Below are 55,750 nucleotides of genomic sequence, written 5' to 3'. Positions count from 1 at the left end.
GGTTATAGCGTTGGGGATCCACCTCTTCCCATTCCGAACAGAGAAGTTAAGCCCAACCACGTCGATGGTACTGCGTAAAAGTGGGAGAGTAGATAGCCGCCGTTTTAGAGTCACAGACTCCAAACAAATGAAAGGAATCAATCGTAAGGTTGGTTCCTTTTTTTATTTATAATAATATCATTTATCTTTGTCCGAAAATCAATGCTTTATGATCAGGTCTTATATCTTATTAGTTTTTCTTTTGGTCTCTTCGGTTCTTTCTGCCCAGAAAGAGATTGTTTATATGGAAGAGAAAGATGTCCCTTATCGAACTACAGGTGATCCTTATGGTTTGGAACGCTGTAAGCTGGATATTTATTATCCGGAAAACAGGAAGGATTTTGGAACTGTTGTCTGGTTTCACGGAGGCGGTTTATCCGGTGGAAGTAAATTTATCCCGGAAGAGTTGAAGAACTGTGGTTTGGCTGTTATTGCTATAAACTACCGCTTATTGCCGAAGTGCAGTATTAAAGATTGTATTGATGATGCAGCAGCTGCGGTAGCCTGGACTTTTAAAACGATAGAGAAATACGGAGGTAGCCGACAACGGATATTTGTTTCAGGCCACTCTGCCGGTGGTTATTTGACCAATATGATCGGATTGGATAAGAAATGGCTTCAGGTCTATTCTATAGATGCTGATTCTATTGCTGCATTAATACCTTTTAGTGGGCACGCTATCAGCCATTTTGCTTATAGGGAGTCTTTGGGCATGAAAGAAACGCAACCTAGTATCGATGAATATGCTCCGCTTTATTATGTGCGTCCGGATGCTCCTCCTTTGATTATTGTATCAGGCGATCGCGAAATGGAAATGTTGGGGCGTTATGAAGAGAATGCTTATTTCTGGAGAATGATGAAGGTGGCCGGGCATAAAGAGACTTATATCTATGAATTGGATGGATACGATCATGGCTCGATGGCGACACCGGCTTTTCATATACTAAAGAACCATGTCAGAAGAATTTTAGGGGAATAGAAACAGATGGGGGACTTTTATCCCCCATCCGTAATTTTATTCATATCGAACTGCGGTACCGGCAGCTGTAACCATCAGCATGCTTCCGCTTCCTCCTACAGTTTCATAATCCAGATCGACAGCAATAACGGCATTGGCTCCCATTCGTGCAGCCTGCTGGCTCATTTCCTGTAAAGCCGTTTCTTTTGCTTCACGCAATACGCTTTCATATGAACCGGCTCGTCCGCCTACTATATCGCGTATTCCGGCAAAGAAATCTTTGAATACGTTTGCTCCTATAATTGTTTCACCGGAAACGATCCCGTAATATTGGGTAATCTTTTTCCCTTCGATGTTGTTTGTTGTAGTCAGTAACATAATTTTCTTTTTATGGATGCGTATTGGTCATTTCAAATACGAGTTTGCCGCCTTTCGCCATCTCGGCATGTGAGAAGAACGGGGTTTCGAGCTCCTTTCCATTCAAAGTAACCGTCCGGATATATTTGTTTTCCGGACTGTTGTTTTTAACCACGATCTCGAAAATGCCGTCTTTTACGTGAATTAAGGCGCGATCTACCATCGGACGGCCCAATGTGTAAACCGGAATACCGGGAGCAACCTGATAGAATCCCAGGGCACTCATTACGTACCATGCTGACATCTGTCCGCAGTCTTCATTCCCGATGATACCGTCAGGCTTGTTTGTATAGAACTCGCGCATGATATAATCCAGACGTTCCTGGCCTTTCCATGGGGAATCTGTCCAGTTATACAGGTAAGCCATGTGGTGGCTCGGTTCGTTTCCGTGGGCATACTGACCGATCAGGCCGGTGATGTCGCCGGATGCATGTTCGCCGTCAACCTGTGAAGAGGTAGTAAACAAGGTATCCAGACGTGTTTCCAGTTCTTTTTTGCCACCGATGGTAGCAATGAAGTTGTCCATATCGTGCGGAGCAAAGAAACTCCACTGGAAAGCATTTCCTTCCGTATAATCGCTTCTCATATGAGCCGAATAACGCGGATTGAACGGCGTACGGAATGAGCCGTCACCCATGATCGGACGCATCATTTTTGTTTCCGGGTCCAGATAACGTTTGTAATATTCTCCTTTGGCAGCATAAGCCTGAGCTAATGAATCCAGTCCTGCTTTGGCAGCGATCTGCGAGATACACCAGTCTTCGTAAGCCATTTCCAGTCCCCATGAAACGGATTCGGGAACAGAGTCGGCAGGAACGAAGCCATATTTCTCTTTGAAGTACGGATGGAGGGTAATCAGATCCAACTCACGTGTCCCTTTGAACTTTTCTGCCAGGTCTTCACGGTATACGGAAGAACGAGCACCGGCTTCTGCCCATGTTTTCAGGTCACCGTCTGCCAGGTCTTTGGAAACCAGGTCAGCCAGAACAGATACAGCCGGGTAGGCGACCATACAGCCGGTATAGCTTGAAGCCAGCGGCCATTTGGGAAGAATACCACCTTCTTTATATCCTTGTACCAACACTTTACCCCAGTCGGCAGCCAGTTTCGGATTGATGATCGTCATCAGTGGGTGAAGGGCACGGAAAGTATCCCACAGGGAGAATACGGAATAATTAACGTATCCCGGTTCCGCCTTATGCACCTTTTTGTCCATACCCAGATAGCGGCCGTCTACGTCCTGATAAGCGAACGGTGCGATCATCGTATGATATAATGCCGTATAGAAGTTGACCATTACGGTCGGGTCAGCGCTCTGAATTTCTATTGCGTTCAGGGCATCGTTCCATATTTCAGCCGATTTGATGCGGGTCGCTTCGAAATCCCATCCTGGAAGTTCTGCTTCCAGATTCTTTTCGGCTCCGTCAGTATCAACCATGGAAAGGCTACCTTTACGTACAGAGGTTCCGCCTTTTCCGGGAACTTATAATGGAATTTCAGGTCTTCTTCCGTATTGATGCGCAGGAACAAAGAATCCTGACGTAATTTGCCCCCGATATATTGGTAAACGGTTTCGATTGGCTCAGAGAAAGTAATCCGGTAAGAAACCGAATGGAAATGTGCCCATCCCTGTGTACGTACCGTACCTTCTACCGTCGAGTCGTTAACAAACAGGTAACTGTTATCTACCAGTTTGTGTCCCCAGTTCGGTTGCAGGATATGTCCCAGGTCGAGCATGACGCGGCGGTCTTTGGGATTATCGTAAGTATATTTATGAAAACCGACTTTGTCGGTACTCGTCAGTTCCACGTTTACACCGAAGTTATCCAGACGTACGGCGTAATAACCCGGAGTTGCTTTTTCGGTATCTTTATTGAAAAGTCCGACCGGTTTAATCGAATCGCCTCCGGAGAAAGGCAATAGAGCCACATCACCCAGGTCGCCGATACCGGTACCGGAAAGGTGTGTATGACTGAACCCATAGATTTCGCGATCGTCATAATGGTAACCGCTGCTGGCATCCCAGCCCATGATATGTGTATCCGGACTGACCTGTACCATTGCAAACGGGCGGGTGGCACCGGGGAAAGTATGTCCGTGGAATCCGGTTCCTATGAACGGGTCGACATACTTGATTTCGTCACTTAATAACCCACTGTTGGGAGCCGGCTTGCATCCTACCAGCAGGCAAAGTAAAACTGCCTGAAAGAATAAGATCGTTTTCTTCACTGTTTATTTTGATTTAGTTTAAAATTAGCGGACTAAAACTATTTAATTAGCACAGCTACAAATATAGTGAAAAAGAACTATATACAGATCTTTTTCCTCTCATGAATGAAAAAAGTCACAAAAAACTGCAACCTTTTACCGGGCTGTCTCGTCTAATATAACAGAGATGAAAACAGATGAGTTCATAACAAGGATATTGCCTTTAAAAGACAACCTGTTGCGGGTTGCTTACAGGATCACCGGAAATGCAGAGCGTTCCGAACAGATCGTTCAGGACGTGATGTTGAAGGTCTGGGGAGAGCGTGCCGCCTGGATTGTGATAGAGGACATTCCATCTTATTGCCTGATGGTGACACGTAATATGGCGCTGGATACTATTAATTTGCAACGGAAGCGGACAGAAAGTTTTACCGTCAGATAACTCTTTTATAGAAATAATATGGATTATAACCGTATTACATCGTTATTAGACAAATACTGGGAATGTGCGACCACCATTGAGGAAGAACGGGAGTTACGCCACTTTTTCTCGTCAGACGCATTACCGCCTGAGTTGCGTCCTTATAAGGCATGGTTTCTGACACCAGGAGCAGAGACACTGCCGCCTTTAGGGAAAGAGTTTGACTTGAAGGTGTTACAGCAGATCACCCGGGAGAAAAAGCTACGCCGCCTCCGTCTATTTTATTCTTTTTCGGCATTGGGGCTGGTCATACTGGTTCTTTTGACAATCCTCTTGCTGACATCTTCTTTTATGTTGTAAAGTTGCTGTGTTTAATATGAAGCCTTGCGGATTTGTTCTGCAAGGCTCTTTCTGTTACCTTTGCGGAAAAATAACAAACTATGTTCACGGTAATCGGAATCATGTTCGGAGGCATCGCCGTAGGATATCTATTGCGCAAAGTCGAACTGCTGCAAAAGATAGGCAAACCTATTTCTTATACGATCCTGCTATTGTTGTTCCTGCTGGGTATTTCGGTGGGGGCCAACGATGCTATTGTAAACAACCTGACAACATTAGGCGGACAGGCTTTCCTGATCGCTCTGGCCGGAACGACCGGAAGTGTTTTAGCCGCCTGGGGAGTCTATCATTTCTTTTTTAAGGAAAGGAGGAGAGAATGAAAGGGAGCCTGATTGTAGTCGGTTTCTTCGCGCTGGGCTGTATTCTCGGGTGGAGCGGGTATCTGCCGGAGGTGGTCGTTAAGAATGATATCACCATGTATGTGCTTTACTTGCTGATGTTTCAGGTCGGGCTGAGTATCGGGAGTGATAAGAAGCTGAAAGATATATTGTGTAGTATCCGTCCCAAGCTGTTGCTGGTTCCGTTGGCTACTATTATCGGGACGCTGACGGCGTCGGCTTTGGTGAGTTTACTGATTACCAAATGGAGTGTGTTCGATTGCCTGGCGATAGGAAGTGGTTTTGCCTATTACTCCTTGTCTTCTATCCTGATTACGGAGTTGAAAGAGGCTTCACTGGGTGTACAGATGGCGACGGAGTTAGGAACAATCGCATTGATCGCCAATATCATCCGTGAGATTATGGCTTTGCTGGGAGCTCCCCTTTTTGTCAAGTATTTCGGACGATTGGCTCCTATCTGTGCCGGTGGTGCCACGACGATGGATACAACATTACCGATTATTACGCGTTATTCAGGAAAGGATCTGGTATTCGTTCTATCTTTCACGGCATTCTGGTCGATTTTACGGTACCGTTTTTTGTCTCTTTTTTCTGTTCAATATAAAAATACTGTTGGTTAACAAATAGAGTAGGAGCCTTTATGAAACACTTACTGATCGTTCTATTGCTGATAGTCTCATTCGGTGTAACCGCTCAACCGGCACGAAGACTGGAAAAGCCGGCTGCGGATGGTCCTATCCCTGTAGGACAAGCTGTTTTTTACGGTGAATTTGTTCAGCGACTGAAGAAATTCAAAAGTGGCGGTTATCCTCAGGATATCCGGTTGATAAATATTGAAACGAACGAGGTGCTTGTTTTCCGGGTGAAGTCGACCTTTAAGACTTCGAAAGAAAATCAATTCTGTTACCTGATCGAACCGGGAACGTATGCAATCTTGAATTATTGGTGGACCGAAAGCAAATGGTACGGTGGCCGTTCTTATATGGAACCTATTTATAAGGGGGAAGATTCCATTCAGGAAACCGAACGGAAAATAAAAAGCAAAGAACAACGCCCCGATGAATTAGTCCTGTTCAAATTCACTGTCGCTGAAAATACATTGAATTATGTTGGAACATGGCATTTCGAGAACTCCCCCGTTTTCTTCACCAACGACAAGGAAAAAACTGACGAAGAAATGCAGGCTAAATACAAAAAACTTGATTTTCGGTCTTCCCGCACGGCTATACCGGATTAATCGTTATTCTGTTTATCTGTAATAGCGACCTGTTTGTCGGGTATAAAACGGGTATAAAAGAAGGAGGTTGTATCAATAAAAACTTTGATGCAACCTCCTTTTTATGTTCTGATTCTTATTTCTTTACCGTCTGCAACATAACTTTCACGGCTTCTTCCAGTTGATGGTCTTCACCTTTCAACTGCGATTCCGGTGTGTTGTAGATTTCGATATCCGGTTTCAGTTCATGGTTTTCCAGGTAATTGCCCTGCATATCCTGAACGCCTACCTGTGGAATACCGAATACGATGGACGGGTCGATCTGTGATTCCCACCATACGGCAGTCATGGTTCCCGGGACAGGAGTACCGATTAGTTTACCGATACCCAACGTCTTGTATACCCAAGGGAAACCATGTGCATTCGAGTAGTTGTCTTCGCAAACCAGTACGCACGACGGTTTCAGCCATTTGTTGAACGGATCGCTGCCGATGTACTGCCCGCGAGGCATGAAACGTTGGTACTCTTTACCACTCAACAGGGTTGCCAGGTCGTCGTGCAACCAGCCTCCGCCGTTATGACGGGTATCTACAATCACTGCTTCCTTATTGCGGCAACGTCCCAACAGTTCGGAATAGACTTCGCGGAAACTTTCACTGTTCATGCCCTTAACGTGTACATATCCGATCTTGCCACCGGACAGTTCATCCACTTTTTTGCGGCAGTTTTCTACCCAGCGTTTGTACAACAGATTGGACTGTTCGCCGTAAGAGATCGGTTTCACCTGTTCTTCGAAACGTTCTTTTGTTGCCGGGTTGTAGACGGACAACAGTACTTTCTTTCCGGCTTTGCCGCTCAGTAACGGATAATAGTTCTCACCGCTCTTGATAGGTTTCTCATTGATCTTTTCAATGATGCAACCCGGTTTGATCTTCGTATCAGCTAATGTCAACGGCCCTTTGGCTATAATCTCGGCAATCTTTAATCCGTCGCCGGTATAGCTGTTATCGTAGAATGCACCCAGGCAGGCTGTAGCCGGAGCGGATGACGATGAATAATACCGAGCACCGGTATGTGAACCATTCAGTTCGCCCAACAGTTCGGACAACATTTCCTGGAAGTCGTAATTGTTGTTGATATGCGGCAAGTAACGGGCATATGCTGTTTTGTATCCTTCCCAGTCGATGCCGTGGATAGTCGGATCGTAGAATTTATCTTCCACCTGACGCCATATATGATTGAAAATATATTCGCGTTCCTGCGGCGGGCGATAAGAAAATTCAGCCTTGAAGGGGATACCTTTGGTTTTGCTGTCTTTGATCTCCACCTTTTTCAGCTGGCCACCGGATACCAGGAACAGGTTCTCACCCTTCTTGTCGGCAAACATTCTTCCGCCACCGACACCTTTTATCAGTATTTTGGTTGAATTTTCCTTGAAGTTACGTTCCCACAGGTCGTAACCGCTTTCGAAAGCTGCACAATAGTAGAGTTTGTCTCCTTTCGGTGTCAGTACGGCATCACCCATATTCGAAGAGTTGATCGTCAGGCGAATGACGCGGTCTTTACGGTTTTCCAGATCAAATTTCAATGGTTCGACAGGCTTGTCCGCATCGTCTTTCTTGTCTTTATCATCTTTCTTCTTGTCATCTTTTTTAGCTTTGGAATCCTTCTTATCCTCCTTTTTGTCGTCTTTCTTATCCTTGTCTTTGTCCTTATCTTTTTCTTCATCTTCCGCCAGGGCAAGTTCTTCCTTGCTCAGGCGGAATTTGTCGTATGCTTCGGCATCGAAAAACATGATATAGGTATCATCCTGTGCACCCCAACTGCCGTGGCTACGGTAACCGGCACGGTCGGACGACCAGATCATGGCTTTACCGTCGAGCACCCATTTCGGATCACCATCAGAGTATCCGCTTTCGGTCAGGTTGGTAATATCTCCGCTGCCATCCGCCTTTACCAGGGCAATATCCTTATTGTTCCATCCGCCGATAGCGATATATTGCACCAGGAACCATTTACTGTCGGGTGACCATTGGTAAGTTTGGTCGCCATCAGCATATGAATAATTGTATTTACCATCCAAGACAGTACGTACTTGCTTGCTTTTCAAATTGATGACGCGTAAAGTGGTACGGTCTTCCAGGAATGCTACTTCTTTACCGTCAGGAGAATAAGTAGGCTGGAAAGAAGTCTTGTCGGTAACTACCAGCGGTTCTTCCTTGATCTCTTGTGCGTAAGTAAAATATTTGTCGTCTTTACGAACCAGGCTGCTTTGATAAATGCCCCATGTCTCGCCGCGTTCAGCCGAGTAAACCAATGAACGGCCGTCAGGACTGAAATCTATATTACGCTCTTGCTGCGGCGTATCGGTGATCTGACGGGTTGTTTCATATTCAACCGATGTAACATATACATCTCCTCGTACGATAAAGGCAACCTCTTTCCCGTTCGGAGAGACAGCGATACTGTTTGCCCCGTTCGACATCAGGCGATGAATCAGATTATTCTCGGTCTGGTCGGAGATGATGTTCACCTTTACCTTAGCGAGTTGTCCGCCTTCTTTAACCGTATAGATCTCACCGTCGTAGCCATAGCACAAAGTCCCGTTCTTGTCGGAAGTCAGGAAACGGACCGGGTGTGTCGTATGGTTTGTTATCTGTTTGCCGCTCTTGCCGGTCAGGTCATTCTTAAAGATATTGAAACTGCCTTTTTCTTCACTCAGATAGTAAAAGGCATTTCCGTCCGGAGACCATACCGGATCGCGGTCTTCTCCACGGAAAGAGGTAATCTTTTTGAATGTACGGTCATTATCTAATGTACATAACCAGATATCGCGGGTAATGGAGGATTGGTGGTGTTTGCGCCAGGGATCTTCATATCCTTTGAAATCGTTATACAACACCTGTTTGCCGTCTTTGCTGAATGCCAGATTTTCCATAGCCAGCGAGGAGAATAATTCCGGGCGTCCTCCTTGGGTGCCGACCTGATATATCTGGGCGAACAGGGAAGAAGGGAACTGACTGTCTTTTACATCCTGCTGGATAGAAGCTGAATAAAGGACATGGTCGTTGTCGCTGAATGTTTCCGGATATTCGTTTGCCGAATGTACGGTCAATTGCGTAGGGGCACCTCCTTCTTTATTCATGATGAATACATCGAAATTTCCGTTGCGGTCGGAAGCGAATGCGATCTGTTTTCCGTCGGGCGACCAGACCGGACGTGTGTCGTGGGCCGGATGGGTTGTCAACTGGGTAGCTTTACCACCTGTGGTCGGAACGGTATAGATATCCCCTTTATAGGTAAAGGCGATCATCTCCCGTTCGGAGATATTGCCGGATAACGCATCCATAGCGGATCGTTCTCTGCAAATGCGGACCCTGTCAGCAAGAGGGCCGATGTTAAGATCAGTAATTTTTTCATGCGTTTATTAATTTCCGTAAAAATACGAGATTATTTTCATACAAATGTCATATTTAACATATTCCTAATAAAAACTGTTCCGGGGATATAATTCAACAGCACGACAAGAGATCGTATTCCTTCCTCTTTTTTATGTTCGAAAAACGGAACTAAAATACCGAAACAAAGCAAGATAAGCGAATGTTTTATAAATGAAGTATAGTCAATAAGGCGAGATAGTTTATTTATTCTTATACAAATACTATTTAAAAACGAATTTAGGTCACTAATGAAAAAGTATGTAGCAGAAATGATCGGGACGATCATCGGCTCGTCCATCCTGTTTATTTTGGCTAAAGATTCCGGTTCGACGACAACATTGACCGGAGTAAACGGCTACCATGATCTTGTTCCGGCCTTTGTGGCAGAAACAGTCTTTACATTCATCTTCTTACTGGTGGTTTTAGGTTCAACATCCAAAGGTGCCAATACCAAGTTTGCCGGTATCGCTATTGGTTTTGATCCATATTGTTTGTATTCCTATTACCGGAACATCGGTGAATCCGGCACGTAGTATCGGTCCGGCTTTGTTCCAGGGAGGTGAAGCTCTCTCACAATTATGGTTGTTTATCGTAGCCCCATTCCTGGGAGCGGCTATCGCTGCATTCGTCTGGAAAGGGATTGATACGGAAGAAGCATAATCCTTATATATTATATTTATATTTTATTCCCCCGGCAGGTTATACTGTCGGGGATTTTTCTTTTAACAAAATGATATTGCCGTACCATGTAATTTTTTACCTTTGCCTGTAGACTAAACTAAAATATAACATGAACAAGAAACTTATTCTTTCCTTGCTCGCTTTAGCCGGTGTTCCTGCCTTGATGATGGCGGCGGATGATGCACGCCTGTTGCGTTTCCCGGCAACGAACGGTAATGAGATTGTTTTCTCATATGCCGGCGATCTTTATAAAGTTCCTGCAAAAGGAGGTGAGGCTCAACGTCTGACCTCGCATGTCGGGTATGAGATGTTTCCCCGTTTTTCACCGGATGGTAAAACGATCGCTTTTACCGGGCAGTATGACGGGAACACGGAAGTGTACACCATTCCTTCTACTGGTGGAGAACCCTTGCGAATCACTTATACGGCAACCAATAAGCGCGATGACCTGGGCGACCGTATGGGACCGAATAATATCGTAATGAACTGGACTCCCGACGGTACGAATATTGTTTACCGTAACCGGATCAGCGACGGATTTTCCGGTAAACTTTATACTGTAAATAAAGACGGTGGCCTTTCCGAAGTGATTCCTTTGCCGGAAGGCGGTTTTTGTAGTTATTCACCCGATGGCAAGCGTTTGGCATATAATCGGGTAATGCGTGAATTTCGTACCTGGAAATATTATAAGGGAGGTATGGCTGATGACGTGTGGATTTATGATCCGGAAAAACAATCAGTCGAAAATATCAGTGATAACCCGGCACAGGATATTATCCCCATGTGGATCGGCGATGAAATATTTTATATTTCCGATCGCGACCGTATTATGAATATCTTTGTCTACAATACAAAGACCAAACAAACGAGCAAAGTAACCGACTTTACGGAATACGATGTTAAATTCCCGAGTGCCAACGGTAATACGATCGTATTTGAGAACGGTGGTTATATCTATAAGATGGATGCCGGTACAAAAAAGCCTGAGAAGGTGAATGTGACGCTATCATCCGATAATATTTATGCCCGCAGTGAAATAAAGGATGGTTCCGGATATCTGACTGAAGCGAGTGTTTCGCCGGATGGTGAGCGTGTGGTGGTTACAGCTCGTGGCGAAGTGTTTAATGTCCCGGTAGAAAAAGGCGTGACAAAGAATATTACCCGTTCGCCCGGACAACATGACCGTGAAGCGCAATGGTCGCCTGATGGAAAATATATTGTTTATATTTCGGATGGTACGGGCGAAACAGAACTTTACCTTCAGGATGCCACTGGTGGTGAACCTGTTCAATTGACAAAAGATAACGATACTTATATCCGTTCTTTTGAATGGAGTCCCGATTCAAAATCAATTGTTTATACCGATCGTAAGAACCGGGTAAACCTGCTTGATGTAGCTGGAAAGAAAACAACCGTATTGTTTCAGAACCCGATGGCAGAGATACGTGACGTAACCTTCTCACCGGATAGTAAATGGTTGACTTATAGCCGTCCGGCGGAAAACCAGGTAAGTATGGTGTATGTTTATGATATTGCTGCACGTAAGGAATATCCAGTTACGGATAAATGGTACGACTCTCATTCTCCTGCCTTTAGTACAGACGGAAAATACTTGATCTTCGCCTCTTCACGTGACTTTAATCCGACTTATGGCTCTTTGGAATGGAACCATGTTTATAATAATATGGGCGGTGTTTATCTGGCGTTGCTTCAAAAAGATACTCCTTCTCCATTCCTTCAGAAAGATGCCGAAGTAAAAGTTGCTAAAGAAGAGACGGCTAAGAAAGAGGATAAAAAGAAAGAGGATAAAAAGAAAGAGGATAAAGATAAGAAAGATGTTTCGACAGAAACCGTTGTAAAGATTGATCAGGAAGGTATAACTGACCGTATTATCAAACTTCCTTTACCGGGTTCTTACTATGGCGGTTTTTATTCGGATGGCGAAAAAATCTGGTATTATGGTCGTGGCGGAGCAAAAGTGTACGATTTGAAAAAGCAAAAGGAAGAAACTGTTGCTGACGGAGCTTCCATGTCTGTTACACCGGGAAGTAAAAAGGCTCTTTTCTATAAAGGAGGACAGATCTATGTGACCGACATACCTTCCGGCAGTGTTGATTTGAGTAATGCAGTCGATCTTTCCAATATGAAGATTACGGTGGATTATCCGAAAGAATGGGCACAAATATTCGATGAGGCATGGCGTGCTTACCGTGATGGTTTCTATGTGGAGAACATGCATGGCGTGGACTGGAAAGCGATCAAAGAAAAATATGCCGTTCTTCTTCCTTACGTGAAGACTCGTCTGGATCTGAATTATGTGATCGGTGAAATGATTGGCGAACTGAATTGCGGCCATGCTTATGTGAATCCGGGTGAACTGGATCGTCCGGAGCGTGTGCAGACTGGTCTGTTGGGTGCTGAGATTTCACGTGACAAGAGTGGATTCTTCCGTCTGGAAAAGATATTACCGGGAGCATCCTGGAGTAAAGACCTGCGTTCTCCGTTGACAGAGCCGGGTATCGAGCGAAAGCCGGAGAGTTTATCGTGGCTATCGACGGGATTCCGACTAACAGTGTAAAGGATATGTATTCTTTGTTGGTTGGTAAAGCCGGTATCCCGACAGAACTTTCATTGAACAGCAAGCCTGAATTGGGGGGAGCTCGTAAAATTGTGATCAGTCCGTTGGCTGAAGAATATTCGTTGTATCATTACAACTGGGTACAGGATAATATCAAGAAAGTGGATAAAGCGACTAACGGTCGTGTGGGATATATCTATATTCCGGATATGGGCGTAGATGGTTTGAATGAATTTGCCCGTTATTTTTATCCGCAGTTGGATAAAGAAGGTCTGATCATCGACGACCGTGCCAATGGTGGTGGAAATGTCTCTCCGATGATTCTGGAACGTCTTTCCCGTGAACCGTATCGTCTGACCATGCGTCGTGGTTCGAACCATATCGGTACTGTTCCGGATGCCGTACAGGTGGGTCCGAAGGTTTGTTTGATCAATAAATATTCTGCATCGGATGGCGACCTGTTCCCCTGGGGATTCCGTGCTTTGGGACTGGGTAAGCTGATCGGAACCCGTACCTGGGGTGGTATCGTCGGCATTAGCGGCCCACTGCCTTACATGGACGGGACAGATATCCGTGTACCTTTCTTCACCAGCTATGATCCGAAGACGGGCCAGTGGATTATCGAAAATCACGGTGTTGACCCGGATATCCTGATCGACAATGATCCGGTTAAGGAATGGAATGGTGAAGACCAGCAGCTGAACAAGGCAATCGAAGAAGTAATGAAAGATCTTCAGAACCGTAAACCGTTGGTTCCGGTTCCGGCTCCGAGGGATTTCAGCAAGTAATGTTGAAGTAAAATATGGAAGAAAGGATATCTCTCACAGCATGGGGTATCCTTTTTTCATTTACATGCTTAAATTACTTTTTTACTGACAGAAGAACATGTAATAAATTGATTTGCCGATGAATGAAGTTTATTATTTTATATATTTGTGACCGTTAATATGGAAATGGAGAAAGCATGCTAGAGGAAAGAAGATTATTGAAAGAGTTAACCGAAGGATCAGAGTTTAGTTTTAATGCTCTGTACAACCTATGGGCCTCCAGACTTTACCATTTTGCGTTCTCTTATTTGAAATCAGACAGTACGGCGAAAGATGTCGTGCAGGAAACATTTGTAAAGATCTGGTCTAATAGAACGAGTATTAATCCGGATGCCTCTTTTAAGGCTTATTTATTTACTATCTCCTATCATTTTTTATTGAAAGAACTTCGTCGTCAGTTGAATCATCCCCAGATGGAGGATTACCTGGACTTTAAAAAAGAACTTATTTCGACTGATGACGTAGAAGCTAAATATGATTTCGATCTTTTTCTAAAAGAGTTGGAAGTTGCCAAGCAAAAACTGACACCCCGGCAAAGAGAAATATTTGTTTTGAATAAGGAATATAATCTTTCCGTTACAGAAATCGCTTCCCGGCTATCTATAACGGAGCAAGTGGTGCGTAACCAACTTTCTGCCGCATTGAAAGTGTTGCGCAACGAATTATCCAACTATTCCTATTTATTTATACTTTTCACGATTTATTTCTGAAAATATGTTTTATAGCATGCAGAAGCGTATGTTATAAATTTAACCTTTCAGGATATTACTCATAAACGAACGAAATTTCCAGTTTATGAGTACATCATTATATAGAAATTTGAAAGATTGGTTAACGAAATATCAGACTGAACAAATTAGTCGGGAAGAATTTCGTGAACTCAGGAAAGAAATCAATAATCATTCGGATGAGGAACTTTTCCCTGTATTGTTTGATAGTTGGAATAGTTGGGATAATAACGGAAGTTTATCGTCTGAAGATGCCCAAAGTTTATTGGTTCGTATCCGGCAAGAGGTGAATATAATGCCTGCTTCTAAAGTTCGAAAATTTAACTGGCGACAAATTGCTGCAGCAATAGCATTTCTGATTATGGGAAGTTTGTCAGTTTATTTATATGTAGATAACCGTGAAATTACTCAGTTAGCGGACCGGATCATGGAAGTTAAAGTCGGAAAAGGAGAGCGAGTTTCAATTACTTTACCGGATGGAACGGCTGTAAAGCTTAATTCAGAATCTATACTTTCTTATAAACAGGATTTTGGGAAAAAAGACCGGCGTGTATCTCTTTCCGGTGAAGGATATTTTGATGTGCAAAAAGACGTGCAAAAGAAATTTGTAGTGAATACCGAATTTATGGATATTGAAGTAACAGGGACTCGTTCAATGTATATGCTTATTCAAATAAGGATATATTGGAAATGGCATTAGTGGAGGGGAATGTGACTGTTTTTTCTGTTTGTCCTCCTTTTGAGAGACTGAATGTGGTTCCAAATGAGAAAGTAATTTATGATAAAAAAACGGGGACAATGAAGAAAATAACGACTTCGAATGTATTGGAAACAGCCTGGGTAAGTAAAGAATTAGTGTTTAGGTCGGAACCGATGGATGCAGTATTAAAGAGAATAGGGCGGAAATATGGTGTCTCTTTTGAAATTATGGATTCCTCACTTGTTAAGGATACCTATACCGGTGTGTTTGATAAGGAAGAGATTGAAGAGGTTATAGATATATTGAAAGTGCACTATGGTTTTGATTACAAAATAAAAGGGAATGAAGTTCAACTTTTTGCGACAAATAAATAGAGTGTTAACCTTAAAAAATAAGAATTATGAAAACATAGGAAAGGGAAAAATATCCGGAAAGCGGGCAGGCTCTCCGGATAAATCGTCGAATTCAGTTTCGCGAAGCTATGTGATAGCATAGCAGTAAAAAAACTAAAAGTCAACTTTAAATTTTTTATTATGAATATTATTCAACACTTAATTAAGTTAAAACGTAAAAGTACGAATTTTTGTGTAACAAACTTGTTACTTGTACTAAGTTTTATCTTTTTAACAACTATACCAGCGAATGCGCAAACAGGTAATGTTAACCTGAAACTAAAGAATGTCACATTGCCTCGTCTTTTTCGGGAAATAGAAAAGCAATCAACTTACCGTTTTTCTTATCGGGATGCTGATCTTGCGGGAAAAGCCCTTGTTACAGTATCAGTGAAAGAACGATCACTAGAAAGTGTATTAACTGATATTCTATCGAAACGACATCTTCAATATCAGATATCGGGTAATAAGATTCTGATAACTGTTTCTTCCATGCAAACTCCGAAATCAACAGAAAAAAAAGAAGTTAGCGGAGTTGTCGTTGATGAAAGGGGCGAACCTGTTATCGGTGTCAATATTTCGGAGAAGGAACGACCAATGGAACTATTACGGATATGAATGGTCGATTCTCTTTCAAAGTAGGCAATAATAGTAGTTTGCTCGTTTCCTATATCGGATATGACGGTCAGGAAATATCCGTTAGAGGGAAAAACCGGTTTAATATTACTCTAAAGGAAAATCTTCAGGCTTTGGATGAAGTTGTCGTTATCGGATATGGTACGCAATCACGTGAATTGTTGACGACGTCAGTTTCAAAGGTTGATAATAAAGTGCTGGAAAACGTGCCTTATGGTAATCTGGCATCTGCTCTGCAAGGGGCTGTTTCCGGTGTGAGGGTACAAAGTACTTCCGGACAACCCGGTGAGGCACCCCGTATTGTTGTACGTGGTGGTACTTCTATTCAAAATCCGGACGGGGCTGCTCCTTTATATGTGGTCGACGGCATTACTCGTGATGACATCAATCATTTGTCAAGCAATGACATCGAATCCATACAAGTATTGAAAGATGCTGCGTCTACTTCTATTTATGGAGCAAAAGGATCGAACGGTGTTGTTATTGTAACGACTAAGTCGGCTAAGGCTGGTAAAGCTTCGGTTTCTTATTCATATGACTTTACCATATCGACTATAGGAAAAAAATATGAAATGGCGAATGCTAAAGATTATTTGACTTTGCATCGTACAGGTATGGTCATGCAGGATAAATTCCCGGATGCAACCAGTGAATTAGGACTGGCAAAAGGCTATGGTACGGGAAATAATTTAACGAATCAAACAGCATTCACAACACAGTATCTGAATGATTCGAACAGACATAAACTGAATGAGGGTTGGATAAGCATGCCGGACCCCATAGATCCTTCTCAGACGTTGATATTCCAAGATAATAAAATGTCGGATTTGGCTTATCGCACCGGCTTTTCCCATAATCATCATGCAGAAGTGAGTGGTAGTTCCGAACGGGCAAAATTCTTGGCCGGTATAGGTTATCTGAAAAACGAAGGTACTTTACGTGCAACGGATTATAATCGTTTTTCTTTCAATATTAATGGTGAAGTAAAGGTTTTGGATAATTTGAACGTTACAGGAAGAGTGTATTATTCTAATACAAGAACTCACACGTCGCCTTTTAACTCTGCTGTTTCGTTTTATAGAAATGCCAGTTTGGCTCCGACTGCCAAGATTTATTTTGAAGATGGCTCGTATGCTCCCGGTTCACAATGGGGTATGAGTAATCCGTTATATTCCATGTCAATTGCGAAATATACGGATAAATCGGAGAACTATACGCTATCTCTGGGGGCGGATTGGACGATATTACCGGGGCTTTCCTTCAAACCTCAAATAGCCCTGTATAAAACGAATACGGATAAAAATCGTTTTATGCCGGCATATTGGAATGGACCGAATCAACAGGTAAAGACAAGAGAAGCTTCTGCTAATCATAATGAATGGTCTCATTACCAGGCGGATGCCGTATTGGATTATACGAGGACATTTTGGGAGGATCACCATTTTTCTGCTATGCTGGGATTAAATTATACTGAACGTATTATCGATGCAATTACGGCTGCTGGTAGAGGTGGGGCTACGGATAATATTACGACTGTGAACGGTATTGCGGAAAGGACTGCGGCTTCAAGTTCGAGTTCTACGCATAAGATGATGGGATATTTCGGTAGAATTAATTACAATTACAAAAACAAATACCTGTTATCTTTTAGCGCCCGTTATGATGGAGCCTCTAATTTGGGACGTAATAATAGATATGGATTCTTTCCCGGAGTTTCGGGAGGTTGGCATATTGATCAGGAGAATTTCTACCCGGACGGATTGAAGAAAATCGTGAAGGCCAAATTGCGTGCCAGCTATGGTGTGAACGGTAATATCAACGGACTTGCCGATTGGGCTGCCGACGGTAATTATAGTGTGGGACAAACATTTTTTGGAAATCCCGCTATCCGTATCAGTTACCCGGCAAATGATGATGTGAAATGGGAACGTTCGAAGACATTCGACATCGGTGGTGATTTTAAATTCTTGAATAGCCGACTGAATATTACGGCTGATTATTTTAGAAGGAAGACCGATCATTTGATTACAATGTTTACGTTACCGCCATCTACAGGTCTGGGGGATGTTTATACTAATTTGGGAAGCCTCGAAAATAAAGGTGTAGAACTGGAAATCAATGCCGAAGTACTCCGTTTTGGGAAAGATGGCAGTTGGACGATCGGGTTTAATGCATCGAGAGTAAAGAACAAGATTTTGGAGTTACCGGAAAATGGTGTGGAAAACAATCGTATCGGAGGTGAATATGTATGGGATGCATCAAAAAATCAACATACCTGGCAAGGTGGCTTGCAGGAAGGAGGAACTATGGGGGATATGTTCGGATATAAACAATTAGGTGTTTATTCAACCGATGAAGAGGCTGCCAAAGCTCCGCAAGACATGCTTATAACTATTGAAGACAGAACAAAGTTCGGAGGTGATGTAAATTGGTTGGATGCAGACGGTGACGGTAAGATCGATTCGAAAGACCGGATATATGTGGGAAATCAATATCCGAAATGGACGGGTGGTGTTTCCAGTAATTTGTCGTTCAGCGGTTTCGACTTCTATGTAAGGGCAGACTATACAGCCGGACATACGATTTATAATTGGGCGAGGATGTTTTTGGATTACAGTTTGTTCGGAGACAACAATATGACGCAAGATGTTGTAAAATATTCCTGGAAACAGCAAGGAGATGTGACGGATTATCCTCGCTTCTACAGAGGTAATTTTACACAGTGTAATGCAACGGGGGCAAGACCTGGATCGATGTATTACGAAAAGGGTAATTTCTTGTGCTTCCGTGAAGTGACTCTTTCTTACTCTTTCTTGCCTGAAATATTTAAAAAAGCGAGAATCAGTAACGTCCGTGTATCTGTAACAGGTAGTAACCTTTTATACATTACGAGTTATAAAGGCTTGAATCCCGAGGATGGTGGAACCGACGACGGACGCTATGCAATGCCTAGAAACGTGACTTTTTCAGCTAATCTTACATTTTAAAAACATGACGTTATGAAAAATAGAATCAGAATAATTAGAAACGCAATAATAGCCGTCTTGTTTACTTCATTAGTAAGTTGTGATGTGCTGGATGTAGAACTACCAAGTGTTATCAGTGGCAATTCATTTTGGAAAACAGAAGAAGATGTCAAGGCTGCAATTCAGGGAATGTATACCTACTTGAGAGAGGTTGACGAAGAATTGTTTTTATTGGGCGAATCCCGTGCCGAAACATCCGGTTTGAATGCAGCAGGCAGTAGCGGTGGATATGATATTTATTTTAATAATACGCTTACTTCCGCAACGGTTGGAGCCTCTTGGAAACCCTTCTATTCGTTGATAAATTCGTGTAACTTGATTATTAAATATGCGGATGGCATCAATTTTAACTCCCAAGCAGATAAAAACTATTATTTGGCACAAGCTTATGTGATGAGAGCTTATGCATATTATGTAATGGCTCGTTCCTGGGGAGACTTGATTATTCGTACTGAACCGGTAGAGGGAACAGACCCTAAAGTGCTTTATAAAGAGAGATCATCTGTCGGAGAAATATTTACACTTATCAAAAGTGATATTGATAAATCGATTGAACTGTTTGCCGACCATCCTAATAGCGGTGCGCCTGCCAGCGGAAGAATCTATTGGAATAAACCTGCGGCAAATGCTTTAAAAGGTGATGTTTATCTTTGGACGGGAAAACGGCTGAATGGAGGGGAAAAGGATTTCACAATTGCTTTGAATGCTTTGAAGGAAGTTAAACAACCGGGAGTTGATTTGATTGCTGATTTCAGTAAAATATTTGATGTTGGTAATAAGTTCAACTCAGAACTTCTGTTTTGTGCTCATTATCAGAAGGACGAGAGAAATCATAACTTTTATTGGCATACCTGGATCATTCAGGCTGGCGTTCCGGGGAATATTGATGAGGAAACGAAAAACACGATTTTCCCAACAGGTGGTGGACAGTCACTTACTGCCCCGACGAAATTACTGATCGATTCTTATGATCCCGATGATACCCGAAAGGCTGGCACGTTATATGAAATATATACCTATGATGAGGACGGTAACCGGGCATATTATCAAAGCGTGTGTATGAAGGGTAAAGGATTGGTTGAAGCCGGGCACAGATACTTTATGAGCCATGTTATTCTTTATCGGTATGCAGATGTCTTGTTGATGATGGCGGAAGCGAAAAATGCTCTGGGTATGGATCCTTCCGATGAAATTAACCAGATAAGAAAAAGAGCTTATGGAGAGAATTTTGACAAACATATTTTTGTCAGCGGTTCAAAAGAATATAATGATGAAGTGATTCTGAAAGAACGCTTGTTGGAGTTTGCCTTTGAATGTAAAAGATGGTGGGATTTATTACGTTTTGACAAAGCGTTCGATTTAGTTCCGTCTCTTCAGAATAAGAAAGGAAAAGATTATCTGAAATTATTCCCTATAAGTGATGATTTGTTGAGTAAAGAACCCATGGTAAAACAAAACCCGGGATATGATGACTAACTCATAATAATAAAATTCTCAAATATAAATTGAGTACAAAATTTTATTATTGAAGTCTATAATACAAAACAAATACTAAAAAGATGAGAATATTTCTAGTAATACTATTTGCCTTATCCTATTTTTCAGGCAATATGCTGGCAAAAGATCTGAGTAAACAGTCGGGAGTACGAAAAATAAAAGATGTGGTTGTATACGACGACCCGCAGTTTTACGTCGCATTTCCTTCTGTTGTAAAAAGCGGTGATGACTATCTGGTCGCTTTTCGTCGTGCACCCAACAGGGTTATGTTGGGAGAACCATATCCGACGCATACCGATTTGAATAGTTATTTAGTGATGGTCCGCTCCAAAGATGGTGAAACTTGGACAAAAAATCCCGAATTAATTTATGCACATCCTTTTGGCGGATCCCAGGATCCCTGTCTGTTGAAACTGAGAGACGGAACGTTGCTTTGTACGAGTTACGGTTGGACACACCTCAGAGAGGATGCGATAGCGAAGTTGAAACAACCTGTTTACCACGAAGGAGGATGGGTAGCCATGGGTGGTTATATTATGCGTTCTTTTGATAATGGCAAGACATGGGAAGGACCGATCTATCCTATCGCAGTGAAAGATGGAATTTATAAAGACCCAATGGGAAACCCGTTATCAGCTTATAACAGAGGTGCCTTGTATGAAGGTGAAAGCGGAAGAATTTTTTGGGTAGTAGCAGCCATGGATGATTACCCGCTTACAAAAACATCTAATCATCTGCTTTATTCGGACGATAAAGGGTTGACCTGGCAATACGCAAGTATCGTGGCGACTCATGAGAAATTCATCTTTAATGAAGCTTCAGTTTATGAAACACCGAAAGGTGATATAGTCGCATTCATACGTACCGAGAACCCGGAAACACGGGCCTGCATCGCTCGCTCTACAGACGGTGGAAAAACGTTCAAATGGCAACCTATGGGTTTTTACGGACATCCACTGGCGGCTGTAAGGCTACCGGACGATCGCGTGTTTCTGACATACGGTTACCGGGAGAAACCCTGTGGCGTACGGGCCCGGATTTTAAATGCAGAATGTACGGACTTTGCAACCGCAGAGGAAATCGTGCTTCGTGATGATAACGGGCCTGGTACAGACGTGGGCTATTCGTGGCCGGTCGTATTGGATAACAACAGAGTGTTGGTCGTTTACTATATAACGAGAGACGACGGTCAGCGTTATATAGGAGGTACGATCCTGGAAGTAGACCCAAAGAAAAAATAGCATATTGATTTTCTGCTTAAATTAAGAGGGGGAGAGGTCGACAGACCTCCCTCCGCTTTATAACTCCTAACATGTAAGATATAACTCAAAATGAAAAGATACTTCGTATATCTGTTTTTTTATTCTTTCATATCCTGCCATCTTTCTGTGGAAGATAAAGTGTACAATTCCGGAATACATATCATACCGGAACCCTTACAGCTGGAAGTTCGACAAGGCGTCTTTCCTATCAGCAACTCGACCACCTTATCACTGAAAAATGGTGATTGGGAAAAAGAAGCCTCTATATTAATGAATAAGCTGGAAGAAGCAAGCGGATATAAACTCTCTTTTTCGGATAACTCTTCCAATAATTGCATTAGGTTCAAAACGAATGAAAACCTGGGAGAAGAAGGATACGAAATAGAAGTAGACGACCGGCAAATATCACTTTCGGCCGCCACAGAAAAGGGTATGTTTTATGCTATACAAACATTCTTCCAACTCTTACCGGCAGAAATCGAAAGTGTGAAACCATTGAAAATGAAACTATCTGTTCCTGCTGTTAAAATTGCAGACCATCCACGGTTCAGTTACAGAGGAGTGATGATAGACGTGAGCCGCCATTTCTTTACCGTGGAAGAACTGAAAAAACAGATATCCGTGATGGCTATGCTTAAACTGAACCGTCTGCATTTGCATCTGACGGATAATCAGGGATGGCGTATTGCTATCGATAAGTATCCGCAACTGGTTGAATATTCTGCCGTACAGGAAACATATAATGAAGAGTTATACGGACCTTGCTATTATACAAAAGAAGATATAAAAGAACTGGTAGCCTATGCCGGCCGTCATCATATAGAAGTGATACCCGAGATAGAGTTCCCGGGACACAGTTTGTCGGTCCTGGTTCCTTTCCCCGAATTGTCGTGCAGTGGCGGACCTTTTAAAAGTGAACAGGTCTTTGGCTATGAAGAGAATGTCTTTTGTGTAGGCAACGACTCCGTGTTCGCCTTTATGGAAAATGTATTGACGGAAATAGCCGAACTATTTCCAGCCCGCTATTTGCACATCGGAGGAGACGAATGCGTTAAGAGATATTGGCAAACATGCCCCCGTTGCCAAGCGTTAGCCCAAAGGCTGAACCTCCGCCCAACTCCGGAGCATTCTGTAGAAGAACAATTACAAAGCTATGCCATCAAGCGGATGGAGCGTTTTATTTCCGGTACGTTGGGTAAACGCATGATCGGTTGGGAGGAAATTCTGGAAGGCGGATTACCTGAAGATGCAACCGTGATGAGCTGGAAAGGCACTGAATGCGGAGCCAAGGCCGCAGCCACAGGCCATGATGTTGTTATGGCCTCCATGGCCGACGGGCTTTACCTATGTGCTGCACAAGGCGCCGATGAAGTAGAGCCGGCTGCTATGGGCGGACAGTCTTACTTGAAAGACGTATATGAATTCGAGCCGCTTCCAAAAGAATTAGCTCCCGACAAAAGAAAACATGTAATCGGTACCCAAGCATGCTTATGGAGTGAATGGACGACCTCCGGAGAGCTGTTGGAATACATGCTCTATCCGCGGACCGTGGCTTTGGCGGAAACAGCCTGGACAACACCCGAAAAGAAAAACTGGGACGACTTCCTACGCCGTCTGGAAAACATGCAGGTCCGTTTGGATTTAAAAGGCATCAATTACCACATTCCGCTTCCGGAAGGAGAGTTGACGACCAACAAAGTCTTTACTGGAGATTCTGTCGTTTTGGAATTTAAAAACAGCCGTTCCCTGCCTATGGTCTATACGACGGACGGAGCAACTCCCGACATGCATGCTCCCTCTTTGCCGGAACGGTTAGTACTGCACCAGCCGTGTACACTGAAAGTCTGTACAAAGACAGCAAGCGGCAAACTTAGTCCGATACGCACTATAAACGTTAAAAAGCAAACACCTATACCCGCTATTGACGGTATTTGCAACGGACGAATCCGCCTTCAGCAGGCAAACGGCCTTTTTAAGGATCATAACGATTTTGCAAAAGCCGTATACGAAACAGATACAATAATAAACTCTTTTGCTGCATATAATAACAATAAATTCGATTTCAAAACTCCCGGATTGGCATGCTATTCCGGCGAAATCGAAGTACCAGAGACGGGTATTTACACTTTTAAATCGAACGCGGATGAGTTGTGGATTGCAGGGAAACTATTAATCTGTAATCCCATCTCTTCTCGCTTTTACGAGAAAAAGACGCAAATCGCCCTCGAAAAAGGTGTTCATGCCTTCGACCTCGTGTTTTCCAACCGCTTGAAAGAAGGATTTGCCACCTGCTGGTACCCAATCGATTTTCAATACCTTCCGCCTTCCGGTGGCGAGTGGATAAAAAGCAATTAAAATTTTGTACAAACCATGAAGCACATATATAAACTATTATTGGCAGCCACCCTGTTGGGAAGTTGCCAAACCGACGGAAGTCAGACGGATTTGAATATAAACAGAAATCCGAACGAACTCTTCCAGAATACAACTCCCCATAAAAAAATGATCGTCGACGTCGACATGTGTACCGATGTAGACGACGCTTGTGCCCTGCGGATCGCAACAGCACTCGACGACGACGGTATCATTGACCTGCAAGGAGTAGCCTTTTCCGTAAACGGTCCCAATAACCTCGATGCTTTACGCGGTTTTCTCCTTCACGAAGGCAAGCCCGATGTTTTGATAGGTAAAAGCGCGGTAGCCAACCCGCCTGAAGAATCACCCTACTGGGATCTGATGGCCGAATATAGCGATGGCAAGGTGAATTCCTGCGAAGCTGTAAAAATGTACCGCAAAATACTCGCCGAAAGCGATACCCCGGTCGATATCGTTACAACCGGCTACACCACCAACATCGAGTGCCTGCTGAAAAGTGAACCTGACGAATACTCCGGCTTACGGGCCAGGAACTCGTCAAAAGAAAATGCGGACAACTCTACGTCGTAGGTGCTACCTATCCGGAAGGGCGTTGCAACAACATCTGGTTTGCCCCCGCAGCCCGTACGGCGGCAGATTATATCAGCAAGCATTGGCCCTATCCGATACTCTTTTTCACAAACGATGTAGGCGGATTGCTCGTATGCGGCGCCGGCTTGCAACAGGTAGACACCGAACGCAAAGACATCGTAACCCGTGCCTTATACGTATTCGGAACCGATACCGGACGGCTTGCCTGGGATCCTTTCGGCGTATGGTGTGCCGGATATGCCTGTGGTAAAATCAACCGGCTGGGCTTCAAACGAGTAAATATATTCATAGATACCGAAACGGGTCGCAATACATTTGCCGATGCAACCGATGGAAAGCACTTTGTCATCTATCCGCTATGCGACAACAAAAATTATTATAATGCCATGATGGATCACTTGTTAATCAAAAAAGCCAAACTTTAATTGCTGACCGAATTATTTAATACCCATTTAAAACACATTTTTAAATAAATAAAAGAATATGGAAAAGATAAACAGACGACAGTTTATAAGCCAGTTCGGACTGGCCACAACAGCCATGTGCGTTTCGCCACATTTCGCATTTGCCAAACCACTCGCTTCGGATAAGAAAATCCGTCTAGGCGTAGTTGGTGGCAATTTCGGTTTAGGTTTCTTCTTCCATGAACACCCCAACTGCATCGTTGAGGCTGTGAGTGATTTGGATACTCAAAGAAGAAACAAGCTGATGGAAGTCTACCAATGTAAAAAATCATACGAATCACTGGAGAAACTGCTCCGCGATCCCAAAGTCGAAGCCGTAGCCCTTTTCACCCCGGCACCTGACCATGTGCGCCACACGATCCAGTGCCTGAAGGCCGGCAAACACGTGCTCTGTGCTGTTCCGGCCGCCATGACCGAAGAAGAATGCCATCAGTTGTTTGAAGCCGTGAAACGCTCTGGACTCACTTATATGATGGCTGAAACAACCACCTACCGCGAAGAAACCATGATGGCACAGGAGTTCTATCGCGCGGGCAAGTTCGGAAACATCTTCAGCAGTGCGGCTCAGTACTATCATCCCGGTCTGGAAACCTTGTATTTCGACGACAACAAGAAACCGACCTGGCGACATGGCCTTCCACCTATGCTATATCCTACGCATGTTACTTCTTTCCTGATTGCCGTCACCGGAGAAAGGCTGAGAAGCGTAACCTGCAACGGTTGGGGCGATGGAAGCCCGTTGTTGAACAACAACCCTTTTAATAATCCCTTCTGGAATGAGACTGCACTTTTCCGCACCGACAAGGGCAACTCCTTCATGGGCGAGGTATGCTGGAGAGGTGCGCTGGTAGGCGTTGAAAGAGGTGAATGGCATGGCGACAAAATGAGTTACTATTCCGAATATAAAGGCCTGGGTTCGCATCAGGTAGTCTCCAGCGAAATGCAGGGTAAAGATGAAGGTGGCTTCGTTGTCGACGAACCCGAAATGCACTTTGTCGAAATGAAGCCCTTTTGGAAGACTGGCCTGCCCGGAAAGATCAGCCATATCAGCGGACACGGCAACTCGCATTGTTTCATTACCCACGAGTTCATTAGCTCGCTTGTGGAAAACCGCAAGCCCGGGGTCGATGTACATGAAGCGCTGGCTTACACCATCCCTGGTATCATTGCCCACAAATCGGCTATGCACGACGGCGAGTTATTGAAGATACCAGTATTCGATTAAACATTTCCACATTTATAAAATAGACTCTGAGTAATACATTTTTACATTTTTTTTCATGCTATAGAGTTGTGTGATAACCGATGCAGCCAGTCTGTGACAGATCGGCTGCATTTATGTAAATTCTGCCTCCAGTGATACTCTACTCCTAAGGAATGGCTAATGTAGGCAGTTCCCTGACTTATTTCCCCTGTTGGATATAAAATTTGAAAAATTTCAGTAAGAAATTGAGTACAATTTTTTAATATTAAAGTCTGTATAATAAATAAAGGAAAATGAGCGACCAGATGCACATAGATAGTCTATGGAAGCGCTTTCTTAAAGGCGACGACCGTGCATATACAGAGTTGTACAATCTGTATATAGACGACTTGTTCGCTTACGGCATGCACTTTACCACCAACCGCGAGTCGGTTAAAGATTGTATTCAGGAGGTTTTTATCTCTCTATATAAAGATCGTTCCAAACAAAGGAAAGTAAATAATATAAAAAGTTACCTCTTTGTATCGTTGAAAAACGAACTGTTCGATCTGTTCAAAAAAAGTGTTGAATATTATCAGATAGAGACAATAGAACCTGTTTTTCAAACGGAATATTCCGTAGAAGACCAGTACTTGAAAAACGAAGCTGCCAGCAATAATGTCGCCCGGGTGAAAAAACTTTTGCAGGTCTTGTCGCCCAAGCAAAACGAAGTGATCTATTATCGCTATGTAGAAGAAATGTCGTACGACGAAATAGGCGAGTTGATGCACATGAACAACCAATCCGTTCGTAACCTGGTTCATCGCTCTATTCTGAAGATTAGAGAACTCATGCATAATGATATATTTGTTCGTTTTTGATAAACTGATTATTGGATAAACAAGATGGAGAAGAAATATAAGGAATATACAGTAGATGAATTATTGCAGGATGATTATTTCATATCATCTATCTTGCATCCTACACAGGAGAGCCGCGAGTTTTGGGATTTTCTGATACAAAGCGGTAACCTGTCGGCTCAGGATTTTGAAGAAGCAGCTTTTTTTATCGAAGTGGTGAACTCCCGCAAAGAAAAACTCCTTCGTAAAGAAAAAGAAGCATTGTGGAGCAAAATAGAAATAGAAAATAAAAGTTCGCTAAAGAAAAAAATACGGACGCTTTATGCCGCCTGTTTCTCGGCTGTGGCATGTGTTTTCATTTTGCTGGGTGTATCGTTCTATTTCTTTTATGAAAGCAACCGGCAGGGAGATAATATGATTGATATGATTGCCGCTTTCAAAAAAGAGAAGAATGTACAGCCAGGATCAGAGATTTGTTTGGTGTTGTCGGACAACAAACAAATGAGATTTGAAGAAGACAATACAGATGTCAAATATGACGATAAAGGAGAAATAAAGGTCAATTCCCAGACGGTGATGGAAGGAAATAAGGATAAAAAGGCAGTTGACAATAAAGAAGAGAAAGAGGCGACAGTCACCTATAACCAGTTGATCGTGCCTAAAGGCAAACATTCCACCTTGTTGCTGTCCGACGGCACCAAACTTTGGGTTAATGCCGGGTCGCATGTCATATTTCCCGTATCGTTCAAAGGCGATAAGAGGGAGATCTATGTAGATGGCGAAGTCTTTCTCGACGTAACCCGCAACGAAGGTAATCCCTTTGTTGTGAAAACAGACCGGATGGCTGTCGAGGTGTTGGGTACTTCCTTTAATGTCAAGTCGTATGGTAATGAAAAGACGGATGATGTCGTATTAGTGACAGGCTCCGTTCATGTTCGTACGGAAACAGGTCGGAAAGCCGAGTTGATTCCCAATCAGCGGTTCCGGTGCACATCGACCGGTGATGTGGACATTCAGACTGTAGATGTATATGATTATATATCCTGGAAAGACGGTTTGTTGCAATATAAAAAAGAACGTCTGTCTGTCATATTGCAGCGATTGTCGGATTATTATGGAAAACCGATCCGATGGGAGCCGGAATTGGAACGCCTGACTTGCTCGGGTAAACTGGATTTGAAGGATGATATGGAAAAAATCTTGAATGGATTAACCAAGATGATTCCCGTAAAATTCGTGAAACAAGATGATTGCTATTATTTTAGCGTAACCCCCTTAAACAGCAAGCCTATGGAGTAAAGAGTATAAAAAACCGGATAACATACCCCTACATTATCCGGCATGATTCAAATTGAAAATTTCACAGAGTATCAACTTAAATCAATACAAATGTATGATAAATAATTTAAAAGGCAGCCATACGCATGCCGTTTTTAGTAGATTTATTCGGATTATGAAACTGATAAACCTATTCTTCATAGCAGGTATATGTTTCGCGAATGCCGCAAGCAGTTATTCGCAGTCCACTTTGTTAACCTTGGAAGCAGACAACAATACCCTGGAAGAAGTATTCAAATGATAGAAAAAAATAGCGAGTATGTTTTTTTCTATAGTGACAAGGCGGTTAACCTAAAGAAAAAAGTCAGTATTAATGTGAAAGACCAGACGATCGATAAAATACTCGATCAAGTATTGCTGCAAACCGGAAACGCTTATTCGATCGACGACCGTCAGGTGTTCATCGGCGTTGCAGCAAAAACAATTCGAATTCCGTTCAACTGCCCGCGGTTGCGCAGGTAGAGCGCATTGATGTGACAGGCGTTGTTCAGGATAAAGCAGGAGAACCTGTTATCGGAGCAACTGTTGTGGAGAAAGCTAATCCGACGCATGGTACCATTACCGACCTGGACGGCCGTTTTGAGTTGCGCGGTGTACCTAAGAATGCTGTATTGCAGTTCTCTTTTGTGGGTATGCAGGCACGCGAAGTAGCTGTAAACGGAAAAAACATGTTGAATGTCACTTTGGAGCTAAATACAGTTCTGGATGAAGTCGTTGTCATTGGATATGGCACACAGTCAAGGGCTACATTGACTACTTCTGTCTCCAAAATGGATACGAAGGCGCTCGAGAGCGTACCTTATGCCAACCTTGTTACAGCGTTGCAAGGAACCGTATCCGGTGTCAGAGTACAGTCAACGACCGGACAGCCGGGTGCAAGCCCCCGTATCATTGTGCGTGGCGGTACCTCTATCAATAACCCCGATGGCGCCGATCCGATTTATATCGTAGACGGCGTGATCCGCAACGACATTGATGGTATTAATTCGGATGATATCGAGTCTATGCAGGTACTGAAAGATGCCGCATCCACTGCCATCTATGGTGCACGCGGATCAAACGGTGTTGTTCTGATTACAACGAAAACCGGTAAAGCCGGGAAAACCAGTATCACTTATAAATATGACCTTACACTTTCCAAAGTAGGAAAGAGATATGATATGGCATCTGCTCGCGACTATATCTATTATAGCCGTATCGGACATCAGATTGCCGATCAGCGCTGGGGATTCGGCCTGAATGATCTTTATACGGCTACAGGTGCCGGTACAGGTAACGACCTGACAGCGAATACAACCTATACGACACAATATCTGACTCCGGAAAACCAGCATAAGTTGAACGAAGGATGGGAAAGTATGCCCGACCCGGTTGATCCGTCGAAAACGATCATCTTCAAAGGAACGGACTGGCAGGACGTGTTGTTCCGTACAGGTGTTTCACACAATCATAATGTCAACATTTCGGGTGGTTCCGAAACGGCTACTTTCAATGCCAGTGCAGGCTATATGACGAATGAGGGTACCGTTATCACCACTCATTACGATCGTTTGACATTTAACTTAGGTGGAGAAGTGAAATTGCGTTCTAACCTGAGGTTGGCGGACGTGCTTCCTACAGTAAATATACCAATAATGGTGTGAATGAAACAAGTATCTTTGCTCGTGCTATCGGACAGGCGCCGACAACGAAATATACTTTCGAAGACGGTACACTTTCTCCCGGTATCAAAGGGAACGGAAACCCGGCTTATCATTTGCATCGAAATACCAATAAGAATAGCGATGAGAATATTACGTTTATCTTCGATGGAAACTGGGAGATTATTCCGGGCTTGACATTCGCGCCGACATTCTCTATCTGGAAAGAAGCTGCGGATAGTTATAGCTTTACTCCCTCTTACAAGATGGTGTGAACAACCTGAATACTGTGCGCCCGGCTAGTGCCAGTTATTCTAAATGGTGGCAGACACAGGCTGATGCCGTATTGACATACAATAAAGACTTTACAGATCATCATCTGAATGTCATGGCTGGTTATTCCTACTATTTCAAGTCGAGCTACGGTATGTCGGCCAGTGGAGATGGTGCGTTGACCGACTTGATACCGACGTTGAATGCGGTTTCCAATTACAAGCATATGAGCAGTAATTTGTCGAAGCAGATTATGCTGGGTTATTTCGGAAGAATCAATTATAACTACAAACAGCGTTATCTGTTGTCGGTGAATGCCCGCTACGATGCTTCTTCCATGCTGGGTAGAGAGCATAAATGGGGATTCTTCCCCGGCGCTTCTCTCGGATGGAATGTACATGAAGAAGCTTTCTGGAAAGATATGAATGCAGATGCTTTCCGTTTGAAACTGAGAGGTAGTTATGGTGTCAATGGTAATATTACCGGTATGGGACCGTATACGGCGCAGGGTGAATACTCTGTTGGCCAGGGAAGGTATATGTGGGTAAACGGAATTGCGAATACGGTTTTGCCGAATGAAGATTTGCAATGGGAAGAATCAAAAACATTCGATGTCGGTGTGGATGTCGGTTTGTTTGATCAACGTGTGGATGTTATTTTCGATTATTTCAATCGTAGGACCGATAATTTGGTTACGCAGTTGCCGATGCCTTTGTCGTCCGGTTTTGATGTGATTACTACGAACTACGGTAGCCTGAATAACCGGGGTATCGAAGTCGAGGTAAAGGTGCAGGTAATGCCGAAAAAATCCGAATTACAGTGGGAGTTAGGTTTCAACGCTTCTCATGTGAAAACCAAAATTCGTAAACTCCCGGAAAACGGAGTGGAAAGAAACCGGGTAGGAGGTTATTATGCTTGGAATCCGGAAATCAATGATTACGACTGGGTAGGTGGTCTTCAGGAAGGTGGCCGGATCGGTGATCTCTTTGCTTGGAAGTCGTTGGGAATCTATGCTACCGATGAGGAAGCGAAGGCTGACCCTGTGGTTGATATGATGGACCCATATGAAGACAAGACCAAATACGGTGGTGATACTCGCTGGTATGATGCCGATGGAAATGGCGAAATCAATGAGAAAGATATTTGTTATATGGGTAATACGTATCCGAAGTGGACAGGCGGTATTTCAAGCTCCTGGAGTTGGAAGAATTTCGATTTGTACCTGCGTATGGACTATATGACCGGACATACTATCTTTAACGAACAGAAGATCTTCCTTTGTGGACGCTGGGCAGGTAACCTCAATATACCGCAGGAAATGATCGACAAGAGCTGGAAAAATCAAGGAGACGTAGCAGCACTTCCGGTGTATATACCGAATGAAGATTATAACTTGTGGAGAGGTGGCGATTGGTATGGATTGGGTATGATGAATTCTGAATTTTATGAATCAGGTAATTACCTTTGCATCAGAGAGCTTACGTTGGGCTATAGATTGCCGCTTACAGGTGTTATGAATAAAATTTTTCAGAACCTGAAAGTGAATGTAACCGGAAATAATCTTCATTATTTTACAAAATATTCTGGTGCGAATCCCGAATTCGGAGGAAAAGATGCAGGGCGTTATCCGCTTCCCAGAAATGTGATTTTCGGCGTATCAGCTACATTTTAATTTAATTTCGTAAAACTCGATAAGTTATGAATAAGTATAGTCATTTATTTATATGCCTGTTTGTTCTGGTGTTTTGCTCATCATGTGGGGATCTGTTGAATCAGAAGCCGGTGAGTGCTATTACAAACGAGTCTTTTTGGACGAATCAAGATGATGCAACAGGGGTCTTGACGCATTCGTATGTACAACTCCGGGATATGTCGTGCGGTGAGTTGTTTACGTTGGGAGAATCCAGAAGTGATGTGATTACGAGGCAGTCACAGGGGATATCTATGAGCGGTATTATAAAAATACATTGAGCCAGGAATTACCGGGACCCGACTGGACTTCACTCTATAAGATTGTGAATGAGGCGAATCTGCTTATTAAATATATACCTCGTATCGATGCGGTTGAGACCACAAAAAATAACTTGTTAGCAGAGGCTTATTCATTGCGGGCTTATCTGTATTTTGTGTTGGTTAAGACCTGGGGCGGAGTTCCGCTTCGGGTAGAACCTACCGAAGGTTACAATCCGGAAACCGTACAGAAAGGCCGGGCTACAGTGGAGGAGGTTTTCAAAGTGATAAAAGAGGATTTGGATAATGCAATCGCTTTGTTCCAGGACAATACCTTCTGGGCTTCCAGGAACCGTTTCTCCCAGCCGTTTGCCAATACGTTGAAGGCTGATGTTTATTTGTGGACAGCTAAACGGTGCGGCGGAGGAAATGCCGATTTGGAGACTGCTTTAGCGGCTTGCAATGAGGTGCTGAAGGCTGATGTGGCGTTGCTTCCGAATTTTGCCGATCTGTTTGAATTTGGTAATAAAAGCAATGAGGAGATAATCATGTCTATTGCAAACACTATTTATGATGGTGGGGAGAATTATTTTAAGGATAACTATTCCGGAGCAGACGGCGGTATGATAGATCCGATTAGCGGAGAGGTGATAGGTACTACCGGGAATGGTATGGCTTGGACTGTAAGCGATTTGGTTAAAAATCAATTTACAGATGACGATAGCCGGAAAGAGGCTTCGTTTGTCGATGGGGTGAGATATGGTGAAAATAATGAGATGATATATCCGGCTTTGATTCGTAAAGGGCGGGGTGTCGTACAAAATGGTCAGAGATATTTCAGGAGTGATTTCGTTTTATATCGCCTGGCAGACGTGCTGCTTATGAAGGCAGAAGCCAAGAATGCACTGGGACAGGATCCGTCTGAAGAGATGAACCTGATTAGAAAGAGAGCGTATGGTGATAATTTTGACAAACACATCTTTGTGAACCGGTCTAAAGAATTGAATGACGACGAGATTCTGAAAGAAAGGTTGCTTGAATTGGTTTTTGAAGGAAAAAGATGGTGGGACCTCATACGATTCGGAAAAGCATTTGATATAGTGCCTTCATTAAATAATAAGAAAGGGCAGGATCACATGTTGTTATGGCCACTTAGCTTGACTGTATTGACTCGTGAACCGCAAGTCGGACAAACTCCTGGTTGGGGAGACTGATTCTCTTGAAAATAGAATATAGGGATGAGATATTTACTTGTTAGTGTAATAATAAGTATTGGTATTGGTCTGTTTGGTTGTAAACAAGAACAGAATGCTGGGGAAAATACATCACTTCCCCAGCATGTTCAAGTACGAAACGTGATTATTGATGCCGATACGGATAATGAACTGGATGACTTGCTTGCAATCGCTGCTGCTTTGAAGTCGCCTAAGCTGGAAGTCATCGGAATGACTGCTGCGCAATGGGATGGAAGGAATAATACGGTGCGGGAAGGACATGATCCTTGGTGGAATGATAATTCTGCCTATACCAGTTGGCTGATGAATGCCGTATTGGTGCAGTTATTAGACCGGACAGACCTTCCCTTACCCGTGGGAAGTGAGAGGAAGATCGTTTATAAAAAAGGGAGTCCTGAAAACAACCCTCGCAGAAGTGAGGCAACGGATTTTATTATCCGCAAAGCATCAGACTTGCCTCCGGGAGAAAAGTTGACAATCATCAGTACCGGAGCCCTGACGAATGTGGCATCTGCTGTAATGGTGAAGCCTGAAATAGCTAAAAAGATAGCGCTTTACTGGCTTGGGCAAACCTATGATTTTGAAAAGGATTTATGGATAGGCGAACATGAATTTAATGTGGCTAATGACTTGGAGGCCTTTGATCTTCTTTGCGATGCAGAAGATTTGGAATTTCATATTATGCCTAATAACGTAAGCGGATTACTGCGTTTTCATAATGCCCATTCGATCAATAAGCTTGAAAAGGTGGAAGGTATAGGTACTTTTATAGCAGATCGGTGGAGAAAGAGGATTGGAGACAATATGACTTCTTCCTGGACCATGTGGGATGTCGCTCTTATTTATGCGATCACAAATCCGGAATGGGCGGAAGAAAAGAAGGTAGATACGCCTCCGGGCACAACCAAAAGAAAGGTCGATATATACACGAATATCGATGCGGAGAAAATGGAGAATGAGTTTTGGAATGCTTTAGGTTGTAATGTCCCTGAGGGACAGCAAGCGGCAGCACAGCCACAGATACGAAAAGTAAAAGATGTGGTTATTTATGAAGATCCTAAATTTCATGCAACATTTCCTTCGGCTGTAAAGCTGGGGCCCAATGAGTATACGGTGGTATTCCGGCGTGCACCGGACAGAAGAGTTTTTGGTGAACCTGGGAATGCGCATGTCGATCCTAACAGCTATTTGGTGCAGGTTCATTCGAATGATGGTGAAAACTGGACGAAAGATCCGGAGTTAATCTACGCCCATCCTTTTGGTGGTTCACAGGACCCTTGTTTATTGCAATTAAAGGATGGAACTTTGCTTTGTGCCAGTTACGGCTGGGCTTTTTCCTCTCAGGAGGGTATAGACAATTTAGGAAAACCTGTTTTGCATGAGAGTTGGCATGGTGGTGAAATTGCATTTTTAGGAGGATATATCTTGCGGTCTTTTGACAAGGGGAAAACATGGGAAGATCCGATTATTCCTCCAACGCTGGATTCGGAAATTTATATCAGCGCAACGGGAGAGCCTCTGCCGACTTATAACAGAGGGGCCATGTGCGAAGGTAAAAACGGCAAGATTTATTGGATTGTGGCTGGTCATGATCCAGCCCCGTTAGGAAAAACCAGTAATCATTTGCTTGTATCTGAGGACAAAGGCGAAACCTGGCAGTATTCCGGACTGGTTGCTACCGATGATAGTGTTGCATTCAATGAAGCTTCCGTTTATGAAACACCGAAAGGAGATATAGTCGGTTTTCTACGGACTACTTTGTATGATCATGCATGTATTGCCAGGTCGACCGATGGAGGAAAGACTTTCGAATGGAAATCAATGCAATTCCAGGGGCATCCTTTGGCGGCTCTGAGGCTCCCTGATAATCGTGTGTTGTTGACATATGGCTATCGTCACAAGCCTTTTGGCATCCGGGCAAGAATTTTGAATGCAGAATGTACGGATTATGCCATTTCCGAAGAATTTATACTTCGTGATGATGGTGATGGACCGGATTTAGGTTATCCTTGGCCGATTATGCTGGAAGATAATAGAGTTCTTGTAGTTTATTATTATAATAAAAATGGCCATCGTAATATTGAAGGTACCATTTTGGAAATAGACTGTAAAAAATAAAGAAATATATACCTTTAAATTCTAAGATCATGTAAAAGAACGCAGACAGAACAGATGACGCGGATAAACGCAAATTTATTTTATTAAATAACTTTGCCGTAATCTGCGTTCTGTCTGCCTTAATATCAATTATCTTCCGACAGTGAGTGGATAAAAAATGGAATATGAGATGAAAGATAAATTTAAAATAATTTTGTTGGTCATCTTTTTGACCGGTTGTAAGACATACGAGAACCGGCAGGAAGACAGAAACGTGGATGAGCTGTATCTGAATACCACTCCCGGAAAGGAAATGATATTGGATGTCGATATGTGTACGGATGTGGATGATGTATGTGCGGTAAGGATTGCAACGGCACTTGATGATGATGGGACTATCGATTTAAAGGGTGTCGCATATTCAATAGTCGGAAAGAATAATCTGGAAGCATTGAGAGGTTTCCTGTTATATGAAAATAAACCGGATGTATTGATCGGAAAAAGTATGGCAAACAATCCGGATGAATCCCCTTATTGGGATTTGATGGCAGCATATAACGATGGTAATGTAAATGCGTATGAAGCTGTAAAAATGTATAGAAAGATATTGTCAGAAAGTAATACGCCTGTGGATATTGTCACTACCGGGTATACGACAAATATAGAAGCCCTGTTGAAAAGCCAACCGGATGAATATTCTGATTTGTCGGGGCTTGAGTTAGTAAAACAAAAATGCGGACAGTTGTATATCGTCGGTGGAACTTATCCCGAAGGGCGTTGTAATAATTTTTTCTTTACTAAGGAAGCCCGATTGGCTATTGATTATGTGAGTAAGACCTGGCCTTATCCGATACTATTTTTTACAAATGAAGTGGGGGGAATGCTCAGGTGCGGTGGTCAATTACAGGCTGTGGATATAGATAAGAGGGATATTGTAACTCGTTCATTGGTCGCGTTCGGGACTCAAAACGGTCGTCATGCTTGGGATCCTTTTGGGGTATGGTGTGCCGGATATGCTTGCGGAAAAATCAACCGGTTAGGTTTCAAACGTGTAAATATAGCCATAGATACTGAAACGGGACGTAATACATTTACAGATGCCGCCGATGGAAAACATTTCGTGATATATCGGTTATGCGATGATGATAATTATTATAATATTATGATGGATCATTTATTAATAAAAAAAGCTAAACTTTAATTGTTAACACATCAAGGATTGAATTTAGTAATAACGTAACTTAATAAAAATAGTAGTATGAAAAACGTAAAAAAATGGTTGATACTAAGTATTTGTGTATTGGCCACAACTTCATTATTTGGCCAACAGGCAGTCGACTGGGCCAATTTCGAACGGTATGCAGAACAGAACAAGACTGTAAAAACACCTTCGAAAGTCGTGTTTATAGGAAATTCGATTACCGAAGGTTGGTGGTATGCCGATTCGTTGTTCTTTAAGAAGAATGAGTTTATAGCTAGAGGAATCAGCGGACAGGTCACATCTCAAATGTTAGTTCGCTTCCGTAAAGATGTGATCGATCTTAAACCTAAAGCGGTAGTAATCCTTGCCGGAGCTAACGACATTGCGGAGAATAACGGTTATATCTCTTTGGAGAATATCAAGGGAAATATTGTCTCTATGATTGAATTGGCGAAACTTCATAAGATAGATGTGATTCTGTGTTCTGTTTTGCCAGCTTATGACTTTAGTTGGCATAAGGGACTGGAGCCGGCGGAAAAAATTATCGAGCTGAATAAAATGCTTAAAGCATATGCAGACCGTAATAGAATTACCTATGTAGATTATCACTCTAAAATGGCAGACGAACGGAATGGATTACCTGAAAAGTATTCCGGAGATGGGGTACATCCTAATGCGGAAGGATATAAGGTCATGGAAAATATACTTCTGCCAGTGTTAAAACGGTACTAGCGTTGATTCTTTGATCAAAAAAACAGTTTTTTTTATCCATAACTACTAAAATGAAAGATGGAGGATGTGACTATTTTGGCACATCCTCATTTATCTGTTTAGTCAAACTCCGTATATAATATCTCTTCGGCATGTTCAACCTGCGATACATGCCCTGTTTTGCTTTGGGGATCCAACAAAGTCCAATGATTGACCACATAAAGTGACACATTTTCTCCGATCAGTTTCTTCAGGCAATCTTCGGTCAGACCTTTTTCTAAACCCCTGTTGATGTATAAATGCCTATCTACGTCTTCCAGACGTAAATAAATGTCTTTCGTTTTAGGGTCACTCTTGACTTTTGCCAGTTTTCCTTGCAGTAAAGAACATTCATCCATTTGAGGGTTACTAATGGGTCTAAAAGTTAACGCACATAAAATAAGAAACAGGCCTGGCAGAGAGAATAATAAAATCATGGTTTTCTTTTTCATACGGTGAGCTTTTAAAGTGTTACTATGATTAATAACGGGCTACAATGTCTTTTCGTATGTTTTTATCTTTATCTTTGCCATAATAACTAATAAACTTATATGGAACGCTTTGCCGCAATAGATTTTGAGACCGCCAATGGGAAACGCAGTAGTGTATGCAGTGTCGGGATTGTCATTATGGAAGATAATCATGTGATCGATCAGGTGTATAGCCTGATCCGCCCGTATCCTAACTATTATACTCAGTGGACAACGGCTGTTCACGGACTGACACCGGAAGATACGAATGAGCACCTGACTTTGAAGAAGTCTGGGCGAAAATTGCGCCGAAGGTTGCCGATTTGCCACTGGTTGCCCATAACAGCCCATTTGATGAAGGATGCCTGAAAGCTGCACATATGGCCTACGAACTGGCCTATCCCAAATATCAGTTCTATTGTACCTGCCGACTGTCACGAAAAATGTATCCTTTTCTGGTGAACCATCAGCTACATACTGTGGCTGCCTATTGTGGATATGACCTGAGGAATCACCATCATGCAATGGCGGATGCCTATGCCTGTGCACATATCGCTATTACAATGATGCGGGAAAAAGGTGTAAATACTTTACAGGAATTATTATAAAGGTTTTTCGGATACACCTAGGTCTAATTCGATTTAGAGGTAGGTGTAAATGAATTTAGAGGTACGTCTAAATCAAAATAGACGTACCTCTTTTTTATTTTTCATTGGGAAGACTTTCAATGAATAATGTGATGTCTCCTGAAAAACTATTCGGTTATGTCGGGCGAAGTCTGTTGTTTTCCGGCAATCTTATCTACTACAATCGCAATGGCACCGTCTCCGGTTACATTGCAGGCTGTTCCGAAACTATCCATTGCTATGTAAAGTGCGATCATCAGTGCCTGCAATGTCTCATTGAAACCGAGCATACTTTGCAGCAATCCCAATGCTGCCATGATCGCTCCTCCCGGAACTCCCGGTGCGGCTACCATCGTTATACCCAGCATCATGATGAATCCTGCCATTCCGGCGAGTGTGACCGGTTCTCCGGCCATGTACATGATCGCCATGGCGCAGGCCGTGATCTTCATCGTACTTCCGGAAAGATGGATGGTCGCGCAGAGAGGTACGACAAAAATAGCGATTGCCTCGCGGACACCGTTCTTTACCGTCTGGGCAAGTGTCACGGGAATAGTGGCGGCTGACGATTGAGTCCCTAATGCGGTGGCATAAGCCGGCAGCATATTCTTTAACAGCCGGAACGGATTCCTGCCGCTGATACTTCCGGCTACCGTAAACTGGATGAGCAAAAGCAACACGTGGAGCACGAATATCACAATGATCACTTTCAGGAACATCGTTATGATACTCATTACCTGGCCGCTGACTGTCATATTCAGGAAAATACCGAAAATATGCAGGGGAAGCAACGGGATGATTACCGCTTCGATCAATATGGTGATAATTTTCTGGAAGTCATTAAATGCCTCCCGTAGTGTATTACCGCTGATATAGGACAGTCCCAGACCGATTGTGAATGATAGGAGCAGGGCTGTCATTACATCCATCAGAGGCGGCATGGCTACCGTAAAGTAGGGCGTCAGCATGAAATCTTCCGGGTTATCCATGGCTGTCAACTCCGCATTGGCCGGCAGGATATGAGGAAGATCGCCGAGCTGCTGAAAAAGGTAAAGAAGCCTGAAAATATAGTCGAGCCGTAAGCTATCAAAGCCGTAATGGCCAGTAGTTTTCCGGCACCTTTCCCTAAATCGCCGATGGCGGGCGTTACCAGCCCCAGGATGATAAGGGGGATGGAGAACGACAGGAAGTTGCCGAACAACGAATTGAAGGTCACAAAGATACGTGCGATACCATTCGGTAGAAACTGGCCGAATAATACACCGGCAGCAATGGCAATGACTACTTTAGTCAGTAGCGATACTTTCAGCTTTTTCATTTATCCGTTTGATTTTAAACCCGATGGCAGCAACTGTGATGCTCATTAACGGGCTGATTAGATTAAAGAAACAATAAGGTAAATATGTGAATGTGGCGACACCCAGGATGGTTGCCTGTGTCATACCACAAGTATTCCAGGGGATAAGAACAGAGGTGACAGTCACCGCATCTTCCGTCGTGCGGCTTAACAAACGGCTCTCATATCCTTTTTTCTGGTAAATATCCTTGAACATGTTACCGGTCAGGATGATGGAGATATATTGGTCGGCAGTGCAGATATTAAGAAACAGGCCGGAGGCAACCGTTGAAGCAACCAGTCCGACAGTCCGTTTCATAAAACGGATAAATACGGAAGTAATGCTTCCCAACATTCCGCTGGCCGTCATGGCGCCACCAAAACACATGGCGCAGATAATCAGCCAGATCGTATTCATCATACCGCTCATGCCGCGTGTGGAAACCAGGTCATTCAAATCCGGATTCCCCGTCTGGACCTGGGTACTGCCGTAGAAAGTCATGATCAACCCTTTGAACTGTGATTGCATATCCTGAACCGGCAGGCCGGATATTTCCTGTAACAGGTGGGGTTGGAAAAATAAGGCGAATATGCCGGCCAATGTAGCAGAAATGAACAGGGTGATGATGGACGGTATACGTTTGGCGATCAGAATCCCTGTTATGACGGGTACGATCAGCAGCCATAATGAAATATGGAAAGTCTCTCTCAGCGAGGCAGAATACATGGCGATCTGGTCGGTCGCAGTCGCTTCATGCGCGAAACCGGCTACGGTAAAGATTGTCAGTGTAATGATCATGGACGGCACTGTCGTGATCATCATATATTTGATATGCTTGAACAAAGGGGTATCCGTTACCGAAGAGGCGAGGACCGTCGTATCCGAGAGCGGAGATATCTTGTCCCCGAAATAGGCACCGGAGATAATCGCCCCTGCAATCCATCCGTCTTCAAATCCCTGTGCCTGCCCGATTCCCAGCAGGGCGATCCCGATGGTTGCGATTGTTGTCCAGGAACTGCCGGTCATAACGGATACGATCGCACAAATGATACAGGTTGATGCCAGAAAGAAACTGGGATGAATGATCTGCATCCCGTAGTAGATCAGTGTCGGGACGACTCCGCTAATCATCCAGCTGCCGGATAAAGCACCGATGATCAACAGAATAATCAGCGCGGTAGCCACACCGGAGATATTATTGACCATCGCCAGTTCGATCGCTTTCCAGCGAACTTTGCTGTATCCCATGGCAATCAAGCAGCAAACTGCTGTTGCCGTAAGTAACACCACCTGACTTCCTCCGCTTAGCGCATCACTGCCAAAAGTATGAATTGTAACAAACAGAAGGGCCACCAAAACGAGTATGGGAACCAGTGAAAGTAAGGGAGAGGGTATCCTTTTGGGAGTATGATCCATTATTATATATATGCTTATGAATTATTTGCCTGCAAAAATACGGAAAATAATGTATATATTGATATCTTGGATTTCATTATCCCAATGACAGATCATCCAAATAAATAAAATTGACAAAATCCCGAATGCAGTTAAGCATTTTTTCGTTTAAAACGAGCTTTATCCCCGTTTAAAACGAATTAAATCTTGTTTTAAATGGATCTTGCCTCGTTTTATACAAGTTTTTGCGGGATATTCGTTTTTCTTATAAAAAAAGTAGTGCTTCATATACCCTTCTTCCTTTTTTCTGCGCCTTTATTAAATGAGTGAGGAACTCATATACTTTTAATTGGAATAAATGGATCAAATAGACAATTACATACAATCATTCCTGAATGGCACTTTAGATGCTGAAGGTCATGCCGCTTTACGGCAATGGATCAAAGAAGCTCCGGAGAACAGAACTTATTTCCATGATACGGTTGCTGTCTGGAAAGCAGGCGGTATTGTATCTAATGCGGATGATTTTAATGTAGAAAAAGCTATTAGCAAATTTAAAAAGGAAAATAAATCATCTAACCGGACAAACTTCTATAAGTATGCATTCAGAGTTTCTGCTGTGGCGATTGTCTTTTTGCTCTGCGGTGTTTCTTCTCTATTCTTTTTATGGCAATCGGAGAAAACGGCAGTGGAAGCGGTTGAGGAATATAAAGAATATGTAGTAGAGGTTCCTGCTGGGGCAAAATCTAAAGTTACATTCCCGGATGGCTCTGTTGTTTGGTTAAATGCCGGAAGTAAAGTTAAATATGATTCGAATTTTGCGAAGGAATCAAGAAATGTGGCATTATCGGGGGAAGGATATTTTGAAGTAAGCAAGAATGAAGAATTACCTTTTGTTGTGAATACCGGTAATTTGTCAGTTAAGGTGCTTGGTACAAAATTTAATCTAAAATCCTATGAAGAAGACTCAGAGGTGAAAGTAACCCTCAAGGAAGGAGCGGTAAGGGTCGGAGATTTTCTGGCCGATGCCGCCCCGGTCGTACTGGAACCGAACCAACGGTTCACATTAAGGAAAGCAGACCTGGCAATGCAAGTCGATTCGGTGGATGCCAGCCATATAGAGAATTGGCGGAACGGAGCGATGACATTTGATAAAGTGCCGTTGGAAGAAATAGCTAAAGAACTGCAGCGCCTATATGATATACCTGTCCGGATAGAGAAAGAATCTTTGAAGAGAATAGTTTACTATTCGGATTTTCAAGAGAACGTAACCGTCGAAAAAGTTTTGGAAATATTATCCTCTGGAAATAAATTCAAATATGAGGTAAAGCCGGAACTTATTAGAATTTATAAATAACATTAAGTCTAATCTTTAAAATGAATGTGAATGAAGTAAAAGTAAATCTAACAAAAGGGGTAATAACCGTAGATACCCCATTTCTTAAGTAATTAAAAGTTAAATCTTAAACAAGTGAAGTATGAAAAAAACATTTAGAAAATCTGTTCAGGACTTATTGGCTACAAGAGCAGGACGTCTGGCCAATCTTGCCGGTGTATTTCTTGTTGCCGGAACGCTTACATTAAGTGCAAGCACGTATGCGACTGAACATATGCTTTCCTTAAATCTTAAAAATGCAACGATCCGCGAGGCTATTGAATCCATCAAGAGCCAAAGTGAATTTTCATTCAGTCTGGATGTGAAAGACCTGAATCTGGATGAAAAAGTATCTGTTTTCCTGAACAACAAATCGATCAATGAAGTATTGGCTGTGTTGTTTAACGGACGGAATGTGCGGTATGAAATCAACGATCGTCATATTGTGATTACTCGTGCCGGAAAAGTTGGACCGGAGTCAGTGATGCAACAGACTAAACGGATCACTGGTCGTGTTTTGGATGCAAACAATGAACCTGTTATCGGGGCAAACGTAGTTGTGGATGGAACGACAATCGGTACGGTTACAGATGTGGACGGAAACTTTACATTGGATGTTCCTGACGGAGCTACATTGAAGATCTCCTATATAGGTTATATAGAACAAACTATTCCGGTTGGAAATAAGTCGGTTATCTCTGTTATCTTGAAAGAAGATTCACAGGCTTTGGATGAAGTCGTTGTAGTAGGTTTCGGTACGCAGAAGAAATTGAATCTGACAGGTGCGGTAACGGCTGTAACCGGTGAAGAAATGACGAAACGTCCGGTTACGAATGCGGCAACCATGTTACAAGGACAAGTTCCGGGTTTGCGTGTTAACCAGGGGTTGGGTGCACCGGGTGCTGAAGCAACCACTTTCCGTGTGCGTGGCCAGGGTACTTTCTCGAATGCCGGTTCCGATCCGCTGGTATTGGTAAATGGTGTTCCGGGCAGTATTTCTAACCTGGATCCGAGCATGATTGAGAGTGTTTCGGTATTGAAGGATGCTGCTTCTGCTGCTATCTATGGTGCGCGTGCTGCCAATGGTGTGATCCTTGTCACAACGAAACAAGGGGCAGAAGGGGATGGCAAAGCGCATATTGCTTATCATGGCAATGTAGCTATTTATAATCCGACCCGTATGTATGATTTGGTGACTAATTCTGCCGAATATATGGAATTGTATAATCTAGCCAAGAAGAATTCCGGTGCCGGAGAACGTTATACCCAGGAACAGATCAATGCTTACCGGAATGGAGGTGGTAGCGCACAATATCCTAATTTTGATTGGTTGGATTATATGTTTGATCCGGCTGTTGTTCAAAACCATAATTTGTCGATCGCTGGCAATGCAGGAAAGACTACATATAATGTGGCTTTGAATTTCGTAGACCAGCCGGGTACGTTGAAAGGCTTCGATTATCAAAAGTATAATGCAACGGTCGATTTGACTTCACAAATTACGGATTTTATCAAGATTGGAACGTATACCAATTTGATGTATGGTGATCGTGATGAACCTCGTCAGGGACAAAGTGACGTGTTGTTGTCAACCTTGTCACAGGCCCCGACTTACATGCCGTGGTTGCCTGACGATGGTTCAGGGATGACCCGTTGGACAGGTTCTGCTTATTCGCACGAATCTCACAATAAAAATATGCCGGCTATCATTGGCACGGGTACGAATAAGAATTATCAGGATTTCGATGTGAATGCTCAATTGTGGTTGGATATCAATTTGGCTAAAGGGTTGACTTGGTACACGAAAGGTGCTGTTCGCTTACAATCTAACAAATGGAAGGAATGGGGAGGATCTGATGTCCCTGTTTATGATTATCATACAGGTGAACAAACCGGTTATCTGGATAGAGGAGCAAACGGTTTGACGGTAGAAGACCAGCGTCGTTTTTATACGAATTTGTATACCTATTTGAAGTATGATTTTACAACTCCGAACCAGTATCATAACTTTAATATTATGGTAGGTTATAGCCAAGAGTCTGAAAAGTATGAAACGGTACGGGCATTTCGGAAAGAGTATGCGTTCGATTTACCGGTAATCAATGCTGGTTCTAATGCAAATTGGTCGAATTCGGGTACGTTGGAAGAATGGGCTATTCAGTCTGTTTATGCCCGTCTGAACTATAATTTTAAAGAACGTTATTTGTTTGAAGCAAATATGCGTTATGACGGTACGTCTCGTATCTCTTCAGAAAATCGCTGGGGTATCTTCCCGTCATTCTCTGCCGGTTGGCGTATTACCGAAGAAGATTTTATAAAAGATTTGAATCTGAATTGGTTGAATAATGCCAAGATTCGTGCTTCTTGGGGACAGTTGGGTAACCAAAACATTGGTTTGTATCCTTATCAGGCAATGATTGCCGGTGTTTCTAACTATCCGTTTGATAAGAAAACAGAAACAGTGGGTTATCAGCAGAAAGCGTATGCAAACCGTGATATCAAATGGGAAACGACTACAATTACCGACGTTGGCGTTGATTTGCAGGTTTTCAATGGATTGAATGTGACATTTGACTGGTATAAGAAAGTGACTTCAGACATTTTGCGCTCTTCCCAAGTATCAGGTATTTTAGGTTTGGATGCTCCGACTGTCAATAATGGGGAAGTGGAAAACAAGGGCTTTGAAATTGCTTTCAATTATAACAACATGATTACGGATGGTGTCTTCAAAGGTTTGCAATATAATGCCGGTGTTTATTTTGACCGTTCAAGAAACAAATTGACTAAGTTTGGTGCGGAAGAAATCAGCGGTTATAATTTGAGAAGAGAAGGACTTCCTTATAATGAATATTATATGTTGGAGTGTATCGGTATTTTTGCGACGGAAGATGAAGTGAAAAATTCACCGAAACAGTTTAATGATAATACGTTGCCAGGTGACCTGAAATATAAGGACCAGAATAATGATGGTGTGATTGACAACAATGACCGTGTGCCTATTTCCGGACGTTTCCCCGGATTTGAATATTCTGTAAATGCTGGTGCTAGCTGGAAAGGTTTTGACTTGTCTTTGCAAGGACAAGGTGTTTCGGGTAAGAAATGGTATACAAATGAGTGGGGAATTTATCCATTCCGCCAAGGTTCTGCTCCGACACGTGAATATGTAGAAGGCATGTGGACGGAAGAAAATCCGTATAATGCTAAGCATCCGCGTCTGTATTTTGATAATTTGGGCGGAAATAAGAATACCAGATCAAACACTTATATGCTACAGAATGCTTCTTATTTCCGTTTGAAGAATTTGACGTTCGGTTATACTTTGCCTAAATCAGTTACGGATAAAGTAAAGATGTCGAGAGTCCGGGTTTATTTCTCAGGAGATAACTTATTGACATTTACAAAATTTTATGGTTTGGATCCAGAACGTGAAGGAGATGGACGTGCTGCTGTTTATCCGCAGAATAGAATTTGTTCATTTGGATTGAATGTTGAATTTTAAAAGTAGAATGCAATGAAAAAAATAGTAAATATTATATTGGCTTCAGCTTTGTTGGTGGGTTCTACGACTTCTTGTAGTGATTTTTTACAGAAAGATCCTCCTACATCACCTTCACAGTCTATTTTCTGGCAGAAAAAGAGTGATTTCCAATCTGCATTGGCTGGTAGTTTTTCTATGGTATATGAATGGCCGGGAGTTATGTCGCAGATCGTGGCTTGTTTTGATAACCTGACTGACAACTCCATTTGCCAGCATGATGAGGATACCTACGGTAAGACTAAGACGATTGCTTTAGGTGATTTGGATCCGAATACTTCCGGGTATGTCACTTATATGTATAATCATTGCTATCGAGGCATTGCTCGTGTCCATTTGTTAATGGAAAACCTGGATGCTTATCAAGGAACTGATATGTCTGCTGACGAGAGATCTTTTATGCTTGCGCAAGCGAAAGCATTGAGAGGCTATTTTTATTCTTGGTTGTACCAGTGTTATCGGGAAGTGCCTTTGGTTACAGAGTCTTTGACAATGGATAACATGTATCAGCCAAAAGCTTCACGTGCTGATATTTATGCTCAGATAATGAAAGATTTCGATGATGCCATCGCCGCTTTGCCGGACAAACCTTATTCTGATGCTCAAATGTCCGGATATTTCTCTCCGGGTGCTTTGAAAGCATTTAAGGCTCGTTTGATGTTGGCCGAAGCCTACGATGATAAAGGAAATGCAGATCCTTCTAAAATGGGGGAAATTGTGTCTTTGCTGGAATCAATCAAGGGGTATGATTTGGCAGATCGGATGCGTGATAACTTTATATCTTCCATGCAACTGGCTTCTCCTGAGATTATGTTCTCCGTTCGTTACTTGGCTCCTAATACAACCCATAGTATGGACTTGTATTATGCAGCATGGACTACTTGCGGTGTGACTCGTGATTTGGTAGATGCATTCGAGTGTACAGATGGTCAGAAATGGGGTGAATCTCCGTTGACTGTCCCGGTCAATGAATCTTTACTGGCTACTGGAGAATTGGGAGATGCCAATAAAGCAGAAAGGGCTAAATTGTTCCAAAATCGCGATCGCCGTTTGTATGAAACGGTTTGTCATAGTGGCGAAGCTGATTTCTCGATGGACGGACAAGAAGGAGGTCCGGTGACAATTACCAATCAGATGCAAACCGGATTTGGTATGACGAAGTTGATTCAGCCGACCAAAGAAATGCCGGGTTATTCGACAATTTCTGATGCGGATGTTATCATTCTACGTTATGCCGAAGTTTTGATGATGATTGCTGAAGCAGAAAACGAAGTAAACGGACCGACGCAGAAAGTGTATGATGCGGTTAATCAGATCCGCGTTCGTTCCGGACAACCGGAGTTGCCTGCCGGTCTGACAAAAGATCAGATGCGTGAACGTATCCGTAATGAATGGCGTGTAGAATTTGTATTTGAAGGTCAGCGTTATTTCCAGTTGAAACGTTGGAAATTAATGGAAAAATTAGTAAATGGTGCAGCCGATCCGGCATTGCCTACTTACATCAAGGTGTTTAAACCTGCATTCTATTATTTCCCGTTACCACAAACGGAAATCGACAAAGCCGGTGGTGTTTTGGTTCAGGATCCGAATTATATTTAATAATATAATTTTTTGAAAAGGAATGCCAGGGAGATTTTAAGTTGATTTTTCTGGCATTTTCTTTGAAAATTAGAGCTTTAGTCGTTAAAAAGAAGTGACTAAAAAAACGTTCCTTTTAATTAGTCACTGTTGTTTTTAGGGGAGCTGTTATTTTTTCAGGCTTAAAAGAGGTTCTATCTTTCACATTTTTAGTACTTTTAGTGGCGATATCTATTTGAATGGGTAAGACTGAAAAAAAGGAATGTTTTTTCTAGTCATTATTATTTGGTCAATAGCATTGTATTTTGTTGAACCTGCTGAACTATAAATAGATACCTGTTGGTGAGGAAACGAATTTAATCTGAAGAAATGACTGTTGGTGATGAGATTTTAGACTTGAAGAAGGGAAATCATAAAACTTTTGAGCTTTTATTCAAAAAGTACTATGTTTTTCTTTGTTATGAGGCGCGTTCTTACATCACGGAAAAATATATAATAGAGGAGGTTGTCGGTGATGTATTCCGCTGGTTATGGGAAAACAGAGAAACATTGGTTATTACCTCTTCTGTCAGGGCTTATTTAATCAGGGCAGTTCATAATGCGTGCTTGTCATACCTTAGGCGAAATCAACCTGAATATGTGGAGTTGGATGATACTGTTGTAGAAAGGAGTACGTTGTTTTCTTTGGATGAATCTCCCCTCGATTATGTTCTCTCTAAAGAGCTGATAGAGCGGGTTGGCAAAGCTGTGAAAGAGTTACCTCCCCAGTATAAAAGGGTTTTTGAACTGAGCCGATATAAAAATTTGACCTATGCCGAGATTGCGGAAGAAATGGGTATTTCTATTAATGCTGTAAAACTGTATCAGAAGAAGGCATTGGCACAACTTCGTCTGGTCCTGAAAGAATACCTGCCGACTTCTCTGGATTAGTCTGATTTGAACAGTTTATTGATATATACCTGAAAATATATCTATTTATTGGTTTATAAACTTTTTTATGAACGAAAAGTTACCGAATTTCAAAATATAAACAGATCTTTGTTGCGATAAAAGATGATCGGCTTATCAGTTGTCAGCTTGTTAACGCAACAACAATATAAATACTTATGAAAAAGATTCTTACGCTTATTATTTTGTTAGGATTACTAGGTCCTGACCGATCGTTTGCACAGAACAGTATTAAACTGTATCCCTATCAGATGATCCCATCCCGCCATCCCGATTATCAGCGTCATCATGTGAAATCGCCGGATGCTTCTTTCTTTCATGACAAAATTCAATTTATAGCACTACGTGACCTTTCCGGCGATTATAAACAAAAACTCGATCAGTGGGTGGATAAGGATAAGCTGGGGGATATTTTGTGGGTTTCCTATCCGCTGGTTTTTCAGGATAATCTGAAAGAAGTCGTCGCCGAGATAAAGAAAAGAAACCTGTATCTGTTTGACCTTTGGGGATATATTCCGGGTTCGGGACCTGGCGGATATTGGACGCAGTTCGTTATTCCCGATGGCGTACTCGATCTTTTCGAGAAAGAACTGGGCGACCGTTGGCTGGGTATGGATAACGGTGAACAGGACGGTCGGTATGTCGGTAGTTTTGCTCCGCGAATGTATCCGTTGGGAGCAGACCGCAAACAACAATACTTTAACTTCCAGCGTCATTTCCAGGAAATGGGCGATCAGCTGGGAAATAAAATGGCAACTCTCGTCTCCCTGAACTTCGGACATTATTTCCTGAAAGAAGGTGTTTATACATTGATAGGGGCGGAAACGGCCCAGGGATTGCCTAACTCGCAGATTTATTATTCCTTTATCCGCGGAGCCGGTAAGCAATATGGCGTTAACTGGTTTGGAAATGCTTCCGTATGGAACCGTTGGGGATATAAGACATACGATTCGAATGCTACCGGTATAGATGATGACTATAACAGTGGCGGTCCGCTGAAAGGAACCTCGCTCGGATTGCTGAAACGGTTGATCTATACTCATTTGATGTACGATTGTGTGGCTGTCGGTTTCGAAGGGTCCATGCGGATAGACGACAAGAAGCTGAGTCCCATCGGCAAGATACAGCAGAGTGCGGTTAAATGGGTAGATAAATACGGTGATCCGGGTGTGATGTACACACCGGTTGCTTTGATGACCGATTTCTTTTCCGGCTGGTCTTTCCCGCGTCATCTATATTCCAGGCAGGCTTATAAAGTATGGGGGAATCTGCCGTATGAGTTGCCGGATTATCTGACGGACGGGATGCTCGATATTTTATATCCCGGTTATCAGGATGCTTCCTATTATAAAGATGAAAGAGGGTTTATAGCTCCTAATCCTTATGGCGATATTGCCGATTGTCTGATGAGTGATGCGCCGCAATGGGTTTTGCAACAGTATCCGGTACTGGTCATTGCCGATGAGCTTCGTCCGGGAAAAGAAATCAACGATAAACTGGAAACTTATGTGAATGAAGGCGGGCATCTGATTATCACTGCCGGTTCACTGAAAAACATGCCGGACGGAATTGCCGGTGTCCGTGCCGGAAACAAAACGACCGTGTGCTCAGGTCCGGTGACTTACAAAGGACAGTCGTTAAACGAGCGTGTTCCATATACCTTGTCAGAACTGATTTATCCGGCATCTGCGACAATCCTGCAAAAATCGAACGAACTGCCGGCCGCTATTGAGTTGAATGCCGGAAAAGGAAAGATTACTGTTATCGCATCACCTTACGGTGTTACCGAACAACCGCAATGTGAACTTCCTGTCAAGGTGAAGGAAGAAATGCCGCTGGATAAACCCTACCCGATATTAAACCATGTGAAAGCATTGATGGGAGATATTTTCTCTTCTGTACAACTGTTCGAAACCAACCCGGAACTGAGTCTTGTAACCTGTTCCAGAGGCAATGGCGAATATACCGTTCTGATATCCAACGAGCACTGGACGCCGAAGGATTTTTCCATCCGGACAAAGACCGGAAAAATCGTTTCTATCAAAGAATTACCGACAGACTGTTCAGAAATGAAAGCCGTTGGATATACGCCTAAAGTGGCTGTAAATACCTCTTTCGGTAAAAATACCTCCAATACGATTGCCGGCGGTAATGTGCGCATTTTCCGTGTCCGGTTGAATCATGAAGCGGATATAACCGTTATGCCGGAAAGTACCCCGGTACCGAATGTTACGGGACGTTCGCTTGTTTTACGCAATATCTCGGATGTAAAGGAAGAGATTTTGTCGCGTCCGACTTTCTTCGAACATTATGACCGGGTGGTGATTGACTGGCGTTATCTGAACAATAAGGAAAAAGAAGCGTTGAAGCATGAATCCGGTTGGCTGGGACGCCAGAAATTGAAAATAACGGTGGATTTGACTTCCGGATTGAATCTGTATCCCGATTTGAGGATCGTAAATAATGATCCTCCTTTCTATCAGAAGAGCATGGATATCATGAAGCGTGTTATTGATAAGATGGAAATACTGGGTGCCGATGAATTGCTGATTTCTACCCAGCGGACCATTGAAAATAATTATACGATGGAACAGTTCTATGCTTCTTTGAAAGAATCGTTCCAGGTTTTGTCTGATTATGCTGCGAAAAAGAATATCCGGTTGGTATTGCGACAAGCCGTTTCCCGTACCCCGGATACCATAGAGGGGTTGCAGAAACTGGTAAATGAGGTGAACCGTCCGAACTTTACTCTGGCTCCGGCTTTGTCTCTGTTATTGAACGATGAAGCGAACCTGGACGGTAATCTTTCCCGGTTGAAACAGATGGATATAAAGGATCTTCTTATTTCCGTTCCCGAAAAAGATATTCACAATCAATTATGGAATACGAATGCTCCGGTTTATAAATCCGGGCAGACAGAAACTATACGTAAGATATTATCCCTATTCCCGGATACCCATTATATTATGGATGGCCTGTATAATTCGCAGGATGAAGAATATCTGGACGGAAAAGAATTAGACAAACTTGTTACTAAAAAATAATCGCCTATGTGGAAGAAATTATTAATTACAGGATGTATGGCTTTCTGCCTGTTGGGGGGAAGCGCGTTATCTGCACAACCTAGTTGTGAGACAAAGGAAGAAGTTACGTCCGAACAGCTGAACAGGACGAAGAAAGGCCTGGATGCTATGCTGAAAGAGTTGAAGAACAACTCCTGGTATCAGTCTGAATTGAATAAGGCGGCATCGTTGGCTACACCGTCCGAACAGATGCAGGCTTATAAGAGTCTGGCCGGCCGTTTGATTTCCGTACTGGAAATACAGGCCGAACTGGAATGGATGAAACCGGAAGCTATTCAGGAGGCTTTGGGTATCATGAAAAAGAGTTCGGGTTTTGATGCAAATCTGGCTGAAAAACGTTTCAGTGAATTGAAGTCTCTACTGGCCGGAGGTTTTGCCGGAATCTATACCGGAGATCAACAAGCACTCGACAAGGCTAATAAGGCGTTGGCCCTGAAACGCGAATTGATGCTGATGAGCCCGGATGTGAATGTCGATAAGATGTTGACCGTTAAATTCAATCTTGGAGAACGGGCCAATTTTGTCGGAGCCGGAAGCCTGGGTATCCAGCCGAACAACTGGTCGAATCTTAGCTCCGCCAGCCGTAAGAATTTTAAAGCGGAACTGGTGGAATTGTCTGGCCTGAAAAGCGGAAACCTTCAGGAAAAGACTGTTTATAAACCGGCTGTAGAGGGTTCCTCCGTGACCGACCTGGTGTTGAACTGGGATGGGAAACGCTTGATGTTTACAGCATTGGATACGACACGTAGATGGCAGGTGCACGAAATCAATCTGGAAGGCGGCGAGGCCCGGCAGGTAACCAACATTCCGGAGCCTGACCTGGAGTTCTTTGATGCGACCTATCTGCCCGACGGACGTATGCTGGCGATTTCCAATATCGGTTATCAGGGCGTACCTTGCGTAAACGGTAGTGATGCAGTGGGTAATATGGTTTTATATGATCCCAGTAACGGTGACCTGCGCCGTCTGACATTCGACCAGGATGCGAACTGGCATCCGGTGGTGATGGCAAACGGTAAGGTGATGTATGTCCGTTGGGAATATACGGATTTGACTCACTATTTCTCCCGTATCGTGATGCATATGAATCCGGACGGAACCGAACAGAAATCGTTATATGGTAGCGGTTCCATGTTCCCGAACAGTATCTTCGACGTGCAGCCGCTGCCGAAGCGGACGAACCGTTTTGTCGGTGTTATCTCCGGTCACCATGGGGTAGCCCGTTCCGGCCGTCTGATGATTTTCGATCCGGCAAAGAGCCGTAAGGAAGAGAAAGGTATGATACAGGAATTGCCGTTCCGTGGCCGTCCGATCATTCCAGAGGTAAAAGATGAACTGGTAAACGGTGTGTGGCCGCAATTCATCAAACCGTATCCGCTGACCGACGAGACTTTCCTGGTAACGGCCAAACTGTCTCCGTACAGCCGTTGGGGAATCTACCTGGTGGATATTTACGATAACCTGACATTGGTTGCCAATGCTGACGATGCCGGTATGATCTATTCCGTTCCGGTGAAAAGTACTCCGGTACCTCCGGCAATCCCGGACCGTATCAAACCGAATGAAAAGGAAGCGACTGTCTTTATCCAGGATATTTATGAAGGCGAAGGACTGAGAGGCGTTCCCCGCGGACAGATCAAGTCATTCCGTGTATATGCTTATGAGTATGCTTATCGCAGAACGTTGTCCGACCATTATAATCACGGTATCCAGGCCGGATGGGATATCAAGCGTCTGCTGGGAACCGTTCCGGTAGAAGAGGATGGCTCTGCTATCTTTAAGATTCCGGCCAATACGCCTGTCTCCCTCCAACCGCTCGATGCGGACGGACGTGCCGTACAATGGATGCGTAGCTGGCTGACCGGTATGCCGGGCGAAGTGGTATCCTGTGTGGGCTGCCATGAAGACCAGAACACGATCCCGGTTCCGAAAAGGGTTGCCGCATCTACCCGCAAACCGCATGAATTGAAGATAGCGGATGGTGGTGTCCGTTCTTATACATTTAAATATGAGATACAACCGATTCTCGACCGTGCCTGTGTGGCTTGCCATGACGGAAGCAAAGCCGGACGGCCGAACTTTAAAGACACGACCTCGGTTGGTATAACCGACTGGAGCGGTACGCGTTATTTCCAGAAGAGTTACCTTGCCTTCCATCCGTACGTAAACCGTCAGGGACCGGAAGCGGATATGTATGTGATGACTCCCTACGAATATCATGCTTCTACCAGCGAAATCGTCCGTATGTTGGAACGTGGCCATTATAATGTGAAACTGACTGATAACGAATGGGAGCATCTCACGATGTGGATCGATATGAACGCTCCGGGACGTGGCGAATTTGATGCTGATCCGTTGAATGGATACGAACAGTATAGCCGTCGCCTTGAACTGACCAATAAGTATGCGAATGGTGCCGGTGCCGACTGGCGCAAGGAACTGGCTGATTATGCAAGTTTGCTGAAAAGTAAGGGAGAGATCAAACCCGAATTACCGGAAAAGGTTGCTCCTGTCAAGCATAAAGAGGTAAAGATGAAGGGCTGGCCTTTGTCTGCCGACGATATTCAGAAGATGTTGTCGAAAGAAAAATCGTTACGCAAGGAAATAGAGGTTGCCGATGGCGTGAAGATCGCCTTTGTCCGTGTTCCGGCAGGTAAATTTGTAATGGGTACGAATGACGGTTATCCCGATCAGGCTCCTGAATTTAAGGCAGAAGTGAAGAAAGGTTTCTGGATGTCTGAAAAGGAACTGACCAATGAGCAGTATAATGCACTGGTTCCCGACCATGACAGCCGTATCTACGCACAGTTCTGGAAAGACCATACGACTCCCGGTTATCCGGCAAATAAACCGAATCAACCGGTCATTCGTGTAAGTTATGAGGAAGCGGTGAATTATTGCCGGATGCTTTCAGAAAAGACCGGCCTGAACGTGCAGCTTCCTACCGAAGTCCAGTGGGAATGGGCTTGCCGTGGTGGTAGCGACCAGCCTTTCTGGTATGGTGCCATGGATGCAAACTTCGGGCCGTATGAGAACCTGGCCGATGTACAGTTGGAAAAGATGGCCGTTACAGGTATCGATCCCCAACCGATGGAGAAGGATAATCCCTGGTTCCCGTATTATAACTATATGCCGAGGTTGAAACGGTCAACGACGGTCTGATGATTCCGACGGAAGAATATACCTATAAGGCAAATCCGTTCGGCCTGATCAACATGCACGGAAACTTACAGGAATGGACCCGTTCGATCTATGCTCCGTATCCTTATAATGACAAGTCACAGGAAACGTTGGAAGCAAAACAGGTGGTTGCCCGTGGCGGTTCCTGGGTAGACCGTCCGAAAGATGCAACGGCAACAGCCCGCCGTGCTTATCTGCCCTGGCAGAAAGTGAATAATGTAGGGCTTCGCCTGGTCATTGAGGATTGAAAATAAAACATAGCTCTTTTATAAACCAAATAAGGAACTTCTGCAAATGAAAGTTCCTTATTTGGTTTTTTAATATTATTTTCACGGTTTGGAATCTTCTACAATAAAAATAGTTCCTATGTTTAAAATCGGAAAAGACGGATAGCACGAGATAGCACTACAAAAGCTATACCATTTTAGTTAACTTTGTATTGTATCAAATTCATTATTAACTAATAACGATATAGCTTATGAAAACAGTACGAAGTAACGAA

Annotated in this window: 35 protein-coding genes, 1 rRNA gene and 8 pseudogenes; 38 read left to right on the top strand and 6 right to left on the bottom strand. The window is 43.3% G+C overall.

Annotation, left to right across the window (positions count from 1 at the left end):
* Together rrf and DXA15_RS10630 are read left to right on the top strand one after the other, a co-directional pair.
* Positions 1-105, top strand: a 5S ribosomal RNA gene (gene rrf / locus DXA15_RS10635); the annotation flags it as partial.
* A gap of 103 nt (positions 106-208) precedes the next feature.
* Positions 209-1,018, top strand: coding sequence for an alpha/beta hydrolase (locus DXA15_RS10630; RefSeq protein WP_128134001.1), 810 nt, complete (start codon positions 209-211; stop codon positions 1,016-1,018).
* A gap of 36 nt (positions 1,019-1,054) precedes the next feature.
* On the opposite strand, the gene DXA15_RS10625 is transcribed toward DXA15_RS10630, so the two are convergent.
* Positions 1,055-1,375: a YbjQ family protein gene (locus DXA15_RS10625; protein WP_010801405.1), complete on the bottom strand. Its 321-nt coding sequence runs from the start codon at positions 1,373-1,375 to the stop codon at positions 1,055-1,057.
* 10 nt (positions 1,376-1,385) lie between these two features.
* Positions 1,386-3,643: pseudogene (locus tag DXA15_RS10620) on the bottom strand (GH92 family glycosyl hydrolase).
* Between the two features lie 166 nt (positions 3,644-3,809).
* Here DXA15_RS10620 and DXA15_RS10615 point away from each other — a divergent pair.
* The 5 genes and pseudogenes from DXA15_RS10615 to DXA15_RS10595 all read left to right on the top strand — a co-directional run bounded on the left by DXA15_RS10615 (position 3,810) and on the right by DXA15_RS10595 (position 6,017).
* A complete protein-coding gene (locus tag DXA15_RS10615) occupies positions 3,810-4,064 on the top strand; it encodes a sigma factor (RefSeq protein ID WP_007655888.1) in 255 nt (84 codons plus the stop codon).
* An 18-nt stretch (positions 4,065-4,082) separates the two neighbouring features.
* Positions 4,083-4,403: a hypothetical protein gene (locus tag DXA15_RS10610; RefSeq protein ID WP_128134000.1), complete on the top strand. Its 321-nt coding sequence runs from the start codon at positions 4,083-4,085 to the stop codon at positions 4,401-4,403.
* A gap of 80 nt (positions 4,404-4,483) precedes the next feature.
* Entirely contained in the window at positions 4,484-4,762 is a 279-nt protein-coding gene (locus DXA15_RS10605; RefSeq protein ID WP_007655885.1) for a LysO family transporter, read from the top strand.
* Positions 4,759-5,384: pseudogene (locus DXA15_RS10600) on the top strand (lysine exporter LysO family protein). Before DXA15_RS10605 ends, DXA15_RS10600 begins: the two are co-directional and overlap by 4 nt.
* 36 nt (positions 5,385-5,420) lie before the next feature.
* Positions 5,421-6,017: a hypothetical protein gene (locus DXA15_RS10595; protein WP_128133999.1), complete on the top strand. Its 597-nt coding sequence runs from the start codon at positions 5,421-5,423 to the stop codon at positions 6,015-6,017.
* A 115-nt stretch (positions 6,018-6,132) separates the two neighbouring features.
* Here the strand turns inward: DXA15_RS10595 and DXA15_RS10590 are convergent.
* Positions 6,133-9,416, bottom strand: a pseudogene (locus tag DXA15_RS10590) (S41 family peptidase).
* A 286-nt stretch (positions 9,417-9,702) separates the two neighbouring features.
* Here DXA15_RS10590 and DXA15_RS10585 point away from each other — a divergent pair.
* The 24 genes and pseudogenes from DXA15_RS10585 to DXA15_RS10505 all read left to right on the top strand — a co-directional run.
* Positions 9,703-10,096 (top strand): annotated as a pseudogene (locus DXA15_RS10585) (aquaporin); the annotation flags it as partial.
* Positions 10,097-10,226: 130 nt separating this feature from the next.
* A pseudogene (locus DXA15_RS10580) lies at positions 10,227-13,483 on the top strand (PDZ domain-containing protein).
* A gap of 176 nt (positions 13,484-13,659) precedes the next feature.
* Positions 13,660-14,232, top strand: a complete 573-nt coding sequence (locus tag DXA15_RS10575; RefSeq protein ID WP_128133998.1) for an RNA polymerase sigma factor — start codon at positions 13,660-13,662, stop codon at positions 14,230-14,232.
* A gap of 85 nt (positions 14,233-14,317) precedes the next feature.
* The gene (locus tag DXA15_RS26325; RefSeq protein ID WP_233567156.1) at positions 14,318-14,950 is read left to right on the top strand and encodes a FecR family protein; all 633 of its coding nucleotides are present in this window, start codon (positions 14,318-14,320) and stop codon (positions 14,948-14,950) included.
* The gene (locus tag DXA15_RS26320) at positions 14,941-15,324 is read left to right on the top strand and encodes a DUF4974 domain-containing protein (protein ID WP_233567158.1); all 384 of its coding nucleotides are present in this window, start codon (positions 14,941-14,943) and stop codon (positions 15,322-15,324) included. Before DXA15_RS26325 ends, DXA15_RS26320 begins: the two co-directional genes overlap by 10 nt.
* A 159-nt stretch (positions 15,325-15,483) precedes the next feature.
* Positions 15,484-15,960 carry a SusC/RagA family TonB-linked outer membrane protein gene (locus DXA15_RS26315; protein ID WP_233567155.1) on the top strand — a complete coding sequence of 159 codons (477 nt, stop codon included), beginning with the start codon at positions 15,484-15,486 and terminating at the stop codon, positions 15,958-15,960.
* A complete protein-coding gene (locus DXA15_RS10565; RefSeq protein ID WP_233567153.1) occupies positions 15,957-18,965 on the top strand; it encodes a TonB-dependent receptor in 3,009 nt (1,002 codons plus the stop codon). The genes DXA15_RS26315 and DXA15_RS10565 overlap by 4 nt, the downstream gene beginning before the upstream one ends.
* Before the next feature lie 12 nt (positions 18,966-18,977).
* Positions 18,978-20,480 carry a RagB/SusD family nutrient uptake outer membrane protein gene (locus DXA15_RS10560; protein WP_128133997.1) on the top strand — a complete coding sequence of 501 codons (1,503 nt, stop codon included), beginning with the start codon at positions 18,978-18,980 and terminating at the stop codon, positions 20,478-20,480.
* A gap of 83 nt (positions 20,481-20,563) precedes the next feature.
* Positions 20,564-21,742: a sialidase family protein gene (locus DXA15_RS10555; RefSeq protein ID WP_128133996.1), complete on the top strand. Its 1,179-nt coding sequence runs from the start codon at positions 20,564-20,566 to the stop codon at positions 21,740-21,742.
* Positions 21,743-21,832: 90 nt separating this feature from the next.
* Complete coding sequence (locus DXA15_RS10550; RefSeq protein WP_128133995.1) at positions 21,833-24,118, top strand: family 20 glycosylhydrolase; 2,286 nt, start codon at positions 21,833-21,835, stop codon at positions 24,116-24,118.
* Between the two features lie 15 nt (positions 24,119-24,133).
* On the top strand, positions 24,134-24,709 hold the full coding sequence (locus tag DXA15_RS26310) for a hypothetical protein (RefSeq protein WP_233567151.1): 576 nt from the start codon (positions 24,134-24,136) through the stop codon (positions 24,707-24,709).
* 125 nt (positions 24,710-24,834) lie between these two features.
* Positions 24,835-25,155, top strand: coding sequence for a hypothetical protein (locus tag DXA15_RS26305; protein WP_233567149.1), 321 nt, complete (start codon positions 24,835-24,837; stop codon positions 25,153-25,155).
* Positions 25,156-25,213: 58 nt separating this feature from the next.
* Entirely contained in the window at positions 25,214-26,419 is a 1,206-nt protein-coding gene (locus DXA15_RS10540; RefSeq protein ID WP_128133994.1) for a Gfo/Idh/MocA family protein, read from the top strand.
* A 284-nt stretch (positions 26,420-26,703) separates the two neighbouring features.
* Entirely contained in the window at positions 26,704-27,258 is a 555-nt protein-coding gene (locus DXA15_RS10535) for an RNA polymerase sigma factor (protein ID WP_233567148.1), read from the top strand.
* Between the two features lie 24 nt (positions 27,259-27,282).
* Positions 27,283-28,536 (top strand): FecR family protein, encoded by a 1,254-nt coding sequence (locus DXA15_RS10530; RefSeq protein WP_128133992.1) that lies wholly within the window; start codon positions 27,283-27,285, stop codon positions 28,534-28,536.
* Between the two features lie 276 nt (positions 28,537-28,812).
* On the top strand, positions 28,813-29,037 hold the full coding sequence (locus tag DXA15_RS26300) for an STN domain-containing protein (protein ID WP_233567147.1): 225 nt from the start codon (positions 28,813-28,815) through the stop codon (positions 29,035-29,037).
* Positions 29,038-29,048: 11 nt separating this feature from the next.
* Positions 29,049-30,218: a SusC/RagA family TonB-linked outer membrane protein gene (locus DXA15_RS26295; protein WP_233567146.1), complete on the top strand. Its 1,170-nt coding sequence runs from the start codon at positions 29,049-29,051 to the stop codon at positions 30,216-30,218.
* Positions 30,215-30,490 (top strand): hypothetical protein, encoded by a 276-nt coding sequence (locus DXA15_RS26290; protein ID WP_233567144.1) that lies wholly within the window; start codon positions 30,215-30,217, stop codon positions 30,488-30,490. The genes DXA15_RS26295 and DXA15_RS26290 overlap by 4 nt, the downstream gene beginning before the upstream one ends.
* Positions 30,487-32,160 (top strand): SusC/RagA family TonB-linked outer membrane protein, encoded by a 1,674-nt coding sequence (locus DXA15_RS26285; protein WP_233567142.1) that lies wholly within the window; start codon positions 30,487-30,489, stop codon positions 32,158-32,160. The genes DXA15_RS26290 and DXA15_RS26285 overlap by 4 nt, the downstream gene beginning before the upstream one ends.
* A gap of 26 nt (positions 32,161-32,186) precedes the next feature.
* Positions 32,187-32,459 (top strand): RagB/SusD family nutrient uptake outer membrane protein, encoded by a 273-nt coding sequence (locus DXA15_RS26280; protein WP_233567140.1) that lies wholly within the window; start codon positions 32,187-32,189, stop codon positions 32,457-32,459.
* Positions 32,456-33,652: a RagB/SusD family nutrient uptake outer membrane protein gene (locus DXA15_RS10520; RefSeq protein ID WP_233567133.1), complete on the top strand. Its 1,197-nt coding sequence runs from the start codon at positions 32,456-32,458 to the stop codon at positions 33,650-33,652. The genes DXA15_RS26280 and DXA15_RS10520 overlap by 4 nt, the downstream gene beginning before the upstream one ends.
* A gap of 24 nt (positions 33,653-33,676) precedes the next feature.
* Positions 33,677-35,791, top strand: a complete 2,115-nt coding sequence (locus DXA15_RS10515) for a nucleoside hydrolase (RefSeq protein WP_128133991.1) — start codon at positions 33,677-33,679, stop codon at positions 35,789-35,791.
* 169 nt (positions 35,792-35,960) lie between these two features.
* Positions 35,961-36,971 carry a hypothetical protein gene (locus DXA15_RS10510; protein ID WP_010801427.1) on the top strand — a complete coding sequence of 337 codons (1,011 nt, stop codon included), beginning with the start codon at positions 35,961-35,963 and terminating at the stop codon, positions 36,969-36,971.
* A 57-nt stretch (positions 36,972-37,028) separates the two neighbouring features.
* A complete protein-coding gene (locus tag DXA15_RS10505) occupies positions 37,029-37,703 on the top strand; it encodes an SGNH/GDSL hydrolase family protein (RefSeq protein WP_007655849.1) in 675 nt (224 codons plus the stop codon).
* 98 nt (positions 37,704-37,801) lie between these two features.
* Here the strand turns inward: DXA15_RS10505 and DXA15_RS10500 are convergent, their stop codons facing one another.
* A complete protein-coding gene (locus DXA15_RS10500; RefSeq protein ID WP_007655847.1) occupies positions 37,802-38,173 on the bottom strand; it encodes a hypothetical protein in 372 nt (123 codons plus the stop codon).
* A 99-nt stretch (positions 38,174-38,272) separates the two neighbouring features.
* On the opposite strand from DXA15_RS10500, the pseudogene DXA15_RS10495 reads away from it, so the two are divergent.
* Positions 38,273-38,799: pseudogene (locus DXA15_RS10495) on the top strand (3'-5' exonuclease).
* 146 nt (positions 38,800-38,945) lie between these two features.
* Here DXA15_RS10495 and DXA15_RS10490 read toward each other — a convergent pair.
* Positions 38,946-40,135: pseudogene (locus DXA15_RS10490) on the bottom strand (dicarboxylate/amino acid:cation symporter).
* The gene (gene nhaC, locus DXA15_RS10485) at positions 40,104-41,570 is read right to left on the bottom strand and encodes a Na+/H+ antiporter NhaC (protein ID WP_128133990.1); all 1,467 of its coding nucleotides are present in this window, start codon (positions 41,568-41,570) and stop codon (positions 40,104-40,106) included. Before nhaC ends, DXA15_RS10490 begins: the two are co-directional and overlap by 32 nt.
* A 337-nt stretch (positions 41,571-41,907) precedes the next feature.
* Here nhaC and DXA15_RS10480 point away from each other — a divergent pair, with 337 nt between their 5' ends.
* From DXA15_RS10480 to DXA15_RS10455, 6 genes and pseudogenes are all read left to right on the top strand, one after another.
* Positions 41,908-42,906, top strand: a complete 999-nt coding sequence (locus DXA15_RS10480) for a FecR family protein (protein ID WP_128133989.1) — start codon at positions 41,908-41,910, stop codon at positions 42,904-42,906.
* 121 nt (positions 42,907-43,027) lie between these two features.
* Positions 43,028-46,423 carry a TonB-dependent receptor gene (locus DXA15_RS10475; protein WP_128133988.1) on the top strand — a complete coding sequence of 1,132 codons (3,396 nt, stop codon included), beginning with the start codon at positions 43,028-43,030 and terminating at the stop codon, positions 46,421-46,423.
* A gap of 12 nt (positions 46,424-46,435) precedes the next feature.
* A complete protein-coding gene (locus DXA15_RS10470) occupies positions 46,436-48,058 on the top strand; it encodes a RagB/SusD family nutrient uptake outer membrane protein (protein WP_128133987.1) in 1,623 nt (540 codons plus the stop codon).
* A 348-nt stretch (positions 48,059-48,406) separates the two neighbouring features.
* Positions 48,407-48,967 (top strand): RNA polymerase sigma-70 factor, encoded by a 561-nt coding sequence (locus tag DXA15_RS10465; RefSeq protein ID WP_128133986.1) that lies wholly within the window; start codon positions 48,407-48,409, stop codon positions 48,965-48,967.
* 176 nt (positions 48,968-49,143) lie between these two features.
* The gene (locus DXA15_RS10460) at positions 49,144-52,029 is read left to right on the top strand and encodes a TIM barrel protein (protein ID WP_128133985.1); all 2,886 of its coding nucleotides are present in this window, start codon (positions 49,144-49,146) and stop codon (positions 52,027-52,029) included.
* 6 nt (positions 52,030-52,035) lie between these two features.
* Positions 52,036-55,496: pseudogene (locus tag DXA15_RS10455) on the top strand (SUMF1/EgtB/PvdO family nonheme iron enzyme).
* Positions 55,497-55,750 lie beyond the last annotated feature (254 nt).

Origin of the sequence: Parabacteroides sp. AM58-2XD (assembly GCF_003463685.1) — a bacterium.
Classification (GTDB): domain Bacteria; phylum Bacteroidota; class Bacteroidia; order Bacteroidales; family Tannerellaceae; genus Parabacteroides; species Parabacteroides segnis.
This window is presented reverse-complemented; position numbering and strand designations above follow the sequence as displayed.

Coding starts and splice junctions, on each gene's coding strand:
- DXA15_RS10630 (WP_128134001.1), top strand. CDS start 209: ATGATCAGGTCTTATATCTTATTAGTTTTTCTTTTGGTCTCTTCGGTT.
- DXA15_RS10625 (WP_010801405.1), bottom strand. CDS start 1,375: ATGTTACTGACTACAACAAACAACATCGAAGGGAAAAAGATTACCCAA.
- DXA15_RS10615 (WP_007655888.1), top strand. CDS start 3,810: ATGAAAACAGATGAGTTCATAACAAGGATATTGCCTTTAAAAGACAAC.
- DXA15_RS10610 (WP_128134000.1), top strand. CDS start 4,083: ATGGATTATAACCGTATTACATCGTTATTAGACAAATACTGGGAATGT.
- DXA15_RS10605 (WP_007655885.1), top strand. CDS start 4,484: ATGTTCACGGTAATCGGAATCATGTTCGGAGGCATCGCCGTAGGATAT.
- DXA15_RS10595 (WP_128133999.1), top strand. CDS start 5,421: ATGAAACACTTACTGATCGTTCTATTGCTGATAGTCTCATTCGGTGTA.
- DXA15_RS10575 (WP_128133998.1), top strand. CDS start 13,660: ATGCTAGAGGAAAGAAGATTATTGAAAGAGTTAACCGAAGGATCAGAG.
- DXA15_RS26325 (WP_233567156.1), top strand. CDS start 14,318: ATGAGTACATCATTATATAGAAATTTGAAAGATTGGTTAACGAAATAT.
- DXA15_RS26320 (WP_233567158.1), top strand. CDS start 14,941: ATGGCATTAGTGGAGGGGAATGTGACTGTTTTTTCTGTTTGTCCTCCT.
- DXA15_RS26315 (WP_233567155.1), top strand. CDS start 15,484: ATGAATATTATTCAACACTTAATTAAGTTAAAACGTAAAAGTACGAAT.
- DXA15_RS10565 (WP_233567153.1), top strand. CDS start 15,957: ATGAATGGTCGATTCTCTTTCAAAGTAGGCAATAATAGTAGTTTGCTC.
- DXA15_RS10560 (WP_128133997.1), top strand. CDS start 18,978: ATGAAAAATAGAATCAGAATAATTAGAAACGCAATAATAGCCGTCTTG.
- DXA15_RS10555 (WP_128133996.1), top strand. CDS start 20,564: ATGAGAATATTTCTAGTAATACTATTTGCCTTATCCTATTTTTCAGGC.
- DXA15_RS10550 (WP_128133995.1), top strand. CDS start 21,833: ATGAAAAGATACTTCGTATATCTGTTTTTTTATTCTTTCATATCCTGC.
- DXA15_RS26310 (WP_233567151.1), top strand. CDS start 24,134: ATGAAGCACATATATAAACTATTATTGGCAGCCACCCTGTTGGGAAGT.
- DXA15_RS10540 (WP_128133994.1), top strand. CDS start 25,214: ATGGAAAAGATAAACAGACGACAGTTTATAAGCCAGTTCGGACTGGCC.
- DXA15_RS10535 (WP_233567148.1), top strand. CDS start 26,704: ATGCACATAGATAGTCTATGGAAGCGCTTTCTTAAAGGCGACGACCGT.
- DXA15_RS10530 (WP_128133992.1), top strand. CDS start 27,283: ATGGAGAAGAAATATAAGGAATATACAGTAGATGAATTATTGCAGGAT.
- DXA15_RS26300 (WP_233567147.1), top strand. CDS start 28,813: ATGATAGAAAAAAATAGCGAGTATGTTTTTTTCTATAGTGACAAGGCG.
- DXA15_RS26280 (WP_233567140.1), top strand. CDS start 32,187: ATGAATAAGTATAGTCATTTATTTATATGCCTGTTTGTTCTGGTGTTT.
- DXA15_RS10515 (WP_128133991.1), top strand. CDS start 33,677: ATGAGATATTTACTTGTTAGTGTAATAATAAGTATTGGTATTGGTCTG.
- DXA15_RS10510 (WP_010801427.1), top strand. CDS start 35,961: ATGAAAGATAAATTTAAAATAATTTTGTTGGTCATCTTTTTGACCGGT.
- DXA15_RS10505 (WP_007655849.1), top strand. CDS start 37,029: ATGAAAAACGTAAAAAAATGGTTGATACTAAGTATTTGTGTATTGGCC.
- DXA15_RS10500 (WP_007655847.1), bottom strand. CDS start 38,173: ATGAAAAAGAAAACCATGATTTTATTATTCTCTCTGCCAGGCCTGTTT.
- nhaC (WP_128133990.1), bottom strand. CDS start 41,570: ATGGATCATACTCCCAAAAGGATACCCTCTCCCTTACTTTCACTGGTT.
- DXA15_RS10480 (WP_128133989.1), top strand. CDS start 41,908: ATGGATCAAATAGACAATTACATACAATCATTCCTGAATGGCACTTTA.
- DXA15_RS10475 (WP_128133988.1), top strand. CDS start 43,028: ATGAAAAAAACATTTAGAAAATCTGTTCAGGACTTATTGGCTACAAGA.
- DXA15_RS10470 (WP_128133987.1), top strand. CDS start 46,436: ATGAAAAAAATAGTAAATATTATATTGGCTTCAGCTTTGTTGGTGGGT.
- DXA15_RS10465 (WP_128133986.1), top strand. CDS start 48,407: ATGACTGTTGGTGATGAGATTTTAGACTTGAAGAAGGGAAATCATAAA.
- DXA15_RS10460 (WP_128133985.1), top strand. CDS start 49,144: ATGAAAAAGATTCTTACGCTTATTATTTTGTTAGGATTACTAGGTCCT.